Here is a 57,671-nt window from a genome sequence, read left to right on the forward strand (position 1 = left end):
GGTGCGCGCGACAGATGTCGTGCTTGCTTTCAACTATTACACCGTTTAAGAAAGAGAAAACCGTAATAGAGAATCGTAATTTTTAATAAAATTTTATCGGCTAATGAAATTGTAGTCGCCGCCGACGCGCTCTATCAGCGTAAAGTCATTTGGCCCATTTAAACTCCAGGCAAATTCGAAAAGCACTCGAGTGAGTTTGCTCTGGGTTGGGGGAGAAAGCACAGTCAGGGTTTCACGGGTACCTGCTGGAATTACATAAACATCAGACTTAGCGAGTTCACCGAAAGGGGTTCTTATGATGGGCTGTACGATATCTTTAAGGTCAGTCAAGGAAGTCACGGTAATAGTGATGTCTTTTTCGACGGCTTCAAACGTATAGGCCCCTAAAGTGTAATACTCAGGCACTTCTCCAGTATCATTGGTTAGATCTATGCTCTTCTCGTCATCAAAAGGTAGAAGTAAAGGTTCGGTTTCATCTCTCAGAAAGACTTTTGCGTGCGGGCCATTTAACGAAGCAACGCGCACGTATGTAGGTCTGCCAGGTAAATCGGTGAACTCGCCGTCACTTACTTCGACACTGACAGCAAATTGCCCGCTCACATCGGCAACAAAGCTTGTGGTTTCAGCACTAGGGTTCGCAATAGTTGCATTGCTCCCTTGCGGTTTTGACACAAAATACCAATTAAAGGTGAGGGGGTCGCCGTCCGGGTCATAACTTTCACTGGCAGTGAAAGAAACCGTCATACCTTCAATGGCCAACATGGCTTGGGTATTATTAGCAGTTGGAGGGCGGTTTTGATGGTTTTCATTAAAGGTGACGGTTGTGGTCGCCTTAGTTGATAAGAAACCATCGGTGACGGTTAATTCCACCACATAGTCACCTGCCACATCAGCAGTTAAGTCGGGGTATTTGCCCTCATATTTACTGAGGCTAGGCTGACTACCATCTGGCTGGTCGATAATTTTCCATTGACGGTACAGTTCATCGCCGTCAGCATCCGTGGATGTGTCAAACAGTTTGACTGATTGCGATAGGGGCGCGCTGTACGTTGGGGTAAGTGAGACCACCGGTGGCGAGTTGTCTTGGTCGGGTTTAGCCACTATTTTCACTTGATTTGGGCGGCTGTTGACTTGGCCATCGTTGACCACCAACGAAAGGTAGTAAGTACCAATATGATCCGCAACGAAAGTCGGTTTGATGGCCTCCAAGCTGGAAAGTTGTGCTTCGCTTCCTGCGGGTTTTTCTGAGAATGACCACGAATAAGAGATGAGGTCGTTGTCATAATCAACACTGCGAGAGCCGTCTAAGTGGACGACTTGATTAACTTTAACTTGTTGATTGATGCCAGCGATAGCGATCGGAGTTTGATTATTCGGGTCGCTTGTCGGTGATGAATCAGAAGCGCTTCCATTACACGCCGTAATGAAAGCGAAAGAGAGAATTATTAGAAACTTGTAAGTATAGCCATGCATTGCAATACACCGTCGAGATTAGAATGTTAAGTCATCGTTTTTTGCCTTTCCTTGCTATACCGTTTAAGAATGAAAAAACCGTAATCCAAAAATAAAAAAAAGCGCGAATGTTCGCGCTTTTCGTAGTTTTAGTTTGGAAGATACGTTTTTTTAGCTTGGAAAGGTTGTGCTCTTGGTTTGGAAAATAGTGAACTTAGTTCGCCTCAGCACTTAAGTCGTAAGCAACGCCCATGTAGTTTGAGAAATCACTATCAAGGATGAACGAATATACAACGTTGGTTCGTGCGCCAGTCGTCGATTTTGCCCACATTTTCACGTAAGCCACATCCCCTGCATGTAGGACTTGGTTTAGTTCTATCCCTGTCATTTTCGGTGCATAATCTTCACCTCTGAAGTCCATTTCAGTAATTTCACTAATGGTGTAGTCCTTACCAACCGCCTCTAGAGTATAAGTTCCCACTAGAACGTATTCGGGTGCATCACCTGTGATGGTTTTATCTAGGGTGATCGGCGTCGGTGTGTAAGGTAGGGGATGTACTGTTTTTTCATCTCCAAAGGTAAAGATGATTTCGCTGCTGCCTATGGCACTTGCGGTCAAGCGAACTATATCGGCTTCGCTGGTGAATTCACCGTCATTTACAGACAGCGAGAAGAGGTAATCACCCACTTGGTCTGGTGTAAAATCTGGTTTCGCGATTGTAGAGTCTGACAGTTCAGCCGTACTGTTTTCTGGCTTAGAAAGTAGTTTCCACGTGTACGTAATCGCATCTTCATTACCGTCGTAGCTACCACTGCCATCTAAGGTTGCTGTTTCTCTGATCTCTAAAGATCTTACGCCACCCGCATTAGCGACAGGAGCAATGTTTTCTGCTGAATATGACACAGTAACTTCTTGGCTAACGCTCTCATAACCATCATTCACGGTTAATTTCAGTTTGTAGTCACCGGCAGTGTTAGACAGAAGTACTGCTGTTGATGTTTCGCTGCCCGTGAGTTTCGTCGTCGCATTATCCGGTTTTGATAAAAGCGCCCATTGATAAGTCAAAACATCGCCATCGAGGTCAACGGCGTTGGACGGAATTTCGATAGATTTAGTTAGAGCAACACTTGGTGGTGTCGCAATATCGATGATTGGCGCGACGTTTTGTGATGCGTCAGTGACTTCAATGGTTTGCTTTGTGGTACTTGAAGTGCCAGATATCGCACTTTCTAATTCAAATGTGTAATCACCAACAACATCTGGAGTGAAGTAAGGTGAAATGGCCTTGTTAGCGTTAAGTGCAACGTTACTGCCATCAGGTTTGCTTGTGAGCTTCCATTCAAACGTCATGTTTTCGTTGTAGGTATCTAAACCTTGGGTTGCATCTAAGCGCACTCGCTTGCCTAATTTGGCATGAGATTTTTCTACAGTTGCGTTGTTTGAAGAGCCTGAACTGTTATCGCTGCTCCCACTACCGCATGCGATAAGCGCTGGCATAGCGGCGGCAAGTAAGGTCCATTTTAGTTTTGAAGTCATCTGTTTTGTCCTAATCATGAGTGGCAAAGCTGTTTGAAATCAGCCATGCAAATGTCAATTTCATTGGGTATACCGAATCAAGATGAGAAACCCGTAAAGAAAAACGCCCCGAAAGGCGTTTTATTATGGTTTTGATTGATACGTTTGATTCCAAACGAGTCTGAAAGGCAATATCAGTGGTCTTTTTACTAAAACTTACCACTTAGTTTGAAGGTTAATGTTCGGCCTGGAGCGGGCATACCTGATACCGAACCTGTATCTAAGTAATAAACATCAGACAAATTGTTACCAATCAGTTCAGCACTCAGTTTCTTTGTGAAGGCATATTTGACGTAGGCATCATAAGTAATCACCTCAGTTCTTTTTATGATCTCATCTTCATGACTCGCTGAAACGTAGTTGGTACGTACGCCTGTTTCTAAGTCGGTATCAAAGAAACGAGTACCTAGTAAAATACTGCCTGTATATTCAGGTGCTGCATGGGCAGCAAGGAAGCTTCCTTCTGAAAATCCACCACGAACACAGGTTTCTTCAGATGGGGTATTGCCTAAAATTACATCCTTTATATAACCTTGGGCGGCTGAGTTTCTGTCACAAACTTCGTTTCGGAAGTTGTAAGCAATTGAGGCATCGCCAAAATAATCGCTGTTATCAAACTGCCCATTGATCTCAATACCGCTGGTTCGTTGGCTATCTAGGTTAGTGAAGTTATAACTGTCACGGTCTCTATCCATCACATCGTCAATGGTTTGATCAAAATAGGTCAGCTTAAAGCTCGCGTTATCGAAGTAATGAATGTAGGCCGTTTCGTACAGTTTGGCTCGTTCAGGTTGTAGTGGAGCACTCGCGATGGGGTTACTGCTGAATCCACTAGTACTTTCAAATAAGCTTGGGAAACGTAACGTCTCAGCGTAACGGGTGTAAATTCGGCTGTTATCGCTGATTAGCCATGTGGCTGTGACAGAAGGCATCCAACCGCTACCGCTTGTTTTGTATTGAGTGTTGTACTCTTCAGAAGTTTCAAGTGATTTGGCCTTGCAGCTGCCTTTGATGTAGTTTTCTTGTTGCATGGCAATACGACAAGCATTATTCGCCAGGTCGAGCTCGTTGTCGCTATTGGTTAACCAATTGGATGCATGGTGCTCGATGAAAGTGGTTTGATTTTGCGCCGCTTCAGTTTGGGTTTGTAGCTTTTGTTGCAATATAGCATCGAAATTGGCGAGCTCTGCTTGTCGTTCGTCTAGCTGGCTTTGGTACTCACTGGCTTGATCAGGGAACATAACGATCAAGTTTTGTAGTCTATCTATCTCAGTATTGAGGTTTTGTTGCGTGAAAGTGACTCTCACCTCATGCTCAGCATTTGCTATATTTTGCGCGATCTCTTCTGGAGCATAGGTCTCTAACGTTTGATACGTTAATTGGTAACCGTCTTTCTTGTACTCTTTCAGAGAACTAAGGTCGCCGGAGTTTACTTGATGTTCGATATAGTAATCTGTCGCATTATAAGAGATGTAACGGACACCAGAATCTAACACGATGGATTCATATGGACGCCATTCAATCTTTACAGCGCCGTTGTATTCTTCTCTTTCACCGGCACGGACGGCACCACCATAGAAATCGACAAGGTTGGCTAGGCCCTCTTTAGGGTTCAGTTCGTGCATCACGTAACTACCCGACAATGTCATATCAATCGAGTCTGTCAGTAGCATCTTGTTATTGAAATCGAACCCGTACCTTTGCTCATCTCGGTTAACGACGGATGTGTTTATGATGATGTCAGGCGTATCGCTTTTGTAGTTCACGAAGTTAGGGAAGCCATAACCAGTATTGCTGCGTGAATCTGTTTTTGTCAGCCATAAGTTGGTGCTTAGGTTTAGCAAATCGTGTTCAGGGTTAGCTCTAAATTTCAAGGTGTAGGCTTGCATTTTTGCGTTTGCAAGCGGCCACTGAGCGAGTCCATCAGAATTTCGGTAGTCTGAACGACTCGCCAAAATCTCACCGTGAGTACTTTCGGTGTATCGGATACTGGCGTGCAGTTTGTAGTAATCACTGAAATTGATTGTACCTTTTAACAGTGCTGACTCCATTTCAGCCGATGTGTTGGGTACTTCGTGGCCAGGGTAGTGGACCAACGCCATGTGTTCAGGCCTTAAGAGTGGATTTCGTCCCGCGACTTGGTCACTTGCGTCACCATCAAACGGCTGCGAATAAAAGTCAGCTTTGCTGGTACCTGAATAGTAGTTGCCTCTATTTCGGTATGCGTATGCGGCTAACCAGTCAAACTTTGGTTCAATTCCAGCGAGCGCGAGGCGGTAGGCGATGTCTTCTCCATTGAAGGGATTATCTGTTTTGTTGTCTCTGGTTTGGAAGCGAAGTTCTGGATCGTCGTACAGTGGAACACCACCTAGCTCGGCATAAGCAGGGACATCTTGCCAACGTTTTCCGGTATGCAGTCGAGCTTTGTTTGGCTCGATGGAGTTACTGCTGCTTTCGGCAACTAACTCAATACCAAATTGTTCACCTTCTTCAACGATATCTTGCGGTTGCAATGTCGTCACTTTCACGGCACCACCTGTTGAGGTATTGATCTCTGAGTTTAACTGAGCACCTTGATAGACGGTCATACTACCGATGAGGTTGGGGTCAATGTAGTTTCTGTTCGATGACCCACGGTAGCCGTTATACACTGAAATACCTTGTTCAGTACCATCGATAACAACAGGTACACGTCCAAAGCCTTGTACACCACGAACATTCGGGTCGATACTGCCACCGCCATTTCGTGCTTCGCCACTGTGTGTGTTGGCGACACCGGTAAACAAATCTGCCGCACTGGTACCTTTGAAACGTTCGATCTCTTCTTTGCCGAGATAAGCGGTCGCGATGTCTTTGTCGTACACGTCCATTTCACCATCAGTGTCTCTTTGATAGGCATCATCAAAATGGGTTCGAACATGTATAGCATCGAGTGTCATCGAGTCTGTAGTCGGTACGAGGTAGTAAACACCATCAGACTGTTTTTGTGCTTGCAGACCGGTATTGGTCAACAGCATAGAAAGCGCTTGTTCGTTGTCGTATTGGCCGACTAAACCTTGGCTGTAGAGCTCTGAAGAGAGTGAGGAATCTAGATAAAATTCGATACCCGATTCGACGGCAAAGTGGTTAAGAGCACTATCTAGGGTGCCTGCTGGAATATTATATTGATGGTCTTCTGCAGCGTGGGAAGCAAAAGGAAAACTCAATATAACGACACCGATTTTTAGCGTGGTAAATTTGGAGAGTAGCGAGCGCTGCTTGGTATTTGGCACCGTAATTTCCTTATCGGGATTTCTAACTGACTGTCAGATACACCGAACAAGAATAAGAAATCCGTAATAAAATTTTACTTGGCTGTGATAGTGACCCAAAGAGGAGTTCGGTAGTGGATTCTTACCGGTAGTATCTGGCTGATATTGTGTAAGGTTTTATCAATATCTTTGGTCGAGAACACACCGGTAAGTTTGAGTGCTGCGGCACTGGCATCGACGTTGATGATGCCGCGTCGATAACGCCCTAATTCGTTGATGAAGGTTTTGAGCTGTGTCGCTTCCGCCATGATTTTATGTTCCAACCAAAGCATGTCTGAATCTTGGGTTTGATTTGGCTGCGATACTGTGCGGCGATCGAAGTGGGCAGTTTGCCCTGCTAAAAGATGCGGTTTCCCCATCCCTAGCATAGGTTGGATTTCGACTTCACCTTCGTAAACAGAGACCTGAGTGGTGTCTGCGTACTCGCGGATGCTGAATAGGGTATCGATAGGCAGTACCAAACCCTGTGAAGTCGAGACTGTTAACGGGCTACGATGATGCGTGTTAGTAATCATGACTTCGCCACGTTCAATGTGAATAGTCCGTTGATGATTGTTGAAATCAACGAACAATTTAGAATCGGTGTTGAGCGCCAATTCTGTGCCATCGAGCAGTCTCATTGAACGAATTTCGCCCGTTGCGGTAGAATACTCAGTGCCTGTTGGCGATGGTCTGTAAATCGCCATGCCTGAACCTAATGCGACGAACGAAAGCGCGCTTATGGATAAGAATTCGCGACGGCTGAGTCTTGGAGGTTTACGCGTTAAGACCTGCTTGCTGATTGTTCCTTTAGGAATGGCACAAAACTTACTTTGTAGAAGTTCTAGTTTTTGCCATGCCAAGGCGTTATTAGGGTGGGCAAGCCTCCAACACTCGAACGCGTCATGTTCTTGTTGCGTAGCATCATCAGCCCAAAGGCGCGCCATCCAAATTGACGCTTGCTCTATGGTTTCAGGGGGTAATTGCTGCATTTTAACCCTCGTTGAGCATGGCTAACATGCAACCTTGAAGGCCTTTAGCCACATATTTTTCAACAGACGATATTGATACTTCAAGTTCGAAAGCGATCTCTTTGTAGCTTTTGCCTTCGAGCTGTCTCATAAGCAGTGCTTGGCGAGCTTTGATTGGAAGTTTGTGGAGTAGCGTATCGATCTCAACAAGTGCTTCAACCACGATGGTGTGGTCTTCCGGAGAGCTGGCGACAAGTGATGGTTCTTGCTCAATGAGCTCTAAATAAGCACTTTCCACACGACGCTTTCGATAAAGGTCAATTACTAATCCTTTAGCGATATGAGTCAGGTACTTTCTTGAATCTTTGTATTCAGGCAGCTTACCTCTGGTTAACAAGCGGAGATAAGTATCTTGAACTAGATCCGCCGTAGTGTCAGGGCATCCTAAGCGTCGTTTAATAAACACCGATAACCAGCTGTGATGCTCTTGGTACATTTGGTCCACGCTGTGTGAGGTGTTGTTGCTCGCTACGGTCATTCCCTAATACTCCTTACCAATCTTAATGATAATTATTATCATTGGGGCGGTGAATATATCAGAAATTTTCTAATGTGCTACATGTTTTTTATAAATTGAGTAAATTTGAGAGTTCATTCAAATCTTTGATTTACTTGAATGATGTTTAAATAAAAAACCGGAGAAGATCTGTTTAAACGTAACGTTAATTGATGGGGCGGTTATAGATTATCCGATTAAGCTCTCTTTATAACCATTTGAATCAATTAACTAAAATGATGGTTAATATAAAAAGTAAAACCGTTAAAGTGCGTTTCTTTCTCGCGGTACAAGCCGATGAGAGATCGTGTTGCCATCGCATGATTGTGTTGATCTGTGGTGGAATTGGTATTTAAAATCTCTTGGCGTTCGCACTGTGCCGACCGAAATGTCGAACCATTAAGCCCGGCGTGGGGTACCTCTACTTACTCGTAATAGGGAACAGAGTCGAACTCTTAAAACTCGCACAATTTGGCGCCTTGGCAGAGTGGCTATGCAGCGGATTGCAAATCCGTGGACCTCGGTTCGACTCCGGGAGGCGCCTCCAAATTTAAAAAAGCCCGCTATTGAAGTAGCGGGCTTTTTCGATCTGACTGAATTAAATTATCTTTTAATTCATTCGTAGCTGCTCATAATGATCAGTTCTTTACCGTCGGACGTCAATGTTTTGTAGCCGTCACCTGAAACAGCTAACGCAGTCTTTATCAAGCTATTATAGTAGCCAGAGGCATCTGCACTGAAGCGTTCAGAACCGTCTGGGTTATAGATCCAAAAGTCTTTAGATGCGTAATACCCATCTATAATTCCGTGCACTTCATCATTCTCACCCATAGCGATGCCGTTCGGGTATGCATCGGCAGGGAGTGATTCGCGAACAGTCATTGTATCAATATCAATAGCAAGGAAGTTATATGGCCAGCCACTAGCTGCATAGACCGTAGAGCCGTCTTTGTTAACGGCGATGGCACGGCCATTTGATCCCGTACCATGAGCAACTTCCCCAATTGTTTTAATGTTTACCGTGTTACGGTAGTTGTTGTAGCTAATCTCATAACAAGCGAGAGTGTATGGTGATAACCCACTGTCAATACTACAGAAGCGATTACTGTATAGGCTTGCATCTACATACCCAGTGCCATAAGCATAAATAGAATCTTCCTCTGAAGTGAGCTCTTGACCTGTTTGCGGCTCATAAACTCTAGCGTGCGAGGAAAGTATTAAGGGCTTACCTGAAGGCTCAACAAGTGTAAACATATCTGCAAGTGTACTATGTCCCTGCCATACTTTAACGAGTGATTGATTTACTAAGTCGAACACGGCAATGTTATCGCCATCGATACCTGCATACAACCACAGGCCATCTTCACTTATCTGCATATGCCCGAACCGATGTGTACCACCTAGTTCTAGCCCTGCAATGTAATCAAGCGTATGGGTGTGATAAATACTTATTTCAGTTGACTCAACTTCACCGTGACTTGCATAGATATACGGTCTAACAGGGTCGGCAGCTAATTGGTAGAACTCGCCCATAATCGTGCTTCTTAATTCTGGGTCGCTGCTTCCGATCCAAAGAGCGACTTTAATGCTCTCACTGTTAACTATGTTGCTTTCTTCAGCACTAACTATTATTTCAGTCTCGTAAAGAGTGTCATTAGTTAGTCCATCTACGTTGGCACTGACCACAAGCTTATCTGAGGTAGTACCGAATGGTGTCACACTCAGCCACTTTGCAGAGGTAGTCGCAGTCCAAGCTGTATTAGGTAGGTTGTAGCTATCTAGAACGTCGATCTGTGCACTAAGCTTCTCTTTGGTTGGGAACTTTGTGAGAGAAACCCCTCTGTCAGGTATCAGTAGAGCATGCCTTGAGGCCAAGACATTGACGTTGATGGTTTCGGTTATTTGGTGCCCGAGGACATTGGTGCTTACTTCAATGGTTCTGTGGTTTTCTCCTTCTGCTAGGTTGAGCGGAGAGATCAAATGGACATCAACTTGTTGCGCTGAGCCTGACACTTCAGCTAGAGAACTGATATTAAAATCTTCAGGTAAAGTTAAGCTAACAGGGTAACTCTGCTCTCCAGTATTTAAACTGATCTCTAAGCTTTCTGACAGTGGTTGCCAACCATCGGTTATATCAAAACCGATATTAGAGTTACTGAATGAAAATTCTGGAAGCAAGAGTTCTACAGTAGCATTGATGTCAGTTTTAGTTCCATCAAACTCATTATTTAGACTTAATGTAGCATTGTGTTGACCTAAATCTAGTTGAGTCGCGTCAATCGATATAACGACAGTTGCGGGGCCATTACCTGACGTTTTGTTAAACTTCAACCAAGCTTGATCACTAGTCAAAGACCAATCGATGTTGGAACCGGAAATTAATAGCTGCTGAGTGATGGAGTTGAGTGAACCTAGCGTCGTATTAAGGTTTAACTCGGTAAGGTTTGATGACAATTTGTCGTGACGAGTTTCATCTAGAGGATATAGATCGAGACTGTCTTCAATTCCGTCGTTGTCATCGTCAGTATCGGCGTTATTACCAATATCATCATTATCAGTATCTATTTGCTCGTTCGGGTTTAATGGTAAGCCATCTTTATCGTCGGAAACACCGTCATTGTCATCATCGGGATCTTGGTTGTTTCCAATACCATCCCCGTCGGTGTCAACTGACTCTGTATTGTCATTTGGAAACTGGTCGAGGTTATCAGGTATGCCATCGTTATCTGTGTCAGGAGCTGTAAAGTCTGTTAATTCAAGTGTAACACCTTGCTCTATACGGCGAACTATACCGATGTTTTCAACAAACCAAAGCTCGACATTTGACGGGATGTTAAAGCTATAACCATCGATAGTCGCATTTATGTCTAGATCGTACTTCACATGCGTAGCTTCAAAAGTGCCAAAAGGTACGGTAACAGTCTCTGTGCCGACAACTGCACTGTTGCCATAGATCGTTACATCGCGCACACCGTATGTCGGGTTAATGTTTGCGGTACCAGAAGCAGAAAAATTCTTTTGAGCGGCAATGGCGTTGTTAGATAGAAGTTCAATTGGTTGATTGAAGCGAAAATCAACAGTGAAAGTACCGACACCATATACATTGACATAGGGAGAGTAAAACCCTGCCAAAGATATACTGTCTTCTTTGGTGATGAAGTACTCCTTGCCACCCGTCGGGTAATTAAGCACTTGAGCCGTAGCGCCTGCTACTTGTGTTGTCGTCGCATATGTCTGCTCGGTACTATTTGAGTAGTACCATTTAGTTTCACTTGATGTGGGCAACATACTGTTTGTTGATGATGGGGCTACTGCTGTATCACCACCTCCGCCACTACCGCCGCCACCACATGCAGCTAAGCCTAATGTACTGATCATGAGAAGCAAAAAGTGGAAGAGTTTTTTACAACTGAAACACCGTATAGCCAATGACGATGAATTAAATGTATTCAAAAGAAAATCTCCATTTTATCAATTTTTTATGATTCTATTTATTTCTTAAGTAGCTAAATCATTTTGAATCAATAAATTAGAGTGATAATTCAAAACAGGTTATGGTTGTTATGGTTCTTGTGAGGCTGGTCGCATATCGTGCAGGGTATATGCACCTAAAACATAGTATTGAAAATCTTGTAAACAGAGGCAGTATGACCAAAAACAAAAAAGCGAACCAAATGGTTCGCTTTTTGATTATTTAGAGTATACGAAATTAGTCTTCGTAGTTCTCGATGCTTGGGCAAGAACAGATTAGGTTACGGTCACCGTATACGTTGTCTACACGGTTTACAGTAGGCCAGTATTTCGCGTTCTTAGAAGCTTGAGATGGGAAGCAGCCTAGCTCGCGAGAGTATGGGCGGTCCCATGTTTCGCTTGATAAGTCCACTTGTGTATGTGGTGCATTCACTAATGGGTTGTTATCTAGTGGCCATTCCCCGTTCTTAACTGCTGTCATTTCGTTACGGATAGCGATCATTGCTTCACAGAAACGATCCAGCTCTTCAAGGTCTTCAGACTCAGTAGGCTCAACCATCAGCGTGCCAGCAACTGGGAAAGACATAGTAGGCGCGTGGAAACCGTAGTCCATTAGACGCTTAGCGATGTCTTCTTCACTAATACCTGTTTCTTCTTTAAGTGGACGAATATCAATAATACATTCGTGCGCAACGCGGCCGTTAGTACCACGGTAAAGAACAGGGTAGTGAGGACGCAGTTTTTCCATCACGTAGTTAGCGTTCAGGATTGCAACTTTAGTCGCTTCAGTCAGACCTGGTTCACCCATCATCGCGATGTAAGCCCAAGAGATAGGTAGGATAGAAGCACTACCTAGATCTGCTGCTGATACCGCGTAGTCAGAACCTTGCACGCCATTTTCGATGTGACCCGGTAGGAAAGGCGCTAGGTGAGATTTAACACCGATTGGACCCATACCTGGACCGCCACCACCGTGTGGGATACAGAATGTTTTGTGTAGGTTCAAGTGAGATACGTCAGAACCGATGAAGCCAGGTGAAGTTAGACCCACTTGAGCATTCATGTTTGCGCCGTCTAGGTAAACCTGACCGCCCGCTGCGTGTACTTGTTCACACACTTCTTTCACTTGCTCTTCGTATACGCCATGCGTAGAAGGATAAGTGATCATGATGCTTGATAGGTTGTCTTTGTGCTTCTCGATCTTAGCTGCTAGGTCAGTCATGTCGATGTTGCCATCTTCATCACACTTAACAACCACTACCTTCATAGAAACCATAGATGCCGTTGCAGGGTTAGTACCGTGCGCAGAGCTTGGGATTAGACAAACGTTACGGTGACCTTCACCGCGGCTTGCATGGTAACGTTGAATCGCGATTAGACCCGCGTACTCACCAGAAGCACCAGAGTTAGGCTGCAGAGAGAAATCGTCGTAGCCAGTGATTTCACATAGCTTCTCTTTCAGATCTTTTGCTAGTGCAGTGTAACCTGCCGCTTGCTCTAGAGGCGCGAATGGGTGAATTGAGCCAAACTCAGGCCATGTTACTGGAATCATCTCAGCAGCAGCGTTCAGCTTCATTGTACAGCTGCCCAGTGGGATCATGCCGTGCGTTAATGAGAAGTCTTTGTTCTCAAGCTGTTTTAGGTAACGCATCATCTGCGTTTCGCTGTGGTGCGTGTTGAATACTGGATGCGTTAGGTACTCAGATTCACGACGGCAGTTTTCTGGAATTGCAGCAAACTCATTAGCAGCAATGTCAGTAGAAAGTGCGTTGATGTCTTCTTTCACGTCGAAGATAGCGAATAAAGCGCTGATATCATCGATCGTAGTAGTTTCATCTAGGCTGATACCGATCTTACCAGGAAGTAGACGCAGGTTGATGTCTGCAGCTTGAGCACGTGCGTACAGTGCTTCGGTCTTCTCTTCAGAGTTGATTGTGATGGTATCGAAGAAGCTGTTGTTTGTTAGCTCGTAACCCGACTTAGTTAGACCAGCAGCTAGAATCGCTGTCATATGGTGAGTACGACGAGCAATAGTACGTAGGCCTTCTGCACCGTGGTAAACCGCGTAGAATGAAGCCATGTTTGCCAGAAGGGCTTGAGCAGTACAGATGTTTGATGTTGCTTTCTCGCGGCGAATGTGTTGCTCACGAGTTTGCATCGCCATACGTAGCGCTTGGTTGCCGTTGGTATCGATAGAAACACCGATCACACGGCCTGGCATTGTACGCTTGTGCTTATCACGCGTTGCCATGAATGCAGCGTGTGGACCGCCGTAACCCATAGGAACACCAAAGCGTTGTGCACTGCCGATTACTACGTCTGCGCCCATTTCGCCCGCAGGCTTAAGTAGAGCAGAAGCCAGTAGGTCAGTCGCTACTGTAACTAGGGTTTTGTTTGCTTGCGCTTTAGCAATAATGTCTGTTAGGTCGCGAACTTCACCAGTTGTACCTGGGTATTGTACAAGTGCACCAAATACGTCTTGTTCAGGAAGTGTTTCTAGCGCGCCAACCATAACTTCGAAGCCAATGTACTCAGCACGAGTTTTTACAACTTCTAGTGTTTGTGGGTGAACATCGTCAGCAACGAAGAACACTTTGCTCTTGCTCTTACCCGCACGCTTACACAGAGTCATAGCTTCGCCAGCCGCTGTCGCTTCATCAAGAAGAGACGCGTTCGCGATTTCCATGCCTGTTAGGTCCATGACCATTTGTTGGTAATTAAGCAGTGCTTCAAGGCGACCTTGAGAAATTTCTGGTTGGTAAGGCGTATAAGCTGTGTACCAGCCTGGGTTTTCCAAAACATTACGTAGAATAACGTTTGGCGTGAATGCGTTGTAGTAGCCTTGGCCAATGAAAGTGCGCTTAACTTGGTTTAGGCTAGCGATCTCTTTAAGCGAGCTCAGCATATCCATTTCGCTCAGTGGCGCAGCAAGCGTCATTGGTTTTTCTAGGCGAATTTGCGCAGGAACCGTTTCGTCGATCAATGTATCAAGGCTAGATGAGTTGATCGCGTCCAACATTTTTTGTTGGTCTGCTTTGTTTGGACCGTTGTGGCGTGCAACGAACTCGTTTTGAGTACCCAAATCTTTAAGTAATTGGCTTTGAAGTAATTCAGTCATGATATCGTTCTACTTTCTCTAGATAGGGACCGTGAGCAAGCCCCTAAAATTAAGCTGCTCCAAAGAGCAGCTTCATCGTATACGGGTTACCTAATTAATCTTCGTCGATTGAGTTTAGGTATTCTTCTGCATCTTTTAGGTTGTCTAGTTCAGACGCGTCAGCCATCTTCACTTTAACAATCCAACCACCTTCATAAGGTTCTTCGTTGATTAGCTCTGGGCTATCTTCTAATTCTTCGTTGATTTCAACGATTTCACCAGTGATAGGCGCGTAGATGTCAGATGCTGCTTTTACAGACTCTACAAGAGAGAAGCTTTCACCAGCTTCAATTTCGTCTTCTGTTTCTGGTAGGTCAACGAATACAACGTCACCTAGCATCTCTTGAGCGTGCTCAGAAATACCGATAGTTACAGTACCGTCACCGTTGTCTTTAACCCACTCGTGGCTGTCTGCAAACTTAAGTGTATTGTCCATTGCTTGTTCTCCAAAAATTTATGAGGTGTTAATTTAAAAAATAAAAAGTGTTCTATTAACGGTAAAGCGGGAAGCGTTTGCACAATTCTTTAACTTGCTTGCGTACGCGTTGCTCAACTTCAGCGTTACCTTCAGGGCTTTCTACAAGGCCATCTAGTACATCGCCGATCCACTCACCGATGAGTTTGAATTCTTCAGCACCAAAACCACGACTGGTTCCAGCAGGCGTTCCTAAACGAATACCAGAAGTAATCATAGGCTTCTCTGTATCGAATGGGATACCGTTTTTGTTACATGTGATCCCTGCACGCTCTAATGCTTCTTCAGTTACGTTACCTTTCAAACCTTTAGGGCGAAGGTCAACCAGCATTAGGTGTGTGTCTGTTCCGCCAGTCACAATGTCACAACCGCGAGTTTGCAATACTTCAGCAAGAACTTTTGCGTTGTTGATCACTGAATCGATATAAGTATTAAATTCTGGACCTAGAGCCTCACCAAACGCGACTGCTTTAGCAGCAATAACATGCATTAGTGGACCACCTTGAAGACCTGGGAATACCGCAGAGTTGATCTTCTTGTTGATGTCTTCGTGGTTCGTCAGAATCATACCGCCACGTGGGCCACGCAGTGTTTTGTGCGTAGTTGTTGTTACAACGTGAGCGTGAGGAAGTGGGCTAGGGTGTGCACCTGTCGCGATCAGACCAGCGATGTGTGCCATGTCGACCATCAGCAGCGCACCAACTTCGTCTGCAATTTCGCGGAACTTAGCAAAGTCGATAGTGCGTGGGATTGCGCTACCGCCAGCAATGATCATTTTTGGTTTGTGCTCAACAGCTAGTTCACGTACTGCATCGTAATCGATTTCTAGTGTGTCGCGGTTTACACCATATTGAACGGCGTTAAACCATTTACCAGAAAGAGCAGGGCGTGCGCCGTGAGTTAAGTGGCCGCCTGCATCAAGAGACATGCCTAGAATAGTGTCACCTGGCTGTAGAAGCGCCAGTTTTACAGCGCCGTTAGCTTGTGCGCCAGAGTGAGGTTGAACGTTAGCGTATTCACAGTTAAACAGTTTTTTAGCACGCTCAATCGCGATCGCTTCTACTGTATCTACGTGTTCACAACCGCCGTAGTAGCGACGACCAGGGTAACCTTCAGCGTATTTGTTAGTTAGGCAAGTGCCTTGTGCTTGCATAACTGCTTTAGAAACGATGTTCTCAGAAGCAATTAGTTCGATCTGTTCGTTTTGACGTGCGTTTTCTGCCTGGATTCCAGCGAATACTGCGTCGTCAGTTGCCGATAGGTTAGTAGAGAAAAAACTGTCTAAGCTATGGTTTTGGTATGCGTTGTTCATTGTCGAGACCTTTCAATTAACTAATGGATATTGTTTTTATGTGTCCATTAGGTCTTGCGTTGGTTTCTGCATTGTAATCGTTTGCGTCAATATGGAACAAAAGCCTTAAATATTGATTGCAAGCGACCAAACGTAGGGTCAATGCAGTGCGAAATTGGTTCCCCTAAAAGTGGGGTAAAAACAGCTGCTTTAAATGTTAAATCTGTCATTTAGTGCAAGCTGAAGTAGCATCTCTTCATCTAACAAGTCGATAACATAACGCCGTTAAATTCAATTTTCAATAAAAATTTCCAATAGGAAACAGATTTTCTTGTTTTGCTACTGGGAGCACGCTTTATTTTCTTGCGTGGTCTTTAATCAACAAAGCGCTTCGTGCAACAATGAATTCTATAGACAGGATGCAGAAATAATACGAGGGACCTATGTCAGAAGACATTTATGATGAGTACCCATCTTTGACTTTGGCAAAAGAGACGCCAGATCAGAATATTGAGCCATTAAGACTAGGGCAGCGCATAAAAGATATCCGCAGTAAGTTGGGTATTACATTAGAAGAAGCGAGTCAGAGAACCGGCCTTGCGCGCTCTACGCTCAGCAAGATCGAAAATGAGCAGATATCTCCGACCTTCCAAGCGATGCAAAAGCTAGCGATGGGCTTACAAATAGATATGCCGCAACTCTTTGAGCCACCAAGAAAAAAAGTTGCTACAGGCCGTCGTGATTTAACTAAGGCAGGGCAGGGTAAACCCCACCCAACTCCTACTTATGAACATGAGCTTCTGGCAACGGAATTATCGAATAAAAAGATGATGCCGTTCAAGAGCCGAGTAAGAGCAAGAGCCTTTGAAGAATATAACGACTGGGTACGTCATGATGGTGAAGAGTTCCTGATGGTGATCTCAGGCGACATCATGTTCTATTCAGAATTCTATGAGCCTATTCCAATGAGTGAAGGAGACAGCATGTACTATGATGCAAATATGGGTCACATGCTTATCTCTACCAGTACAGAAGATGCGTTGATTCTGTGGGTGACTGCAAAATAAATGTAAAGTTTTTAAATTTCTTATAGTGAAAGCAAACGTTTGCTTTTGTTGTAAACGTCTTTTAATTAGCGTGATATAGATGGTAAAAGCATCAATATCACGCTTTTTTGTGTCTGTCATATTTGTTTTAAAATTGTTAAATGTCACATTTTGGACTGTTTTGATCTTGTTAAGGGTGTAAAACTGATTCAGGCTTGTTTACTATAGTGAACACGGTTTACTCATGTTGATTGATGTTTACTGAAGTGAATTCTTGGAAGGTGACCTAATGTGTCCATTTCACTATTTTTTGGTTTTCTATAATAGAGCACTCTTCTTATATAGAAAGACAAGCGATAGAGGCCATATCGCCACCTCCTTCTTTCTTACTGTTCTCATCTTTACTACTAGATAGAGAGCTACTCTACAAAGAGATAAAAGCGGCAGCGTCGATGTTGGATACCTGCAACGCTTCATGGAGAATAAAATGACTCAAGAACAAGCAACTCAAGACCTGTTAAAAACACCTCTGCATGCACTGCACGTAGAAGTTGGTGCAAAGATGGTTCCTTTCGCTGGCTACGATATGCCAGTTCAATACCCACTAGGCGTTAAGAAAGAGCACTTACACACACGTGACGCAGCAGGTCTTTTTGATGTTTCTCACATGGGCCAATTGCGTCTTCACGGTGAAAATGCAGCAGCGGCTCTAGAAACTCTAGTTCCAGTAGACATCATCGACCTACCTTCTGGTAAGCAACGTTACGCGTTCTTTACTAATGAGCAGGGCGGTATCATGGATGACCTTATGGTAGCCAACCTAGGTGACCACCTGTTCGTTGTTGTAAACGCCGCTTGTAAAACTCAAGATATTGACCACCTAACAGCACACCTTCCAAGTGATGTAGAGCTTGAAGTGATCGACGATCGAGCTCTACTTGCTCTACAAGGCCCTAAAGCATCAGAGGTACTTGCTCGTTTCCAACCAAGCGTAGCGGACATGCTGTTCATGGACGTACAAAAAGTAGATATCGACGGTGTTGAGTGCATCGTAAGCCGCAGTGGTTACACGGGTGAAGATGGCTACGAAATCTCCGTACCAAATGACCACGCTGATGCGCTAGCTCGCAAACTGACAGCAGAAGCGGAAGTGGAGTGGATTGGTCTTGGCGCACGTGACTCGCTACGCCTAGAGTGTGGTCTGTGTCTATACGGTCACGATCTAGATACAACAACGACACCGGTAGAAGCAAGCCTACTATGGGGTATCCAGAAAGTTCGTCGCACAGACGGTGAGCGTGCTGGTGGTTTCCCAGGTGCAGACATCATTCTAGAGCAGATAGCAACCAAAGACGTTCAACGTAAGCGCGTTGGCCTTGTTGGTCAAACCAAAGCACCAGTGCGTGAAGGCGCAGAGCTGTTTGACGCTGAAGGAAACAAAATCGGTGTGGTAACAAGTGGTACTGCTGGCCCGAACGCCGGTAAGCCTGTTTCAATGGCTTATGTACGCACAGATCTTGCCGCAATTGGTACAGAGGTCTTTGCTGAAGTACGTGGTAAGAAGCTGGCAATGACAGTAGAGAAAATGCCATTTGTACCTCAACGCTACTACCGTGGCTAATCGTTAATATTTTTTAACCGATTGTTTTTCGCATTCCCCTTATTAGCCACTATTCATATGGTGGATGGTAAGGGGGTTTGCTTTTCTATAACTTATTGATCATCTTGGGGATGCATCACATTTGATCCATTGATTACTTAATATTTCATCATTTAAGCCGCTATACTGAAGATTAGTCAATAAGAGTATCCTGAAGGTGTAGGAGAGTGGTCATGAAAAGCACACTATCGAAGAAGTGGATGTGGGTAGGAGCACTTCCTTTGATTGGAAGTTTTGCAGTGTGCGCTGATACAGTCACAGCAACAGAATCAAATGTAGATATCTCTCCCTTTATCGTAAATGGCACCAATGCCTCGACTTCAGATTTCCCATCAATCGCCAGTCTGTTCATAGACAGTTTTGAATATGATGGCGTCTACTATACTGACCCGTATTGCGGCGCAACAATTCTCGATCCTCAACATATACTGACCGCTGCGCATTGTATTTATGGTAACGAAAGAGCGCAATTGTTTACTGTAGTGGTGCCACAGTTAGAAGATGTTGATGACTATCCGGCTGGAAATATTCAGCGTTACCGCATATCTGAAGTTTATTATCGTAATGATTATAATAATGATATCAAGAGCCTATTAGCGAATGATGTAGCGATTCTGAAGCTAAGTGAGGATATGAGTGTTAACTCCAATATTGAAGCTGTGATTTTACCCAAAGACAAAGACTGGGATGAAAATGACTACCGACTTCTATACCCGGGTAGCTTTGTAGCCGTGGGTCATGGTGATACTCAATCAGGTTTCGATGCGACGACTAGTTTGCAAAAAGTAGCTCTTGATTTAATTACGAATACTGAGTGTGTAAAGATATTTGGTGAAGAATTAACTCAAAGTCAGATTTGTTTCGATGGAAAAACTAGCGATTCAAACAGCCTGAATGGAGGAACCTGTCAAGGGGATTCTGGTGGGCCTATTTATTGGAATGATGGTAGCGACTATGTACAAGTCGGAATTACTAGTTTTGGCCCAATTCAATGTGGTGATCCAACCGTAGGAGCGACTTCAGTATTTACTGAGGTCAACGATTTCAATGCTTGGATTACCAGCGTGCTCGATGGTAATGAAACCCCAAAAGCAACATCTACCAATTTAAAACGCACCGCTTACTTAAATCAACATGGCAGTATTCAAACTGTCAGCAGTACCAGTGAAAGTAGTGGTGGTGCGTTGTCGACATTATTGTTGGGAGCTCTTCTTGCACTGGGTTTAAGAAGAACTCGCACTATTAGAGCTCTACAAGGTTCTCGACGCTAACCCTGCCAATAACTCGTCAATTTCTGAGATCGCTTTATTTATGTGTAGCACACCTAATTGAGCGATCTTTTTCTCTTCTGATGTCAATGAATTAAAGCCTTTGTCTACATCTTCTTTACTCAAGCTGTGACTATGAAGTAATAACTCCTTGTATGTAAGCAGCCTAAATTGAACTTTGACGATCTCGGCGGCTGGGTTTGATGTTTCTAGCAACTGTTGGATACAGGGAAATATAATTTTAAAGCGACTTGCAATGTTTCTTTTTGCATCGCTAGTGTTTGCATTTTGCAATTTATTTCTTCTTCCCACGAATGGTTTAAGTTTGTTTATTTATTGCGCTAAATTTATAAAGTAACACAAGTTAATTGAAATATAACGTTTTTTAGGCGGTGCATCATATGCTACTGGGCGTTTATGTAAATAGTTTATGCCCAATTTGGTCTGCTTTTTGCTGAAAATAGGACATAAGTGTCTTTTAGGAGGTGGCTTATGACCAATGAACCTATTGTGTTGGCAATTATTGAACGCAGAAAACGAGCCAACTTTTCACAAGAAAAACTCGCGTCGATGGCTGGGATGAGCTTGAAAACGTACCAGAGAATCGAAAGGGGCGAGGCTGATATTAAGATGTCGCAGTATCGCTCTCTAACACGGTCACTAGCGATAACGGACTTAGAGGTCGTTATGGATACTTTAGAAGCGGGTCAAATAGCGGTTGAAGACGTTGCGGCTGTTTCGAGGCTACTAACTGACGAGCAGAGGAGGCTCTTGATCAAGTTGATCTTGTCGCTAGCTAGAGCGAATTAGATAGATGAGTTGAGATAGCGCCTGGGAAACGCATATCACTTTAATCCACTCTGCCTCGCAGTTGTTTAGTGTTACTGCGCTGTTTTTTCTTTTCTAAGCGCCGCTTCTGAGATGCTTTTGTCGGCTTGGTTGCACGTCTTACCTTCGTTACTTTTGTTGCCTCAAGAATTAACGCTTTTAGCCTATTGAGCGCATCTTCTTTATTCTGCTCTTGTGTTCTGAATTGTTGCGCTTTAATCACAATGACGCCATCAGCAGTAATGCGACTGTCTTTTAAAGCCAGTAACCTCTCTTTATAAAAATCAGGCAGCGTAGAGTGTTTTATGTCGAAACGAAGGTGAATCGCACTGGATACCTTGTTTACATTTTGCCCGCCCGCACCTTGAGCACGAATTGCGGTCAGTTGAATCTCCCAAGTTTGAATAGAGACGTTATTCGATATTTGCAGCATAATCATTGATAAACATAAAAAATGTTGGCTCATGATACTCGTAATTGGTTATGGTATCAGTAGTTTTATTTAGAGTGGCAAAGCAATGACGATTGATCTAACGAAGTACGATGGCTTAATTTTCGATATGGATGGTACTCTCATTGATACCATGCCTGCACATATCAAAGCATGGGAGCAGACAGCCAAACATTTTGGGTTCAAGTTTGAAGCTTCTTGGCTACATAGCCTTGGTGGAATGCCGAGCTATAAAATTGCGGGTGAAGTGAATGCAAAGTACGGTTTGAGCCTAGATCCAAAAGCCGTATCTGCGTTTAAGATGGATGCGTTTGCCAATATTGAAGATAAAGGTAATGTTATCTCTTGCACACACGACTTGTTGTTAGAGCATTATGGAGAAAAGCGATTAGCGGTAGGAACGGGTAGCCAACGCAAGAGTGCAGAAAACTTGCTTACAGCGACAAGTATTTTGCCCAAGTTAGATAGCCTAGTTACAGCAACCGATGTTGAACGTCACAAGCCTAACCCCGACACGTTTTTGGATGCCTGCAAAGGAATGGGGCTCTCTCCGGAACAGTGCGTAGTATTTGAAGATACAGATTTGGGTAAACAGGCGGCACACGCGGCTAATATGGACTGCATTATGGTCGTGGAAGGTAAGCAACTGATGTTCTACCCAAGACCTCAGTAACAACTTACAGACTTCATTACTGAACGGTACTTATCACGACATTAATATTCTGAAGTGGATGATAAAAAAATGGCTCCTATTTGTCTCTAATTCGTAGAGGCGGTTAGGAGCCATTTGTTTCTTTTGGTTTGTACGTTAAGCGATTTGTTCCATCTCGCTATCTAGAAATAGGCAGATGTTGTTTCGTCCATTTGCTTTTGCTTCGTATAAGGCAAGGTCTGCGCATTTGTAGCTGAGTTTTGAGTCATGAGTCACGTTGGTCACGCCACCACTGACGGTCACTTGATCATCGAGCTCAAGCGATATGGCTACCCTCAATCGATTCAACACACAGTAAGCTTCATTTGGTTTAGTATGGGGCAGCACTATGCCAAACTCTTCACCGCCAATACGAGCCACAAAATCGGTTTCGCGACACTCTCTTTGTAATACGCCTGCGACGACTTGAATCACTTTATCGCCATAATCGTGTCCAAATTTGTCATTGATGCGTTTGAAGTGGTCGATGTCAACAATCGCTAAGCATGACTGTTCAAATTCAGGGTAACGAGCAACACGATTACATTCATCACGCAGCTCTTCATCAAACTTACGACGATTCCAACATCCAGCAAGTGCGTCTTTTTCACTTAGGTTACGCAGTTTGTTCTCAAGCTCTTTGCGCTTACTGATATCAACAAACGAGGCAACGTAGAACTGAATAACATTGTTTGAGTCTTTGATCGTCTGAATTCTTAGAATTTCGGTAATCAGAGAGCCATCTTTGCGTCGGTTGATGACTTCGCCTTCCCACATTCCACGTTCGTTGATGATCGCCCACATGCGCATGTAGAACTCTTGGTTATTCTTTCCAGAAGCGAACATAGACGGCTGTTTGCCTTTCACCTCTTCAAGCGTGTAGCCACTCATTCGAGTAAATTCACGATTGACTTTAATAATTCGATTGTTTCGATCCGTGATAACTAACGCAGACATGCCATTCATTGCGGCTTTTGCGAGTTGGCTTTCGATGCTGTTCTTCTTGTGGTTGATATTCCAAGCGACGAAAACTCCAGACACAATTGAAATCAATATCGAGAGTGTTGCTATCTGGATGATGATCGCTGTGTACTCTTGTTGGTACTGCGCACTGATTTCTTTATTATCTACGTGCAATACCATATGAACAGGCCCTTTTAACTGTTCGATGTTAGGGCTTATATCCGCATAGAAATACCAATCTTTGCCATCAAAGTAACTGCCACTTCTCTGCGTTGAAATTTCTTGCCATAGCTTTGGATGAGTGATGGCATAGGTTTTGTCAGCTCGATCTTCAATAAGGTGGCCGAAGGCTCGTTCTGGCTCTGGGGACATCAATATATGACCCGAACCATTAATCAAGGTAGGCTGTGCAAGTGATGAACCAAAGGTGTAGTGCAGGCGATCGTATATCTCTACCATATTGAGGTTTACGATGAAGTAGCCAACAATGCTGTCTTCTATCGCGACTGGCGTCATGATTCGTAGGGCTGGGAGTAAAGGGTTAACAGGTTGACCGTTTTCATATTCTAGGTCGATACCAAACGAAGCAATCTCACCAATTTTCAGCTGTTGCAGTGTGGTGAAGTAGTCACGAGATGACTTGTTTTGAAGTTGACTTTCAGGGACAACGCTAGCTATACCATCTTTATAGTTGATGCGTATTGTCTCGTTACCTTTTAAGTCGAGATAACGAAGTTGCGAGTAGTACTTTTGACCGTTCGCCAACATTAGCCATAAATCTTGTAGTGAATCAATATTATCAGCTGAGGGAAATTGGACAGCGCGTTTAAGAGTCGTTGATTCAGCGATGGTTGGAATGGTGTTAGACACTTCACGTATGATCAACCCCAGCTCGTGAAAACTGTACTCGATTTGATTTTGGCTGGCCTGTTTTATATTTGTATCATATTGCGCTGCTATACGGTCGAACTCGGAGCTAATGTATAGAGCAGGAACTATTCCTAGGGCTAGGACAGTACAGAGAAATTGGCCTGAGAGTTTTTTTATACTTGCTTTCATTACATTCCCCAAAGAATCAGCGCAATACTATAGATTTAGTGGGGTTATTAATGTGATCTTTACCCAGAACTGGTTAGGTAAATCTTCCAGTTGAGAGGTATGTGTGCAATTTGTTGCTTTTGTGTGCAAATTGCAGGTTATCTTACATTCACTATGACGATAACCTGCGAACTCCTGAGAAAAACTTTTATAAATACTAACTTAAACCCGTAATGTCGCCATTTTCGTTGATGTCTAAAGACATAAAGGCTGGCTTGTCAGGTAGCCCAGGCATAGTCATCACATTTCCACACAACGCATAGATAAATCCTGCTCCTGCGCAAAGCTTAAGTTCTCTCACAGGAACATCAAACTGAGTTGGAGCGCCTTTAACGTGTGCTTCCGTTGATATCGACAGCGGAGTTTTCGCTAAACATACCGACAGGTGGTCGTATCCATGTTTTTTGAACTCTGCGAGCTGCGATTTAGCCTTTTCTGACAAAGTAAGGCTTGCTGCACCATAACCCACTTCAGCAACCGCCATTAACTTCTCTTCAAGCGATTGTTCTTGAGTATAAAGAGGCTTGAATTGAGCAGGTTTTTCACAAGCTGACACCACGGCTTTCGCTAAGTCAGTAGCGCCTTCTCCGCCTTGGCCAAACGCTTCACTAATTGCAACGGACACAGTCTCATCATAGCTTTGAATGAGCGCTTTTAATTGAGCTAGCTCGTCATCGGAATCTTGTGGGAATCGGTTGATAGCAATCACAATAGGAACACCGTATTTATTGACGTTGTTAATATGCCATTTCAGGTTTTCGAAACCAGCGATAAGAGCTTGACTGTCATCGTTGCAGATAGAATCCGGAAGCGGTGTGCCTGGACGCAGGTCATAAAGGCCAGAGTTTGCTTTTAAGCCTCTAAGCGTCGCAACAACTACTGCGCAATCAGGTGACTGGTTAGCCGCCGTTGCTTTAATGTTGCATGCTTTCTCGAGACCCATATCAGAACCAAAACCGCCCTCAGTCACCACGTAATCCGCTAATCTCAGTGCAATCTTATCGGCAATGATTGAGGAGTTTCCATGAGCAATGTTGGCAAATGGCCCGGCATGAATCAGGGTAGGGACGCCTTCCAATGTTTGCATCAATGTTGGCTCAATAGCGTCCTTCATTGTTACTGTCATTGCACCTGCAACTTGGAAGTCGTCTGCGGTTAAAGGTTCGCCATTTTTATTGTATGCCAACACAATACGTCCAATGCGCTTACGTAAATCTTGTAGATCTTCCGCAAGTGCGAGGATCGCCATTAACTCGGATGCAGCCGATATGTCAAAGCCATCTTCACGCTGATAGCCATTGATGGTTTTACCGTCTTCGTTTTGTCCAACAGTAATCATTCGCAGTGCACGATCGTTATGATCGAGGACCCGACGCCAAACAATACGTTGAGGATCGATATTCAGTGCCTTTAACCCTGAACGTTGTTCAAAAGCTTCAATACCTTCTCTTTGTTCATGGTAATAGCGAGCATCAATTGCCGCAGAAGCAAGGTTGTGTGCTGCAGTGACGGAGTGAATGTCTCCAGTAAGGTGAAGGTTAAGCTGTTCCATTGGCGCAACTTGAGAGTAACCACCACCAGCAGCGCCGCCTTTGACACCAAAAACGGGTCCCATTGAAGGTTGGCGAATACAAGCCATAACTGATTGATTAATTGCTGCTAACCCTTGGCTTAAACCAATAGTTGTTACTGTTTTCCCTTCACCAAGTGGAGTAGGCGTAATCGCTGTAACTAGAACAAGCTTACCTTTTGGTTTTTCTTCGAGACGTTTTAGGCTGTCTAAAGAGACTTTCGCCTTATGTAACCCAAGTGGTTGGAATTCGTCAGTGGTTAAGCCTGCACCGAGAGCAATATCACTGATGTTTTTGAGTGAAGCAGAGCGGCAAATATCAATATCAGACAGCATATTAAATCCTTATGTTGAAACCGATAAGGTGGTACGAAAACGTTTGCGTGGCGATAGTACTGTATAAATCGACCATGTAAAGGCTAACCACACGAATTATGTGCTGGAAGATAACAGATTTCACCAGTCATTGCGCGAGATCAAATCTGGCGATGCTAACTCATCACCAAAATTTACGCGATTGTGTGTGTTTTATTAGCCGAAAATAAAAAGGGTTGCATAGTGCAACCCTTAATAGAAACAGTTAGGTATTGTGATTAGCGATCCCAATACGCTTCTTCTAGGCTGTCTTCACGTTCGGGAAGAGAGCGACCAAGACGTGGAGAGTGTTGTGTCAGCACTTCGTAACTCACACGGTTAGCGTACTTACAGATCTGTGAAAGTGACGAGTAGGTCATGTAAGGCTGGTCGTGTTTAGACGAGTTTGGTACGTTCATGTGGTGGTGACTATTCGCTGCCATATCATGAAGTAGTGCAGATAGTGCTGCGTCACCTGCGCCATTGGTGTTCTTAATTTCAAGAGGACCACCAAGGTAAGGACCGATGTGAGAATATACCTTAACAGGGTTCTTACAGTCGTCCTTGCGCATTGCACGGCTAAACTCGTACTTGTTAAATTCTGGAATGTTACCAGGAAGAAGAGGTAGCTCGGTTTCGCGTTTCGCTGTCTCATCAGTGTAACCAGCCATATATAGGCCAACAGGACCCGCAGTACATAGAACTAAGTCGACCCATTCTAGAGCTTTATCTGCAGCTAGCAGCGGATCTTTCTCGCCTGTCAGAGCCTGACCTTCCTCTTCGTTCATCGCAACGATAGAGATATTCTCTTTAATGTAATCTTGCCACCATTCAGCGTTGCCTTCGATTACCCATTTTGTGCCTAGCGTCAATACAACGGGAACATTGTTTGCTTTAGCGATCTCGATAGCTCGAGCTACTGCTTTTGGCATTGGGTCTTCTGGCTTACCGCGCATTAGGTATGAAGAAACAACCAGTGCAGAGGCTTTTTCAAATACTTCTTCAGGAATGCTATCTGGACGTAGGTTGTTCATTTCACCTTCGTTGATCGCGAATGTACGTTCGCCATCGTCCGAAATTAGGGTGTAACAACGACCGATTGAACCTTCTACTGTCTGTAGGTGGTTTAGGTTCATACGCGAAGAGGTACGGCATAGGTAACGGTAAGCAAAAGAGCCAACTTCGATGTTACGTGACATAACACCTAAGAGTACCGATTTACTGTCTGCTAACACTGAGTAGTTGTGTAGCGTGTTACCAATGGTATCGCCTGGATATTGGTGCGTGATTAGACCGCTTTCAACGAGCTCATCGTATAGGGCATCCGCTTTGCTTTCTTCCAAAACAAGAGAGTGACCTTTACTTAGTTCGTATTTAGCAAGGAATTCATCAGAAACACGAGCTTCGATATCTACAATTGTTTGACCAACACCAACAATAATCGGGCGATACAGTTTTGGTGTTTCCTTCATCTGGTTGATGAGTGGATCACGGGCGTGTGTAGGGAAGTAGTGCTTAGATTTGCGCTGTCCAGGAAATTTCATAAGAAAATTACAGTGAGAAAATTTTGCCGCATAATATCACAGATTTTTGTAATTTCTTTCATTTTTATTACATTTAGACTCGCCTGTACATTGTGTATACAGGCGAGTGAACAAAACTAAGCCAGTGGTCTATTTTTGTTCAGCAGAAAGTGTTGTTGGGTCAATGTAAGCTTTAGTTCCCCATAGTGGAACCGTTGACAGGCTATGCTTGAAACTACCTTCTGTCTCTTTTGTTGTGTAAGACAGATACAGTAAGGTTTGGTTTTCCGCATCGTAGATACGTCTTACCTTCATTGTCTTAAAGAAAATACTTTTTGATTGCTTGAAGACAACCTCACCAGAGGCGCTTTTATCAATTTTGGCGATCATCTCAGGCGTGATATCACCCGTTTGACGACAAGAGATTGAGCTATCACTTGGGTCTGCAAGAGAGAAATCCGCCTCAATAGAAGCGATGTGACAGGTGACACCTGGGATCTTCTCATCATCTAGATGAGAGATCTTGATGTCTTTCAAGGTAAAGAAGCCAAGTGATACGTCACCCACCTCGTTATCCGAACAACCAACCAACATGGTCATGATACCTAATGCGATTAGGGCTTTTTTCATAAGAAGTCCTTTTAATTTATAGAGTTCTAATTACTATAAGGAGTATTGAAAGCTTGAATACGAGTGTAGAGCTTTTCGCTCTATTCGAAAAGGCAGTATTGGGAGAACCTTAATTTATGAAGCATTTAAAGTACTTGTTGGTCGTTACGATGCTCTGTATGCTCTCTGCTTGTAGCTCGGCGCCTAAGGCGACCGTGTGCCTTCCAAATAATTGTGATATTTGGGGATACTAAAGTAGGTAGTAAAAGAATGAATAATGAAATACCTGAAATCGCACTGAAAAAGAATGCGTGGTTAGCAAATCAAGTTGATGTGGCTTATCCTGCGAAAGAGAGCTTACTCGGAAGAGATGTGTATCAATCAAGACTCGCAAATAAAAGCTATCAACTGCTTCCTTCAGATCAAACTCCCGCCGATATCGAAGAAATTCATAAAGTCGATTTTCATAAACTGACCGTCTTATTCTCGCTCAATCAAGCGAGTGTCTATGAAAGTGAGTTCGATAAGACTCATATTCTTGAATTTTTAAGCCAAATTATCTTATCTGATGAACATCAACTATATATTGGTACCGTTGGTTCTGATGTAGTAGCAAGTGCAATTGTGACTTCAGTGGAAGGTGAGGTGCTTGTTTCAGATATCGTCAATCAAGCGGGCCAGAACACAATAGGCTTTGCACAACAGCTTGTGTCTTTGCTTGGCACTTCTATCGTATCGAACACCAAAGTGTGGGTCGAAAGCGAATAGAAAAGCTGATAGATAGGGTGGGAGTGCGCTCCCGCTTTTATTCATACCTCTTTTAATTCACTCGCAGCTCCGCCCGATTTCCCATTCCGGATTTATAGTTTTTCATAAGCACCAAACCGTTATTGCTTGTCGAATAATATGGAAGATTTTTTAAACATTCCCTATCACATTCTCATAATCGACACACGATTGTACTAATGTACTGTTACGCAATAGCCTTTACTTCACATTAATGTCATGTCTTTGTGTTTAAATTATCGACAAACCAACCCAATAAGACTGAGTTTTTAGCAAGGTTAGGATAATAATGCCTGTAAGTAATTTATAAATAGGGTTATTAAGGTGATCTGTCGCATATTTCGCGAAGTTAATTAAGTGGTTTTCAGGAAAATGCTACATCAGTCATGCCCGATAAACCTATATGCCTATAGGATGAAAGTCGAACTTTAGGTAAATGGTGTAACGATGAGATTAGAGCAGACAAAATGTGTGATATTTGATTGTGATGGAACACTGATAGACAGTGAAAAGCTTTGCTGCCAAGCGCTGGTGAATGTTTTTGCGCAATTCAATGTCTCTCTATCACTTGAAGATTGCTACGCGCATTTTCAAGGCGGTAAGCTTGCTGATATCTTAATGGATACCCAACAGCGCCTTGGTCTCACCATCTCTATTGATACATTGGAACCTCTATACCGCACCGAACTTGAAGCTCTTTTTCAACGATTCTTAAAGCCAATGGATGGTGCCAGTGAACTGATTAAATTTCTTAAAAATCAGGGTGTTGAGTTCTGTATTGCCTCTAATGCACCAAAAGAGCGAGTTGAGTCATCCCTAGCAATGACAGGCATGCTCGACGATTTTAAAGGTAAAATATTTTCAGCTTTCGATGCTAACAGTTGGAAACCAGAGCCTGATTTGATCATGTATACAGCAATGAACATGGGCTTTTTGCCTAACGAATGCATCTATGTTGACGATACCATCAAAGGTATTGAAGCTGGGGTGAGAGCGGGGATCCAGTCATTTCGCTTAAGACCTAACCTACCTAGCACCTTAGTTAGAACACCAAAGGCTGACTCCGAAGAGTCAGCCGCTATTGATATCTACAGCCTTGAAGAGATATCTGCTTGGCTTAGTGGCAAGCATTACTCAAGTGATACACCATACTCTGGTGTCTTGGTGGGGTAGTACTCGGTTGAATCCGGACGATTTTTGTAAATTGTTTGGTATGGAACCCACACGCAGCACAAGTAAATTTCTCTCCACAATTTGAAAGCAGATATTCCTCATGTTGGCAAAGCGGGCATGTGATGTCGTCAGTTGGTGCGTCTGTTTTATTCATTATGTCACCTGCAGCAAGTCAAAAAGCGATAACTTCGCTTCATTAGATTACCTCTAAGCCGATTTTTTAAACAGATTTCTTATTTAAGTTTTGTTCAATTGCGACTGAGCTCATGCTAATGATATTACATTAGATTACCACTATACAGTTTGCTATACTGGAATGCAGTACCATAAACTGGATTCTAATGTGAAAGTTATCATTTTCGTAATTGCCCTTCTTTTGACTGGATGTGGCCCTCAAACTTCCGACACGGCTGAAGAATCAAGCCAGTCAATTCGAAGCGTTAAATTCACCACCGCTGTTTTTCAATCTCATACTCAAACACGTCAATTAAGCGGCATAGTACGCAGCGCTCAGACTTCGCCATTGAGCTTTAAGGTGAATGGAACCGTTAGCCAGCTTATGGTGGCAAAAGGGCAGCGTGTCGAAAAAGGGCAAGTTTTAGCGCAACTAGAAACAAGTGATTTGCTATTGGCCGTTCGCAAGTCTCAAGCTTCTTTAGGTGCAGCTCGGGTTGCTAAGCTGCAGGCTGAGGACAAGTATCAACGCTCGGCAAAGCTTAACTTGAAAGGGTTTGTCTCTGAATCTGAGTTGATTGCTATTAGAGCGGATCTTGATGCGAAACAACAGCAAGAAAATCTCGCCCAGACAGATTTGTCTAATGCGGAATTGAACCTTAAACGCGCAAAACTCTACGCGCCATTTTCTGGCCAGATTAGCCAAGTACAGATCGATGAGTTTACAAAGATCAGCGCAGGTCAGCAGATCATGGAACTCGTCAATGACTTTGCTTATGAGGTCGATTTCCTTGTTCCTGAGTCACTGATTAAAGAGGTGACTTATGGTGACAAGGCTCAGGTTCAGATCTCTGCGCTTAATGATGCGAAGTTGGTAGGTACAGTGACTGAAATAGGTGCGGTGGTTGAGCGTGGAAATGCGTACTCAGTCACGTTGCAGCTCAGTGATTCAAACGTTGCATTGAGAAATGGTATGTCAGCGGATGTACAGTTACTTATCGGTGGTGAGAGTCAAAACGTGGTGCTATTACCATTAGAAGCGTTTGATTTTAATGAACGCAGCCCTGACTTAAATGGCGACGATGCTGCCATCTATATTGTTAACCCTTCAACGAGCACTCTTGAAAAGCGTTACGTTAAAACTAAGCGAGATATTAATGCTCAGGTCGTTGTATTAAATAATCTATCTGAGGGGGAAAGGATCGTTACCGCTGGGATCCCTTACCTTTATGAAGGGCAACAAGTGACCCTTTGGAACGGCTTGTAGGAAACCGCAGTATGTATAAGATTACTGAACTCGCGCTTAAACATAACCGTTTTACTCAAGTCTTTTTGGTGATGTTGTTTGTGCTTGGCATTAGCACGTTCAATAACGCACCAAGTAAAGAAGATCCTGAGATCTTAATTCGAAGTGCTGTCGTCATCGCGCAGTTTCCGGGGATGTCACCCGACCGTATCGAAAAGTTCATCACTAAGCCATTAGAGCGAGAAATAAAACAGATTCCCGAGGTGACGGAGATAAAGTCATGGTCGCGAACTGGCGCTGCGCAGATCACCGTGACGGTTCATGATAAATACTTCAATCTCCAACCGATATGGGACACGCTCCGTAATCGTATGGACAGCATGAAAGGAAGCTTACCTGATGGAACAGTTGGCCCTATGGTCAATGACGAGTTTGGGCAGGTTTATTCGGCTACGATCGCGCTTTCTGGAGACGGCTTCGACCATCACGAACTGCGTAAAACTGCTGAAGCAATTCAAGATCGGCTCAGTAGCGTCCAAACCGTATCGCAAGTTGAGCTCTATGGTGTGAATGAAGAGCGAATTTGGGTAAACGCAAAGCATGGCGCTTTGACTAACGAAAAGTTTCAATTCCGACAGATTGTTTCCGCACTGCAAGCTCGTAACGTGGTACTCCCGGGGGGCGTGATTGAAACCGATACGATGCAAGTTGAAATCGAACCGACCGGTAACTTTAATTCGGTTGAAGAGATCTTAGAGCTCGACCTTAATGAGCGAGAATCTGGCAACACTGTGTACTTGCGTGACTTGGCAGATGTAGAAGTAGGTTATGAACACCCATTTAATACTCCAGTTTATTTCAACGGTAAAAAAGCCGTCGTTATCGCTGCAGCGATGGCTTCAGGTAGCCAAAGTGATGAGTTCGGAATCAAAGTAAAAGAGTTTATTGATCAGGTAGAGAAGGACTTGCCTGTCGGTATGACCTTGGAGCTAGCAACATTCCAACCTGATAAGGTTAACGCTGCGGTTAGTTCTGCCACTACCAATTTGATGCAAACGGTCGCCGTAGTATTGGCTGTGGTGATGGCATTCCTAGGCCTAAGAATGGGTTTGATTATCGGTAGTATCGTCCCATTGACGATCTTGTTAACCGTCATCGGTATGTCGATATGGGGCGTTGAGCTACAACGAATGTCGATTGCTGCCATCATTATTTCTCTTGGTTTGCTGGTTGATAACGGTATTGTTATGGCGGAGTTTATCAAGAGCAAAGTCTCTCAAGGGGTTGAGCGTGTTGAAGCGGCTGTGTCGGCTTCTAAAGCAATGGCTGTCCCGCTTCTGACTTCTTCTTTAACCACTATTCTCGCATTTATGCCACTTCTACTGGCACAAGATGTGACCGGAGAATATTTACGCTCGTTGTCGCAAGTTATCACCATTGCGTTGTTGTCTTCTTGGTTCTTGTGCTTGTTTGCAACACCGGCATTGTGTGTCTGGTTCATTAAACCAAATACGCAGAAAGAAGATGCAAAGAATAACGAACCGGAGCTATCTAAGCTTCAACTGGCTTACCGCCGATTTGTGACTGTTATTCTAAACTTCCGCCTTAGTACGTTAGCGGTTGTTATTGCGGTATTCGCTATGTCCATCTATAGCTTTCGTTATGTGACCGTCCAGTTTATGCCTGGCTCTGAGCGCAATCAGTACCTAGTGTTTGTTGACTTGCCTGCTGGTACGAAAGTGGAAGAGTCAGATAGGGTATCGAAACGCCTAGAAACGTGGCTACTTGATAAGGAGCAGAACCCTGATGTCGTAAACACAGTGCGATATGTTGGTGATGGCGGGCCGCGCTTCTTCTTAGCATTATCTCCCGTTGATCGTGCCCCAAATCGTGTATTTATGGTGGTGAACACAACAGACTACACAGCAGCGTTGGATATGGTGAGGAAAACCAACCGATTCATTATGGAACAGCTTCCTGAAGCTAGCGGGCAGGCGAAGCGTATGTGGCTTGGTGGTAGTGAACTCGGGTTGGTTGAATATCAAGTCGTAGGCAAAGACATAGATGTGATTCAGAGTATCGCTAAGAAAATTGAGTTGGCGCTACGTCAGATTCCGGGTGCAGTCGGTGTTGCCAACGATTGGGAAAACAACGTTCCTAAGTTGATCTTAGATATCGATCAAGCTCAAGCCATTCGTGCTGGGGTTAGCAGCCGAGACATAGCGACGAGCTTAGACAGCTATCTGCGTGGTAAAGAGGTGACCAGTTTTCGTAATGATGAAGACGTAATTCCTGTGATTGTCGGTGCAGCAGAAACAGAGAAAACGTTGGAGAAATTGTTTACGGCCCAGATAGTTTCATCGACTAACGGTCAAGCTCTGCCTCTAGTACAGTTTGCATCAATTATTGCAACCAGCGAGCCTGCGGTGATACGCCGTTTTGATTTAGAACGTACGGTGACCATCAGCGTTAAGCATGAGACATTGCAAGCGAGTGAGCTTAATAAACTCGTGCAACCAACACTGGATGATATTGAGCTGCCACCGGGGTATCGTATCGCATTGGGTGGCGAGCTTAAGGGGGCGAGCAAGGCGAACGGAGCACTGTTTGGTTATCTCCCTCAATGTTTTGCTGTCATGATCCTATTGCTTCTATTGCAATTTAATTCGATTCGCCGCCCATTGATTATCTTATTGACGATCCCACTTTCGTTGATTGGGGCGGTATCGGGGTTGTTGATAACTGGCGCTTATTTCACCTTCCCAGCAATGCTCGGTATCTTCAGTCTGGCAGGCATTATTATCAATAATGGGATTGTGCTGATCGATTGTATCGAACAGAATCGAAAACTAGGGGAAGGAGTGAGAGATTCAATCATATCGGCATGTATGACGCGTTTGCGACCAATTGTGATGACAACACTGACCACGATTCTCGGTTTAGTGCCATTGGCTCTATCGGGCGGAGAGTTCTGGTATTCGATGTCTATTGTGATGATCTTCGGAATGATCGTCGGAACAGTATTGACGCTTGGTGTGGTCCCTGTGCTGTATAGCTTGTTCTTTAAAGACCAAGTAGAGCCACAACTGGCGCCAGTTTCTGCTTAACCATCTAGTATTAGAAAAAACAGCAAATAAAAAAAGAAGGACTCCGCGGAGTCCTTCTTTGGTTTCTGATGAAACAATCTAATCCAAGCTATTGAGAGCCGTTAAAACGGGCTCTAAGTGCGGTATTTTGCCAACGTCTTAGACAGTGAAATAGATGCGCTAGTGAGATTAGAAACCCCATTAGAAGTGTTTTGAGCCACTTCTTTTATAACGTCCGATTGACTGCGAATGTCATTCAGTTCGGCGGCGATGCTATTTGCCACATTGCTTTGCTCATCGGCAGAAGACGCGATTTGTGCACTCATATCCATTAGAGCACGAGCTGAATCTGAGATTGAGTTTACATCGTCACCGATATTAGAAATCAACTGGCTACTTGTCTGAGCTTGATCAACCGTTTGCTCAGTGATCTTAGCGATGTTTTGGCTCTCTTGCTGTAAGCGCTCGATCATCGCTTGGATTTCTACTGTTGCAGATTGAGTGCGGCTTGCCAGTGTTCGAACTTCATCGGCAACCACCGCAAACCCACGGCCTTGTTCACCTGCGCGTGCAGCTTCAATGGCAGCGTTCAGAGCGAGTAGGTTAGTTTGCTCCGAAATCGCGTTGATGGTGGTAATCACCTCATTGATTTGGCTAGTGTTAACGTTAAGGCTCGTTACAGACGACGAAGCTTGCTCAATCAAGGAAGAAAGCGTGGTGATCTCTGCAATTGCTTGCTGCACTTTACCGTGGCTTTGGTTAATCGCTTGTGCATCATTTTCTGTTTGCTCGGTTGAGCGGGCTGCGATGTTAGATACTTCATTAGCTGATGCCGTCATTTCATCCATCGCAGTTGCCACAGAGTCAAGAGAAGCGTGCTGGCTGCTGATCTGCGTTTCACTGCGCTTGGCTTCCGCTTCGAATGAAGAAGAGGTTTCACTCAGTGTCGCAGCGCTTTCATTAACGTTATTAACCAGTTCACTCAAGGTGTCCATTGAGCGATCTAGTGCACAACCAATCGTACCGAACTCGTCACGACCCGGGTGGAAGCCAAGACGAGAGCTTAGGTCACCGTCACCAATCTTTTCTGTTGTTGAATAGAGTACCCACAGAGCCCCACCAATGAAGGTTGCCACCCAGTAACAGAAAATACCAAAAGGAACACACCATAAGAAACTGAGTAAGAAAGTATTGAGTGCGCTTTGCTTCTGATCAGCAGCATCGGTTGCAGGTAAGGTAAGCGAGTAGTATTGGCCGTCTTTACCTTGCTGAGTCGCCGTGACTGACCCGTTGTTGTTAATGTATGTGTCTGTTGAGGTGGCACTCGACGAGCGACTTAACAGCGTTGACTCTGGCGAGTCGGAAACAGACAACATGCCTTTGAGTTGTTGTTCAGCTTGAGTCTTTGCGTTTTGTTCAATTTGATCGAGCTGATTGAGGTAGGTGTTCGTTGACAGGCTGCCAAGGGCAACTAAAAAGATAAGAAAAATGACCCACATTTTGTCGTTGATCGACATCTTAATAAACAGCTTGTCTATCGTTCGAAACTGTACTTCTTTCATGATAACTCCACGATAATTCCTTTTACCGTGGACTTTAAATAACCGCACGCAATAAATATGTGACGCGCGTCGAGTGTTTATGAAATCAAATGATAATCAATTTCTATAATTGAGACTTAGATCAATTACTTTTGATAAATTCATCAATTTAGCCAAGAGAAGGCAATAAACCACCTGAAATCATCATTTGGATTGCAATGATGATGATACCGACTGTCCCAGCCATAAACAGTGCCAATTTGCCGCCTGCGACTTGGTATACGACGCTGGTGGAACCCGGTGATTTCTGTTCTTGAGTAAAGCGTACTTTGTAGACCATGATCGTTGGCAGCAGAATTGCGAGTACAGCAAGAGCAATCGCTGCGTATCCAAGCGCCATGATAAAGCCTTGTGGGTAGAACAGAGCAAAACCAAGTGGTGGAACGAAAGTAACCAGTGCCGTTTTGATTCGTTTGCCTTGGCCTAGTTTGTCATTGAGCGAATCGCCCATAAATTCAAACAAACCCAAGCTCACGCCGATAAAGGATGTTAACAGCGCCAGATCAGCGAAGACCCCAACAATCATACCTAGGTTTGACTGATGTACTGTTTCAGATAGTGACACCAAAAGCGCGCCTAGGCTCGAATCGTTCAGTAGTTGTTCTTGGCTAACAACACCCAGCGTAACGCCTTGCCAAAACACGTAAATGATAAGCGGTAATGCAGAACCAACAATCATTACCTTGCGCAATGAGCCAACATCACCGTCTAAGTAGCGCACGATAGAAGGGATACTGCCGTGAAAGCCGAATGATGTGAATACCACTGGAATCGCTGCCACAATCAAACCTTGCTGTAGAGGCATACTTAATAGGTATTGCGATGTAACGTTTGGTGCAAGAAAGCTAAGCACCAACACCATAGCAACCAGCTTTAATCCAAATAGAACTCGATTAACTTTATCTACACTGTGAGTGCCTATCGTTACAACTGTGGCAACGATGATAGTGAAAATCAGTGTCGTAATCTGGCTACTGATCTCTAAGCCGGTTAGTTGCATTACGCGTTGGTTGAATTGCGCACCACCGCCGGCAATGTATGCGGCACATAATGCGTAGAATAAGAACATAACAGCAAAGCTTGCTATCCATTTGCCTTTATTACCCAGAATATTGTGCGCCAATGTATGTAGCGTCGCGTCTGAGTCTGCAAATTGATGTAGCTCAACCATCAATAGCGCTGTGAATGCCATCAGTGCCCATAGACCGAGCATAAGGACCAGTGATGTAGAGAAGCCGATACCAGCAGAAGCGAGAGGAAGTGCGAGCATGCCTGCACCAATAGTGGTGCCTGCGATGATCAAAGTACTACCGAAAACCTTTGATTTAGTCATTGTATATAATTCTTTACGTTATGGTGTTTTAACTTGGCATATGCACTGATTGAAAAGCTCATAGCCTGTAATAATATTGGATTGGCTGCATTTTGTGGGACTTTATCAATGAATGCAAGACTAAATGTAATTTTTTATATCCACTGTAAATTTATATTTACACTAAGGTTTGAAGAGTTCCATAAAGGCGCATAGCAATCGTTTATCTATGATCTGATTCATAGTTTGATAAAGAAAAGATTGAGTCGGTGCGACTTGACCAGTAATAGTGTGGGCGCGCGACCCAACTCGGAGATATGGATCCTATAGCGCGAATGCCGATTTAGAACAGAGGTGTGCTGCTCGAAATGAGCGCATTGAAAATAGTTGGGAAACACGGAGTGTCTTCATAAATCTGTCATATTTTACGCACAATATGGAGTCACTTAGTTGTAAGGGCAAAAGCCCATGATAAGGAATAGAAGGGCACATTATGAGTGACCAATCTTTTAATGACGAAAGTCTTGAACTGTTAGATGCTATGGAAATTGGCATTGACCTTTCTGATTACGAGCAGGCTGTTCAACAACTAGCTGAAGAGATGTTTAGCTCGTCAAACTAACCTCCGTCCTCATTAAAGTTAGCTAAGATTAGGGAGTACGTTTACTATGTTCTCCAATCGGTTCGACTTTAATGAGGTTCAATGAACTTTCTTGCACATCTTCATATCGCCAACCATTGCAGTAGCGACTTAGCAGGTAACTTACTTGGTGATTTCGTTAAAGGCGATCCTTCAAAGCACTATTCGCAATCTTTAGCTGACGGTATCCGATTGCATCGATTCGTCGACAGTTACACAGATGCTCATGCCATCTCCCGGCAGGCTAAATCCCTTTTCAAAAAAGAGACCCAACGATTTGCTCCAATCGCACTCGATGTATTTTGGGATCACTGTTTGGCGACAAATTGGTCTGAGTATTCTGACTCTTCACTTAAACAGTTTTGTGAAATATCACATAACAAGATCAGTCGAGATTCTGAGTCCCACTGGCCCGAGAACTTTGTGATGATTCACCAGAAAATGGCGCAGCAACGCTGGTTAGAGAGTTACGAATCCATGGATTCTATCGAAATGGTATTAGAGAGAATGTCTTTGCGAAGACCCAGACTTGCGGCACTGAAAGAGTGTTTTGGTGATCTTTCCAATAACTACGATAAGTTGCAGTGTCACTTTTGTGAGCTCTATCCAGACGTGCTTGAACGTGCTTTGCAGCATCGAAAACAGCAAATTGAAATGTTAGCAAATAAAAATCAATGACAAAGGTAAACAGTTTCATTTGGGTTTGCTACAATCCGCGCCTATTTCTTCTTTGAGCATCATTTTATGTCTGATACAAACCAAACTTTTGAACAATTGGGTCTTTCGGAGCAGTTGCTGTCTACATTACAGACGCTAAATTTTACAACACCGACAAGCGTGCAAGAGCAGGCAATCCCACTCGTATTAGAAGGCAAAGATGTACTGGCAGGTGCTCAAACGGGTACGGGTAAAACCGCGGCGTTTGGTTTACCAATCATTCAACGTTTATTGGCTAGCCAAGATAACGTGATTCCCAATCCTAAATTGGTAAGAGCTTTGGTACTGGTGCCAACTCGTGAACTTGCACAACAAGTTTTCGACAACATTACCAGCTACGCTGAGGGGACAGATCTTAAAATTGTCGTTGCTTACGGCGGTACAAGCATGAAAGTGCAAACCGACAATCTAAAGGCAGGAGCAGATATTCTCATCGCGACACCTGGCCGTCTGATTGACCACATGTTTACTAAGAATATCATGTTAAGCCAGACAGAAGTGCTGGTACTTGATGAAGCAGACCGCATGCTTGATATGGGTTTCATGCCAGATATTAAACGCATCTTGAAGCGCATGAATGATGTTCGTCAAACCCTGTTCTTCTCTGCGACGTTCGACAATAAGATCAAATCTATTGCGCATCGCATGATGGAGTCCCCTTGCGAGATCCAGGTAACGCCGACGAACAGTACTGCTGAAACGGTAAAACAGATGGTTTACTCAGTTGACAAAAAGCGTAAAAGCGAACTTCTGGCTTACCTGATTGGTTCTAAAAACTGGCAACAGGTATTGGTATTCACTAAGACTAAGCAAGGTACAGATGCGCTAGTTAAAGAGCTGAAATTAGATGGAATTAAAGCGGCTTCAATCAATGGTGATAAAAGCCAAGGTGCTCGTCAAAAAGCGCTTGATGATTTCAAATCGGGCAAAGTACGTGCTCTGATTGCAACTGATGTTGCGGCGCGTGGTATTGATATTCAACAACTGGAACAAGTTGTGAACTACGATATGCCGTACAAAGCAGAAGACTATGTTCACCGCATTGGTCGAACAGGGCGCGCTGGTAATACAGGATTGGCCGTTTCTCTCATGAGCAGAGACGAAGAGTACCTACTTGAGGCGATTGAGCGTTTGCTTGATAAACGTCTACCACAAGAGTGGTTACAAGGGTTTGAGCCGAGCTTAATTGAAGAGGTTGAGCCAGAACGTACAGGCCGCCGTGGTAAGAGTCGTTCTTCTGAAAAACGCAAAATGAAAGCTAAACTTAAAATCCACCAAAACCGTGGTAAGGCTCGCCGTTAATTGAGTTGTTCAATGAGCTCAACTAATTAAGGATTACTAAAAAGGCGCTTTGGGTGAGTACCCACAGCGCCTTTTTTTGTTTAATGTGAAACTGAGTTACTTTCGAGTTACTCCGCGTTTCTTACTTCACCGTTACTGCATTTCCATACACAAGGCACTTCGTAAATCAGCTCTTCAAGACTTGTTGGGTTCAGAATCCACTCATCGTCAATTTTGTAAGTGTTGATCATCTGTTTATTGAACATCTGCCAGTGATTCATTAGAGCTTCGTCTGGCGTCGCAACCATATCACCCTCATTCCAAGTACTTTCCATGAAAGGCGTAAGGCAAACGGCTGCGTTGGCATAAATGATCATCTGCCACTTAATTTCATAAATATTGATTGGGTGTTCTGGATAAGCTGCGTTGTATTCATCTGCGAGCATGTTGATCTCATGTTCCACATCACCGACGTTATCAATGAAATAGTCGACCAAGTTATCTTCTTGTCGAACCGAGTCTGAAATCAGCTGCATCGGTCTACGAGAGTGGATCATATTGGTGAACAGTCGCATTGAGAACAGATACAGCGTGACACTCGGCGCTACATCTTTTGGCAATTCCTGCATGATCTTAGCGATGTAAGCTTGAAAATACGCATGCAAGGAATCGCTAATCGCGTGCCAGATTTTTTCTTTGCTACCAAAGTGATGACGGATCAAGCTGTGAGAAACGCCCGCCTTTTCACTGATGTTACGTAACGAAACACGTTCGTAGCCGTGGTCGCAGAACAACTCTGCCGCAATGGTCATGATCTGAAAACGTGTCTCTTCAGCATCTTTGGCACTTCGACGGCCTTGCTTCTTTTCAGTCAACGTCATTTTTTCTGTCATTGTCATTTCGCAAATTAGGATGATGTTCCAATTCTACACTGTTTTCACCGAAATAAAAAATACTGCACAGGTGGAAAGTAAAGCTTGTCAATTTCATTTATTTAAATATACTGCACACCTGTGTAGTAAATCATAATAATTAAATGGAGCCGCTTAATGCAGTCCAAATCATCTTTCAGAGCCAAACCGGTAAAGGCACTAGGAGCGGTTGTAGCAGCCGTACTCTTAGCGAGCTCTTTGACCGGATGTAACAAAGTACAATCCGAAGAAAATGAACTGGTTATCAAGCCAGTTAAGCTTTTGGAAATCCCAAAACAGACGGACGTGGAACTCGATAGCTATATCGCTAAAGTCGATGCTACTGATCGAGCTGCGCTCTCTTTTCAAGTGGGTGGCCAGATCGAAAACTTTGCTGTCCGCATGGGACAAGATGTGAAAAAGGGCGAGACACTGGTTGTTTTAGACTCTACAGATTTCCGAATTGCACTCGATGCAGCACAAGCTAAGTACGATCTTGCAAACAGCCAATACCAACAAGCTTCAGAACTTTATGCTAAGAAGCTGGTGAGCACCGATTACTACGACCAAGCAGTGAACAACTACACAGCTGCTGGTGTAGAGCTTGAGCAAGCGAAGACCAATTTAGGGTATACCAAGCTAGTCGCGCCTTTTGATGGTGTTGTGTCTATGGTCTTTGGCAAACAGCACCAAGTTATCGGTGAAAAACAGCCTGTTCTTAACATCTTGAATCATGGTGCTATGGACGTAACCTTTTCTGTACCCGTTGCCAAATTAGAAGATCGTAGCATTTCAGATTTTGTTCAATCCAATATGTGGGTAGTGATGGACAGTCACCGTGGTATCCGTATTCCTACACGCTTTAAAGAGATATCAACTCAACCGGATGAAGATACCAATAGTTACCGAGCGGTTGTTTCTATTCAAAAACCAGCAGAGCTTAATCTACTTTCAGGTATGACCGCTCAGGTTGAGGTCCAAAAGTCCTCTGATGAAAACGGCATCGGTATCGTTGATTCGGCATGGGTAAGTAAACAAGACGCCCAAGGCGAGTTATGGCGCTATGACCCGGTATCAAAAATGATTTCAAAAGTGACGGTAGCACTTAATGAAAATGGTCGTGTTGTTGGTGGCCTCATTGGCGGCGACCTGATTGTTGAAGCGGGCGTAGATGCTTTGGTAGATGGACAACAAGTGAAGGCTTGGACGCGTGAGGGTGGCATTTAATGAAATTCAATAAATTAGCGGTCGTTGTGACGTCAACACTTGCACTTGCTGCTTGTAACAACGAAACCATTCACCGAGAGCAGCCAACACTAACGGTATCAACGTTTGAAGTGAAAGCGCCACTTAAAGAGCAATACCGTAACTTCAATGGTCAAGTGATGGCTGCAGAATTGACACCTTTGGCATTTCGTATCGCTGGTGAGATCGATCAAGTGTTCGTAGAGGCTGGTGATGTGGTTAACAAAGGTCAGCTTTTGGCGACTATCGACGGTGATACTTACCGACAAGATGTGGTGGATGCGCAATCTCAATTTGATCTCGCCAATAAGCAGCTAAAACGTGGCAAAGAGATGTTTGCGAGCAAGATGTTGTCAAAGTCCGAATTTGATCAACTGACAGCGAACTTTAAGCTTGCGTCTGCAAATTTGGCATCGGCTAAGCAAGCACTGGGTTACACCGAGCTACACGCTCCGTTCACAGGTACTGTTTCTGCTGTCGATAAAAAGCAGTTTGAAAACACCACGCCGGGTGAAACGCTACTAAGCCTCTATCAAAACGATAAGGTGTATGTGCGTATTCAGGTTTCAGACTCGATTTTAGCCGCGATTAGCCCAGACATGCGCTCTAGTACTTATCGTCCTAATGCGACATTTGGTGGTATCGAGGGCTCTTACCCTTTGACTTATTTGGAGCACACTAGCGAGTTACATCCTCAGTCGAGAACGTACGAATTTTGGATGTCGATGCCACAACTTGAAACACCCGTTATGCCGGGTACCAGCGTTACGGTCAACGTTGATATGGCAAAGGCTGGTTTAAGCGACGTACAAGGTTATCAATTACCGATGACAACGCTTCAAGCGGGGGCGTCGAGCAATGAGTTTTATGTTTGGAAACTTGAAGACGGCCAAGCCTACAAAAGCTTAGTTGAGGTGGAAAAAATCAGCGGCCAAGGTGCGCTAGTCGCACATGGTGTAGAGCAGGGCGAACAGTTGATTAACTCTAACTTACGCAAACTACGTGATGGTATGAAATTGTCAGGAAAAGCAGAATGAACATCGCAGAATATTCAATAAAAAACAAAGTTATTAGCTGGCTGTTTCTGGTTATTTTAGCTGTTGGTGGCGTTAGCTCTTTTAGCAACCTTTCGCGCTTAGAAGACCCTGCATTTACTATCAAAGATGCAATGATCATCTCTACTTATCCGGGCGCAAGCTCTATGGAAGTTGAGGAGGAGCTGACTTACCCATTAGAGAAAGAAATTCGACAACTGCCGTATATCGACAAGATCACTTCTACGTCGTCAGATGGTATGTCTCAAATCATGGTTAGTATGAAGATGGACTACGGTCCTGATGAGCTTCCGCAGATCTGGGATGAAATGCGACGCAAGATCAATGATCTCCAGCCAACACTGCCAAGTGGCGTGCAGTCTGTTCAGATTATTGATGACTTTGGTGACGTATTTGGCGTGATGCTTATGCTGACTGGTGATGGCTACGACTATGTTGAGCTAAAGCAGTACGCAGATTATCTCACCCGCGAGCTGGAATTGGTCGATGGTGTCGGTAAAGTCAGTATCGCTGGCGATCAGCAGGAACAACTGTTTGTCGAAATGTCATTAGAGCGCTTAGCGGCACTTAACCTAGATATGACGACAGTGACATCATTGCTTGCTCAACAGAACAGCGTGGTTTCTTCTGGTGAAGTGATGCTCAATGGTCAAAGCCTTGCGATTAAACCAAACGGAACGCTGAGCACAGTTGAAGAACTCGAGAATCTGATTATCCACGGTCGTGATACGGGCAACCTAATCCGTCTCAAAGATGTGTCTACAGTAACAAGAGGGATTGCAGAAAAACCGGGTAATGTGCTTACTTACAACGGTAAGCCTGCTATCAACATCGGTATTGCATTCTCTTCTGGCGTAAACGTGGTTGAGATTGGTCAAGCGTTAGATGCAGAGCTCGAACGACTTGAGTCTATCAAGCCTGCGGGTATTGAGTTGAACTATTTCTACAACCAAGCACAAGAAGTCGATAAATCAGTATCAGATTTCATCATCAGTTTAGTGGAAGCGGTTGCGATTGTAATCGTGGTTCTACTGTTTGCGATGGGCCTACGTAGCGGTTTGATCATCGGTTTAGTTCTACTGCTTACGGTGTTTGGTACTTTCATTTTGATGGACTACAACCAGGTAGAATTGCACCGAATTTCGTTAGGTGCGTTAATCATCGCGCTCGGCATGCTGGTGGATAACGCCATTGTCGTTGTCGAAGGTATTCTGGTTGGACTTAAGAAGGGCAAAACTAAGCTGCAAGCAGCAAAAGACATCGTGACACAAACGCAATGGCCACTATTGGGTGCGACTATTATTGCGATTACAGCGTTTGCTCCTATTGGTCTCTCAAAAGATGCGACTGGTGAGTTCATGGGTTCACTGTTCTGGGTATTGTGTTTCTCACTTTTCCTAAGTTGGATCACAGCTCTAACACTGACACCATTCTTGGCCGATTTAATGCTCAAGGAAGAGGACAAGACAGGTACAGACGAAGACCCATACAAAGGTGTTCTGTTTGTTGTGTTTGGTGCGATGCTGAAATTTGCTCTGAGATTCCGTTGGCTGACTGTGGCGAGCATGGTTGCACTACTGGCGGTATCGGTGGTGGGCTTTGGCATGGTTAAACAACAGTTTTTCCCAGCGTCGAACACACCAATGTTTTACATTGATATGTGGATGCCTGAAGGTACCGATATCCGTGAAACCATCAAGCAAACAGAGGAAGTGGAGAGCTACATTCGTAAGCTGGACAGTGTTGAGTTCGTGACCACGACTGCGGGTCAAGGTATGCAGCGTTTTGCCCTAACTTACCAACCAGAAAAGAGTTATGAAGCTTACGCTCAGCTTCAGGTAAGAACGACTGATCGCGAAACCATGTTCACGACACTGGAAAAGCTGGATGAAAAACTGGCGATTGAGTTTGAACAACCAACATTCCAGTTCAAACTGATTGAATTCGGTCCATCTCCAGCGTCAAAAATCGAAGCTCGCATTATTGGTCCGGATCCAGATCAATTGCGTACGATTGCGACTGACGTAGAAAATATCCTGCTCGCTGATCCTGGTGCTCGTAACGTAAGACATGACTGGCGTGAACGCACTAAAGAGTTGGTACCACTATTCAATGAATCTAAAGCGCGCCGTTTAGGGATATCGAAAGCTGATCTGTCTCATACACTACAAATGGCGTTTGGCGGCTACAACATTGGCTTGTTGCGCGATGGCACTCATATGCTACCAATTGTTGCCCGTTTGCCTGAAGAAGAGCGTTTTGACTTCGAATCACTAAACAATGTGAAGATTTGGAGCCCATCATTACAGACTTACATTCCGGTTGAACAAGTTATTGATGGCGTAGAACTACAATGGTCAGAACCTTTAATTCAGCGTCAAAACCGCAAACGTACATTAACTGTATTGGCAGACCATGACGTATTGGGAGATGAAACACCAGCAAGCTTGTTCGCACGTGTACAACCGAAAATTGAAGCACTAGCGCTTCCTTCTGGCTACAGCATTGAGTGGGGCGGTGAATACGAGTCTTCTAAAGATGCACAAGACTCACTGTTTGGTTCTCTGCCAATGGGTTATCTGTTGATGTTCATCATCACCATGTTGCTGTTTAACTCGGTACGTAAGCCTTTAGTTATCTGGTTTACTGTGCCTTTATCCATCATCGGTGTCTCTATAGGGTTATTGAGTACTAATATGCCATTTAGCTTTACGGCATTCTTAGGCTTGCTTAGCTTGAGTGGCATGATCTTGAAGAACGGGATTGTTCTACTAGACCAAATCAATAGTGAATTAGAGACAGGAAAAGACCCATACCTAGCGGTAGTAGACAGTGCAATCAGTCGTGTACGTCCGGTTTCAATGGCGGCATTGACCACCATTTTAGGTATGATTCCACTCGTATTTGATGCTTTCTTTGGCTCGATGGCAATCACCATCATGGCGGGCTTAGGCTTTGCGACGGTACTGACTTTAATCGTAGTGCCAGTGATGTTTGCCATCTTATTTAGAATCAAACCGTCCACTGCGGGATATTAAGGATTGATATAAACGATTCGTTTTAGCCAAGCCCAGTCTATACATTGACTGGGCTTTTTTGATCTTGACTGTTTTAGAATGAAAGGGGGATAAGGACTAGATTGAACGTCTGGACTTAGATTGCTATTTGAACATCCAACTCAATTTGAGCGGGCATCGCTAGAAAGTATCCCTGGTACATATCAAACCCCATTGTTTTCATTAGGTTTAGCTGTTCTTGAGTTTCAATGCCTTCGATAACGGTTTGTGCATTGATGGACTTAGCGAGAGCAATCACGTCATGAATAGGAGTAGCATTACCTTGTTCAAACTCTAGCATCAAAGAGCGATCTACTTTGATGATGTGCGGTGTGAGGTGTCGAACTCGCCCTTCATTTGAGGCTTGTGTACCGTAGTCGTCAACGGCCACTTTGAAGCCATTTTCTGCTAATGAACATGCCGCGGCTTTGAGTCTTTCTTCGCTGTCTGCGTTGAGTTCAACCAGTTCCATTACGATCTGTTCTGGCGACAAATTTAGTTCGACTAAACGCTTCGCTAGCAGACTGTCACTCACATTGGAGTTTGCGAATAGCTCACCGACATTAGGTAATACATTAAGGAAAAGCTGCAAATGACGAGAGGTTGATTGAGCGAAATTACGAACGTGGATAACACGACTTAAGCGCTCTACGTTGATCTTGTCGTCAATGGATGTTTCATCAGAGTGTAAGTAGTGATCGGGTCTTATTGCTTGGTTGTGATCATCAGTAATCCGGACTAATGCTTCAACACCGACTTGTCGCATTTCTGCATTAAAAATGGGCTGATAAACACTTCTTAAAGTAAGGTTTTTGTACTTGGCAATAAATTGCATCTGATCATCAACAGAGATGCATTTAACGAATTCATTACGGTCAGATAAAATCATACTTAGTTAAAGATAATCCATTAAGGGGATAAATAAGTCCTTGTGTCACAATATTGACACGCGTGGTTAAATTGTCAATTAATAAAAGAAGCATTAACGCGATCCATAATAAATAAAAACAAATTAACATTATAAACTACTGAAAATTACATTTATCCGTTTTGGTTATGAATTGTATTTGTGTGATTTGCTGTGTAAATATCAAGCAAGCAATGTGTTATGCATCGCAATGCTAGAGTTAGGTTTAATATATTTCGATCGCATATTGCGGCACCAATCAAAATATCATTTCTTTGTTGATTTATGGCTCAATGTCTAATTTATGGAAATAAAAATAAATAGCACACACCAAAGGTTGAGCTATTACCTAAAAATAAAACTGAAATAAATCAACACTATATTTGCTTATGATAAACAAACAAACTAATAACGATATTGTATCGTGGTGTATTTCTTCGATTTATGAACCAAGGTGAGTATTTAATCCTGTTGATTAAACTAAACCCATTGCATAACCGCATACAGTTGAATGTACTTGCGCACCAGTTGTTGATTATTTGAACGTTTTAATGGGTGGGCAAATTTGATGAAGCAGGGGGTTATCCCGAAGTTGGTGTTTAAGGCTGAGGAAAATTGTGAATCGCTTTCTTGCAAGGTGATACCTTGTTGGCTGTATTCTGTAATCTCATCGGGCAATTCACCCATCCACCAATGCAATAATTCACGGCTGTGTTTACTGCGGCTGATCCAATGGTCTGAAACAATAATCAGAAGATCATTCGGCTGGATGGCGTAGCCGTATTCACCAAGCCATAGATGTACATCTACTAGAAGTTTCTTTCGACAAGTTTTGCCTGCACTCACCATATGATGGCTGATTACCCAAACTGTACCAATCTCTGATGAGACCCGAAAATGCCGTGCCGTTTCATTAAGTGGCAGCATATCGAGTGGGTGAATCATACTCTCATGATCAAAGCTAAGCAGTGTGTGCTGCATTCTTCGTGAAAACGCCTTACCAATGTGATGCTCACTGATTCCTTGATTGTGGACAGTAGGGTAGTGATGTTCGCACAACTTTAAACAATCTTCTTGGAAAAGGTTGATGCTCTGTATCACGAGATCTAATAACAATGAATGTCCTTATACATGGCTACAATGTTGATTACTGAATAATAAGGTAATGACTGTGTAATTTGCCAACAGCAATGGCTCAGTTCTTGATCGCTTTATCAAAATTAAGGTGTCTGTCGATTTTTATGTTGTAAGCACGCTGATGGCGTTTAACATTTATGAATTATCAATATTTAGAAATACTTACGAGGAAGTGATGACCATAGAGTTAGACGGTAAACAGAAGTCAGAAATGACGGACGTATTGCAACGATATTTGCAAGATGAACTTGACGTTGAGATTGGTCAATTCGACGCAGACTTTCTTGTTGATTTTATCAGCAAAAAATTTGGCGCGATCTATTACAACAAGGGAATTGAGGATGCACAGAAGGTGATGGAACGTAAGATGCTCGACATTAGTGATGAACTGTACGAGATCGAACAGGTAGTTGAGTTATAAGTAAATTCATCTTGTTCAAATTATTCGAACATGTTGTTTCAGTTTTAGTTATGTCATTTATGTAAAGCTAGGTAAATAATATGTTGCAACAACACAGAGTAATGTACGCTCTTCGTACTATACCGACTGTAACCATTTGGAATGAAACATGAGTAACAATGTAAAGAATTACAATCCAATAGCGAGACTTTTGCACTGGGTATCAGCTCTAACCATTTTTGGATTATTTGGTGTCGGCCTATGGATGGTTGACCTCTCTTACTACAGTGAATGGTATAAGACGGCTCCAGATTGGCATCGCTCAATTGGTATTATTTTGGCGGCGGTGACTCTGTTCAGATTGGTCTGGAAAACAGTGACAGCGTCACCAAGTGTTGAAGGTAAAAGCTATGAAGTGGTAGCAGCAAAAGCAGCTCACGGCTTCATGTATCTAAATCTACTGGCTTTATTTGTGTCTGGCTACTTGATCTCCACATCGGATGGCCGTGGCATAGATGTATTTAACTGGTTCACTGTTCCAAGTATGGGAGAGTTGTTTGCAAACCAATCTGACTTGGCAGGAACCGTACACTACTATGCAGCTTGGGTGCTGATCCTATTAGCATCAGTTCATGCGCTGGCTGCAATTAAACACCACATTATCGACAAAGACGATACGCTACGAAAAATGATAGGAGCATCAAAATGAAAAAATCAATTATCGCTACAGGACTAGCCTTTGCTATGGCAATGCCTTTCGCTGCGAACGCTGCTGATTACGTGATTGATACAAAGGGCGCGCACGCGTCTGTTAACTTCAAAGTGAGCCACCTTGGTTACAGCTTTATTAAAGGACGTTTCAACACATTTTCTGGTGACTTCTCATTTGACGAAAGCAACGTAGAAGCGTCTAAAGTGAACGTTGTGGTAGACACAACAAGCCTTGACTCTAACCATGCTGAACGTGACAAACACATCCGTAGTGGCGATTTTATCGACGCGGGTAAATTCTCTGAAGCGACGTTCAACAGCACAAAAGTGGTTGATAATGGCGACGGTAAATTAGCAGTAACAGGCGATCTAACACTACACGGTGTGACTAAGCCAATCACTATCGATGCTGAGTTCATTGGCGCAGGTCAAGACCCATGGGGCGGTGAGCGTGCGGGTTTCATCGGTACAACACGTCTAGAGCTTGCTGACTTTGATATTAAAGTAATGGGCGCTTCTAGCTACGTTGATATGGAACTGCACGTTGAAGGTGTGAAGAAGTAAGTTTCATAGACTGAACTAAACAGTAGAGCTTGGCTCAATAAAAATAGAAAGGCGCGAAGCCATTGCTTCGCGCCTTTTTCGTTATTAAGCCTTGAGTCCGTTTGTGGTGCACACTGTTCCCGTGCTATCGCAACCACTAGACGTCTTATTAAGCCACACGCTGTTATTACGTGTTTCTATTTCCTGTTTGTGTTCCCAGAGTAACCAGCAATAAGTGATTAGAGTTTTTTGGTTAGCTTATAGCTAGTCGCGTGCTAACAGCAGGTTACGTGCTTATAGCCTCTTGTAATTAAGCCGTTTCAAGCTCGGTCTCTGGTACTACATTTAAACGGTCACCATAGATTGGGCGTAGTGCTTGCATTACTTCAGCGCGAGTCAGTACACCAACCATTTCACCATTTTCAAGAACTGGAAGCATATGCGGTTGGCTTACTTTCATCGCTTTAGCACGCTCTTCTAAAGAAAGTGTTGTAAAGCGAGTTGCAATGCCCATGCTTGATGTTGGGTACAGCTGTTCTTTGTCGATGCAAAGGAATTCGGCAACATCAACGAGCTTGTCGTTTGCATCAATTGCCACAACATCGCGGCTCATTAGGTCAACAACCTTTTGGCCAGCAGTTGGGATGTAATCTTGGCACCAAAGGTCTACCATAACGTCGTGAATTGAGAACACACCCACTAAGCGACCTTCTAAATCACACACAGGTGCACTGACTTGTTGTGCGTCTAGCAGAGTGTCGATCGCAACTGCCGTTGGCATTTCAACAGACAGAGTCGTTGGTGTGGTGTTCATGATTGTTTTGATGATTGTGTTCGTATTCATAGTAGATTCCTTAACTGACGTAATTTGTGTTGTTTGAGTTATTGCTGTTATTTTTGCCGCTTTAAGTTGCGGTCTGCGGTAGATGCTCCAGTTAGCGAGACCAACCAATACTGAGCCACCAACGATGTTACCGAGCGTCACAGGCAGTAAGTTTGCGCTGACAAATTGCATAACGTTTAAGTCTGCGTATTGAGCCTGTGTCATACCGATTTGCGTCCAAAAGCTTTCAGGTGCGAAGTTTTGAATCACAATGCCTAGTGGCACCATGAACATGTTCGCAACACAGTGCTCAAAGCCGCTGCTGACAAACATCGCAACAGGGAGTACCGTCATCATCGCTTTCGTCATTGCATTCGCTGAGCTGAACGTTAACCAAATCGCAAGACAAACCAATAGGTTACATAGCACGCCCAGTGCAAAAGCTTGTACAGGGCTATGGTGAAGCTTGTGCTGCGCAATGTTTAACGCGTTAAGTCCCCATTGACCGCCATCTAATTGGTAAAGACCCGCTGCGCTAACTAATGCGAGTAGGAACATCGCACCAATAAAGTTACCAACGTAAACCTTGCCCCAAATCGATAGCATCTTGCCGAAGGTAATCTGTTTGTTAGCCCAAGAGATGCTAGAAAGCACCGAACTGGTAAACAGTTCACCGCCGCAAATGACGATAAGGATAAGCCCCATACTGAAGGCGAGACCGCCAGCTAAGCGACTGAGTCCCCATCCAGCATCAGCACTGCCTGTGGTTACCGTGATGTAAAATAGGAAAGCGAGTCCGATGAATGCACCAGCCATAATTGCAAGACTCATCGTCATGCTGCTGGTTTTGTTCGCTTTACTTAATGCAAATTTCTCTGCCTCGGCCATCATTTCTGTTGGCGAAAACAGTTGATGATTATCAGAAGTGCTGGTCGCCATACCCCCTCCTTGAACAATCCGTCATATGTAATTCCTAGTGTTAATACCTAAGTGAATGGTGAATGTTGCAACAGACATTTCGTTGCTGCCCATTCAGATTACGAGCGGTGAGGGTAGAGGTAAAATTGATAATATTTAGAAACCACATCAGAAATATTGATATAGCGAACGGAGCAGGTACAATGAAACCGATTGCTCACAGGCTTTATAAAAAAGAGCGTCGGAATACAGATAATTACAAGAAATTAAGGAAGAAAATTGCGTTATTCATTAAAGCAGCTTGCCGTCTTTGACGCCGTTGCAGATTCCGGAAGTGTAAGCCAAGCTGCAGACAAGCTTGCACTGACTCAGTCGGCTACCAGTATGTCCCTAGCGCAACTTGAAAAGATGCTAGGCAGGCCCTTGTTTGAAAGGCAGGGGAAACAAATGGCGTTAACTCATTGGGGAATGTGGTTAAGGCCGAAAGCAAAACGCCTATTGCAAGATGCTCAGCAGATAGAAATGGGCTTCTATGAGCAACATCTTCTTAGTGGTGAACTTCGCCTCGGTGCCAGTCAAACCCCCGCGGAACACTTGGTTCCCGATCTCATCAGTATTATTGATAATGACTTTCCAGAGATGCGTATATCGCTCGGTGTGCAGAGTACGCAAGCCGTCATCGATGGTGTACTGGACTATCAATATGACTTAGGCATTATTGAAGGTCGTTGTGACGATAACCGTATTCATCAAGAAGTGTGGTGTACAGACCATCTGACGGTCGTTGCATCGGCACATCACCCGTTTGCTAAGCGTGAAAGGGTGAGTATGGCCCAGTTAGAGCAAGCAAAATGGGTGTTGCGAGAACACGGCTCTGGTACTCGCAAAGTTTTTGATAGCTCTATTCACCATTTAATTGCGGATTTAGACGTATGGCGTGAATATGAACACGTACCTGTGTTAAGAAGCTTAGTTGCCAACGGCCCATACCTAACTTGTTTGCCATTTCTTGATGTCGAACGCTTCATCGAATCCGGTCAGCTAGTGACTTTGAATGTACCTGAATTGGAAATGGAGAGAACACTCTCATTTATTTGGCGCGCGGACATGGCTGAAAATCCGTTAGCCGAATGCATTAAGCGTGAAGGAAAACGCATGATGAAGAGTCGACCTTCCGTTTTGTAGCGATCATTTTATCAATTTGCTAATACCGATATCTGTTGAATAAGCGATATCGGTCTCCATCTCATGATAAAGCGACACTTTGATACATTATAAATGTGACATTGATCGTCCGTTTTCTTTGTTAGTTACCATACTATGCGTACTTGATTTCAAGTGAGGCTGAATTCTTTTACGACGACTCGTAACAAGAATTTAGGAAATAGTATGAGTACATTAGTCGCGATTTCGTTAACAACAGGTATTTTGTCAGGTCTTTGGGGCTGGATTGCTATCTCTTTTGGTTTGCTATCTTGGGCAGGCTTCTTGGGTTGCACCAGTTACTTTGCATCACCTACCGATGGTGTGAAAGGGTTGTTTAGCAGCCTACTTACCAATATGACAGGCGTATTCTGGGCAATGGTGATCATTCATGGCTCCACCTTTGCTGGTTTAGAAATCTTAGGCTACGTAATCACTGCAATTGTCGCTTTCTTCATGTGTATTCAAGCAAAACAGACCTGGTTAGCATACATTCCAGGAACCTTTATCGGTTCTTGCGCTACGTTTGCCGCTGCCGGTGATTGGCAACTTGTTGTGCCTTCGCTACTACTAGGTGGTGTGTTTGGTTACTTGATGAAGACAAGTGGTCTATGGCTTCACCAAAAATCATCTCAATCTTCTCAAAAGGCAGAACAACACGCCAACCACGTTGAAGCGTAAGTTATTGAAATAAATACTTGCAGGTTTCAATGGTGTTGTCGGATTGGATATGTCCCTGTGAAAGATAACCCCCAATTAATTTGTATAGCTTTTATACAGGCACACCGTGATGGTGTGCCTTTTTTCTATTTAGCGTATAGATTGGCAAACGGCATTTTTGCTAAGTGTTGCCATTGGCCATGGTGATCACACGTTTAAGCGTCCAGCGAAGAAGTAGTGGGATACATTCAAGGCCACGGTTTTCACAGTGTGAGACAATCGCGAGAGCAAGGTCAGGCTTCGCATGCTTCTTCAATACACGGGCAACGACTTTCTTCGGCGGAATAGGATGATCATGAGGGATCTTGACCATGTCTCTAAAGAAGCCTTCAAACCCATTCATGTATAGATAGTGCTCGATGTCTTTCTCTGGTAACTCTGTGAGTCGGTGTCGTGGTTGGTCGTTATCAAGTTTAGCAAGCACAGTCGCCGCATACTTTTTACCCGCAGCATCACCGTCAGTCACTACGTGCCAATCTATGCCAAACTCTTTGGCTACCTTAATCAGAGCTTTCAATCCTGATTGTGCAAACTCAATGATCTGCACGCCTTCTGCAGCCAAGTTGTAACCACACTGATTTGCTAACTCATTGAATAGCCATACTTCGGTTTCTCCTTCAACCAATAACCAACACCGGGCGAACAAAGCGCCAGAGCGGTGAAATCGTATATGGAAGCCGATTCTACGTAGTTCATCTTTACTAAAGCGGGCGGTATTAAGTTGGGTAGCAATGGTTTTGTCTGACAGACGAACCAAACGACGAATGGAGTGCAAAGGTACCGCAGCAAGTAACTCGCCACTATTGGTGGTCAGAATCTTCTGCATAGGCAGTTTTTGTAAAAGGCTCCATGCTCTAGCGAGATGCGTTGGGTGTAAACGACCTTCGGGATCTTCTAAGATCAACAATGGGCGCGCACATCGTCTTAGCTCGTTAGGGCCTTTAGCATGAAGATAGGCATTGAGTAGCCCCATAAACAATAAGCGTGTCTGCTTGTTGTTGGTCTCTTCAACGAGTTCATGAATGCTCTTATCGTTTATACCCGTCGAATACAAAAGTCCGTCACGTGGCTTACGTGGATTCTTACGAGAAACACTTTTGAAAGAGAAGTAATGCTCTATCAAACTTTGCATTGAGTCTAAGCTACTGCGCATTTCGCCTTTATTCACATGACCTGGTATCGCCATTAAACGTCTGCAAGTGTTATCGATACGCTTCTCGATCCGGGTTTGGTGTCCGTTTCCGTTGCCATTCCCATTAAATGGGCGGTCGAAGTGACGTGCATCTCTTAAGCGAATAACAGGGTGCAATGACATTAGCTCTTGTGCGAGCTTCTCTGAGTGATGAAGCTTGAGTGGGTTACCCTCTAGATCGAGAAACGCGTAGTGCGTGATTGTTTCGTATTGTTCGAGTGTCGCACTGATTCGATAATAGATGCGGTGTGTACCATGCTCATCTTGTACCCAAACCGGCTTGAGCTTGCGATAACGACCGGCGTTTAACTCAGACTTGTCGTTAGCTTTGAGAGACAAGACAATTTGAAGGTGCTGTGATTGTGGATGTGAGACGGAATAGTCTACGTGGAAGTCTGTCATCTCGAATTGATAAGGCACGCCATCGGCGGGGAGTACAACAGACAAAGCATCAAGCAGTGAAGACTTACCCCAAGTATTCTCACCGATTAATGTTGTGAGTTCATCGAATGCCAATGACATTCGTTTGATACCTCTGAATCCAGAAATCTCGATTCGTTCTAATTGCATAGGCTTACTCCTAACAAAAGATCCGCTAATGCTTTGAAAGCAAACAGATATCTACAATCATAATCGATATTTTTGTGCTAGGTGTATTCTGTTGTCACAAAACAGAGTCTAAAGTTTAAACGAACCGAATGTGATTATTGATCTATCACACGTATTTTTTTGCAGTGCTGTTTCATAAAATTCACGATTCTGTCATGATTCCCGACCTAGTATGAAGGGAAGAAGAGAGAGAACATATGATAAAAAAGAATAAACCAGCGAAACTGGTATTGGCGCATATCAATGACACCCACTCATACTTTGAACCAACGTCATTACAACTATCACTAAAAGTGAATGAGCAAATCATAGAGCCTTATGTCAGTACAGGTGGCTTTGCTCGAATAGCGACTCGTTTTAAGCAGTTGAAAGATGATGCCACTCGACAAGGGATAGGCACACTGTTTTTGCATGCTGGAGACTGCTTCCAAGGCTCTTTGTACTTTTCTTTGTTTAAGGGGAAAGCCAATGCCGACTTGCTGAATGCACTCAACATCGATGCGATGACTCTAGGGAATCATGAACTCGATATGGGTAATGAGCCTGTCGCAGAGTTCGCCAAACGAATCCAATTTCCTCTGTTGGCCGGTAACTGGAATTTATCGAATGAAGATATCAATAAAACTCATACACTGGCGAACAATAACCAAGTAAAAGCATTCCTTCCGAATACTCGCAGTGCGAGCTACATCGTTAAAGAGTTCGAGGGTGAGCCTGTTGCGGTTTTCGGTCTCAGTATCGATCAGATGGATTTGATTGCGAACCCAGACATAGACACACCGTTTGAGAACGCCATTAATACTGCTAGAGCAACCGTCGAGCAGATTCATAAAGAAGGTATCAATAAGATTATATTGCTCAGTCATTTAGGTTACGAGGGTGATCTAGAAATGGCTAGCAAGGTGGATGGTATCGGGCTTATCGTTGGCGGTCATAGCCATAGGTTACAGGGTGACTTTTCTGATGTAGGCTTGATTAAAGATGACGAATACGGTGTAAAAATCAACGATACCTATGTAGTGCAAGCCGGCTTTCATGCCATGTCACTTGGCCATTGCGAGATTGAATTCGATGAGTCAGGAAAAGTGGCGAGTTTCAGTGGCCGCAATGAACTGCTTTTAGGCCGTCGTCTATTTATAGATGCAAAACTTAGTGAGGTTGGGCAAGGCGATGCTCATGATCTGGCTTGCGAATATCTGAACAATCATCCTCATATCTCTGTGTGCAAAAAAGATCCCGATATTCAGTCGATCTTGACGGATAAATACCTTCCAAGAGTGCGTCAGCTGCAGCAGCAAATCATAGCGACCGCAGAAGATAAGCTGCGCCATGTTCGAATACCCGATGCAAAAGGTCCGAGCCAACTGGCTCCGCTTGTGGCCCAATCCTTCCATTATGCGATGAATGAACGCGGATTGGATGTGGATTTTGCGATTCACAATGCGGGCGGGGTGCGGAATTCGCTCAATGCCGGTGATGTGTCTGTCGCTGATATTGCCGGAAAACTACTACCGTTTGCCGTACCGATAGGTACATATCAGATTAATGGTGAAACTATTGCCGCTATGTTAGAGGGAGCGATCAACAATGCGCTGGATAACGGTGTTGTTGGCACAGGCTCAGGCAGTTTTCCTTATACGCATAATCTAAGATTCTGTTACCACGCTGAAGCGCCGATTGGACATCGAATTCATCATCTTGAAATCTACCGTGATGGTGATTGGCACTCGGTTGAGCGCCATCAATTATATCGCGGGTCATCCTCGGCCTACACAATGAAAGGCAAAGAAGGCTACGATGCTGTGTTGAATATGCACGGAGAGGGGAATGTTACGGTGTTGTCCATGGCGGACTGTTTTATAGAGTTTTTAAAAGCGAATCCAGAAGCGTTGAACAGTAGCAATGCTCAGAATTGTTTGATTTGT

General features: G+C 44.0%; 42 protein-coding genes and 1 tRNA gene (1 of these 43 only partly in view). 22 read left to right on the plus strand and 21 right to left on the minus strand.

What is annotated here, in order from left to right:
- Positions 1-93: 93 nt before the first annotated feature.
- The 5 genes from OCV50_RS19155 to OCV50_RS19175 all read right to left on the minus strand — a co-directional run bounded on the left by OCV50_RS19155 (position 94) and on the right by OCV50_RS19175 (position 7,827).
- Entirely contained in the window at positions 94-1,473 is a 1,380-nt protein-coding gene (locus OCV50_RS19155; RefSeq protein WP_261904277.1) for a PKD domain-containing protein, read from the minus strand.
- A 193-nt stretch (positions 1,474-1,666) separates the two neighbouring features.
- Positions 1,667-2,989, minus strand: coding sequence for a PKD domain-containing protein (locus OCV50_RS19160; RefSeq protein ID WP_261904278.1), 1,323 nt, complete (start codon positions 2,987-2,989; stop codon positions 1,667-1,669).
- A 188-nt stretch (positions 2,990-3,177) separates the two neighbouring features.
- Positions 3,178-6,300, minus strand: coding sequence for a TonB-dependent receptor (locus tag OCV50_RS19165; protein ID WP_261904279.1), 3,123 nt, complete (start codon positions 6,298-6,300; stop codon positions 3,178-3,180).
- A gap of 74 nt (positions 6,301-6,374) precedes the next feature.
- Positions 6,375-7,310, minus strand: a complete 936-nt coding sequence (locus OCV50_RS19170; RefSeq protein ID WP_261904280.1) for a FecR domain-containing protein — start codon at positions 7,308-7,310, stop codon at positions 6,375-6,377.
- A gap of 1 nt (position 7,311) precedes the next feature.
- The gene (locus OCV50_RS19175; RefSeq protein ID WP_261904281.1) at positions 7,312-7,827 is read right to left on the minus strand and encodes a sigma-70 family RNA polymerase sigma factor; all 516 of its coding nucleotides are present in this window, start codon (positions 7,825-7,827) and stop codon (positions 7,312-7,314) included.
- Positions 7,828-8,318: 491 nt separating this feature from the next.
- Between OCV50_RS19175 and OCV50_RS19180 the strand changes: the two genes are divergently transcribed.
- Positions 8,319-8,392: transfer RNA gene (locus tag OCV50_RS19180), tRNA-Cys, on the plus strand.
- Positions 8,393-8,460: 68 nt separating this feature from the next.
- Here OCV50_RS19180 and OCV50_RS19185 read toward each other — a convergent pair.
- From OCV50_RS19185 to OCV50_RS19200, 4 genes are all read right to left on the minus strand, one after another.
- Entirely contained in the window at positions 8,461-11,223 is a 2,763-nt protein-coding gene (locus OCV50_RS19185) for a TapB family protein (RefSeq protein WP_261904282.1), read from the minus strand.
- A 331-nt stretch (positions 11,224-11,554) separates the two neighbouring features.
- Positions 11,555-14,434, minus strand: a complete 2,880-nt coding sequence (gcvP, locus tag OCV50_RS19190; protein ID WP_261904283.1) for an aminomethyl-transferring glycine dehydrogenase — start codon at positions 14,432-14,434, stop codon at positions 11,555-11,557.
- A gap of 94 nt (positions 14,435-14,528) precedes the next feature.
- Positions 14,529-14,909 carry a glycine cleavage system protein GcvH gene (gene gcvH, locus OCV50_RS19195; protein WP_239839938.1) on the minus strand — a complete coding sequence of 127 codons (381 nt, stop codon included), beginning with the start codon at positions 14,907-14,909 and terminating at the stop codon, positions 14,529-14,531.
- A gap of 55 nt (positions 14,910-14,964) precedes the next feature.
- Positions 14,965-16,260 (minus strand): serine hydroxymethyltransferase, encoded by a 1,296-nt coding sequence (locus tag OCV50_RS19200; protein ID WP_239839939.1) that lies wholly within the window; start codon positions 16,258-16,260, stop codon positions 14,965-14,967.
- 422 nt (positions 16,261-16,682) lie between these two features.
- Between OCV50_RS19200 and OCV50_RS19205 the strand changes: the two genes are divergently transcribed.
- The 4 genes from OCV50_RS19205 to OCV50_RS19220 all read left to right on the plus strand — a co-directional run bounded on the left by OCV50_RS19205 (position 16,683) and on the right by OCV50_RS19220 (position 21,023).
- A complete protein-coding gene (locus OCV50_RS19205) occupies positions 16,683-17,306 on the plus strand; it encodes a helix-turn-helix domain-containing protein (RefSeq protein WP_032552608.1) in 624 nt (207 codons plus the stop codon).
- 466 nt (positions 17,307-17,772) lie between these two features.
- On the plus strand, positions 17,773-18,906 hold the full coding sequence (gene gcvT, locus OCV50_RS19210; RefSeq protein ID WP_261904284.1) for a glycine cleavage system aminomethyltransferase GcvT: 1,134 nt from the start codon (positions 17,773-17,775) through the stop codon (positions 18,904-18,906).
- A gap of 212 nt (positions 18,907-19,118) precedes the next feature.
- Positions 19,119-20,216, plus strand: a complete 1,098-nt coding sequence (locus OCV50_RS19215) for a S1 family peptidase (RefSeq protein WP_261904285.1) — start codon at positions 19,119-19,121, stop codon at positions 20,214-20,216.
- 489 nt (positions 20,217-20,705) lie between these two features.
- Positions 20,706-21,023, plus strand: a complete 318-nt coding sequence (locus tag OCV50_RS19220; RefSeq protein ID WP_261904286.1) for a helix-turn-helix transcriptional regulator — start codon at positions 20,706-20,708, stop codon at positions 21,021-21,023.
- 40 nt (positions 21,024-21,063) lie between these two features.
- Here the strand turns inward: OCV50_RS19220 and arfB are convergent, their stop codons facing one another.
- Positions 21,064-21,474 carry an alternative ribosome rescue aminoacyl-tRNA hydrolase ArfB gene (gene arfB / locus OCV50_RS19225; RefSeq protein WP_261905238.1) on the minus strand — a complete coding sequence of 137 codons (411 nt, stop codon included), beginning with the start codon at positions 21,472-21,474 and terminating at the stop codon, positions 21,064-21,066.
- Between the two features lie 85 nt (positions 21,475-21,559).
- Here arfB and OCV50_RS19230 point away from each other — a divergent pair, with 85 nt between their 5' ends.
- Positions 21,560-22,165, plus strand: a complete 606-nt coding sequence (locus OCV50_RS19230; protein WP_261904287.1) for a beta-phosphoglucomutase family hydrolase — start codon at positions 21,560-21,562, stop codon at positions 22,163-22,165.
- Positions 22,166-22,300: 135 nt separating this feature from the next.
- Here OCV50_RS19230 and OCV50_RS19235 read toward each other — a convergent pair whose 3' ends face one another.
- The 4 genes from OCV50_RS19235 to OCV50_RS19250 form a co-directional block, all read right to left on the minus strand.
- Positions 22,301-24,205, minus strand: coding sequence for a sensor domain-containing diguanylate cyclase (locus tag OCV50_RS19235; RefSeq protein ID WP_261904288.1), 1,905 nt, complete (start codon positions 24,203-24,205; stop codon positions 22,301-22,303).
- Between the two features lie 196 nt (positions 24,206-24,401).
- Positions 24,402-26,150 (minus strand): formate--tetrahydrofolate ligase, encoded by a 1,749-nt coding sequence (locus tag OCV50_RS19240; RefSeq protein WP_261904289.1) that lies wholly within the window; start codon positions 26,148-26,150, stop codon positions 24,402-24,404.
- A gap of 257 nt (positions 26,151-26,407) precedes the next feature.
- Positions 26,408-27,712, minus strand: a complete 1,305-nt coding sequence (locus OCV50_RS19245) for an inosine/guanosine kinase (RefSeq protein ID WP_239839945.1) — start codon at positions 27,710-27,712, stop codon at positions 26,408-26,410.
- Between the two features lie 129 nt (positions 27,713-27,841).
- Positions 27,842-28,321 (minus strand): CreA family protein, encoded by a 480-nt coding sequence (locus tag OCV50_RS19250; protein WP_261904290.1) that lies wholly within the window; start codon positions 28,319-28,321, stop codon positions 27,842-27,844.
- A gap of 249 nt (positions 28,322-28,570) precedes the next feature.
- Here OCV50_RS19250 and OCV50_RS19255 point away from each other — a divergent pair, with 249 nt between their 5' ends.
- From OCV50_RS19255 to OCV50_RS19270, 4 genes are all read left to right on the plus strand, one after another.
- Positions 28,571-29,068: a hypothetical protein gene (locus OCV50_RS19255; RefSeq protein ID WP_261904291.1), complete on the plus strand. Its 498-nt coding sequence runs from the start codon at positions 28,571-28,573 to the stop codon at positions 29,066-29,068.
- Positions 29,069-29,533: 465 nt separating this feature from the next.
- On the plus strand, positions 29,534-30,259 hold the full coding sequence (locus OCV50_RS19260; protein WP_261904292.1) for an HAD-IA family hydrolase: 726 nt from the start codon (positions 29,534-29,536) through the stop codon (positions 30,257-30,259).
- Positions 30,260-30,602: 343 nt separating this feature from the next.
- Positions 30,603-31,700 (plus strand): efflux RND transporter periplasmic adaptor subunit, encoded by a 1,098-nt coding sequence (locus OCV50_RS19265; RefSeq protein ID WP_261904293.1) that lies wholly within the window; start codon positions 30,603-30,605, stop codon positions 31,698-31,700.
- An 11-nt stretch (positions 31,701-31,711) separates the two neighbouring features.
- On the plus strand, positions 31,712-34,786 hold the full coding sequence (locus tag OCV50_RS19270; RefSeq protein ID WP_261904294.1) for an efflux RND transporter permease subunit: 3,075 nt from the start codon (positions 31,712-31,714) through the stop codon (positions 34,784-34,786).
- 113 nt (positions 34,787-34,899) lie between these two features.
- On the opposite strand, the gene OCV50_RS19275 is transcribed toward OCV50_RS19270, so the two are convergent.
- A complete protein-coding gene (locus tag OCV50_RS19275) occupies positions 34,900-36,327 on the minus strand; it encodes a methyl-accepting chemotaxis protein (RefSeq protein WP_239839951.1) in 1,428 nt (475 codons plus the stop codon).
- A gap of 148 nt (positions 36,328-36,475) precedes the next feature.
- Positions 36,476-37,699, minus strand: coding sequence for an aromatic amino acid transport family protein (locus tag OCV50_RS19280; RefSeq protein ID WP_261904295.1), 1,224 nt, complete (start codon positions 37,697-37,699; stop codon positions 36,476-36,478).
- Positions 37,700-38,171: 472 nt separating this feature from the next.
- Between OCV50_RS19280 and OCV50_RS19285 the strand changes: the two genes are divergently transcribed.
- From OCV50_RS19285 to OCV50_RS19295, 3 genes are all read left to right on the plus strand, one after another.
- A complete protein-coding gene (locus OCV50_RS19285) occupies positions 38,172-38,300 on the plus strand; it encodes a hypothetical protein (RefSeq protein WP_261904296.1) in 129 nt (42 codons plus the stop codon).
- An 81-nt stretch (positions 38,301-38,381) separates the two neighbouring features.
- The gene (locus OCV50_RS19290; RefSeq protein ID WP_261904297.1) at positions 38,382-38,996 is read left to right on the plus strand and encodes an acyl carrier protein phosphodiesterase; all 615 of its coding nucleotides are present in this window, start codon (positions 38,382-38,384) and stop codon (positions 38,994-38,996) included.
- Between the two features lie 66 nt (positions 38,997-39,062).
- Complete coding sequence (locus OCV50_RS19295) at positions 39,063-40,337, plus strand: DEAD/DEAH box helicase (RefSeq protein WP_261904298.1); 1,275 nt, start codon at positions 39,063-39,065, stop codon at positions 40,335-40,337.
- A 107-nt stretch (positions 40,338-40,444) separates the two neighbouring features.
- Here the strand turns inward: OCV50_RS19295 and OCV50_RS19300 are convergent, their stop codons facing one another.
- Positions 40,445-41,197, minus strand: a complete 753-nt coding sequence (locus OCV50_RS19300) for a TetR/AcrR family transcriptional regulator (RefSeq protein WP_239840457.1) — start codon at positions 41,195-41,197, stop codon at positions 40,445-40,447.
- Between the two features lie 168 nt (positions 41,198-41,365).
- Here OCV50_RS19300 and OCV50_RS19305 point away from each other — a divergent pair, with 168 nt between their 5' ends.
- Genes OCV50_RS19305 through OCV50_RS19315 form a run of 3 tightly spaced genes read left to right on the plus strand, consistent with a single transcriptional unit; the run spans position 41,366 to position 46,565 of the window.
- Positions 41,366-42,454, plus strand: a complete 1,089-nt coding sequence (locus OCV50_RS19305; RefSeq protein WP_261904299.1) for an efflux RND transporter periplasmic adaptor subunit — start codon at positions 41,366-41,368, stop codon at positions 42,452-42,454.
- On the plus strand, positions 42,454-43,509 hold the full coding sequence (locus OCV50_RS19310; RefSeq protein ID WP_261904300.1) for an efflux RND transporter periplasmic adaptor subunit: 1,056 nt from the start codon (positions 42,454-42,456) through the stop codon (positions 43,507-43,509). Before OCV50_RS19305 ends, OCV50_RS19310 begins: the two co-directional genes overlap by 1 nt.
- Complete coding sequence (locus OCV50_RS19315) at positions 43,506-46,565, plus strand: efflux RND transporter permease subunit (protein WP_261904301.1); 3,060 nt, start codon at positions 43,506-43,508, stop codon at positions 46,563-46,565. Before OCV50_RS19310 ends, OCV50_RS19315 begins: the two co-directional genes overlap by 4 nt.
- 115 nt (positions 46,566-46,680) lie before the next feature.
- Here the strand turns inward: OCV50_RS19315 and OCV50_RS19320 are convergent, their stop codons facing one another.
- Entirely contained in the window at positions 46,681-47,418 is a 738-nt protein-coding gene (locus OCV50_RS19320) for an EAL domain-containing protein (protein WP_261905239.1), read from the minus strand.
- 552 nt (positions 47,419-47,970) lie between these two features.
- A complete protein-coding gene (locus OCV50_RS19325) occupies positions 47,971-48,606 on the minus strand; it encodes a hypothetical protein (protein ID WP_261904302.1) in 636 nt (211 codons plus the stop codon).
- 196 nt (positions 48,607-48,802) lie between these two features.
- Between OCV50_RS19325 and OCV50_RS19330 the strand changes: the two genes are divergently transcribed.
- The 3 genes from OCV50_RS19330 (at position 48,803) to OCV50_RS19340 (ending at position 50,302) form a co-directional block, all read left to right on the plus strand.
- On the plus strand, positions 48,803-49,048 hold the full coding sequence (locus OCV50_RS19330) for a DUF2164 domain-containing protein (RefSeq protein WP_261904303.1): 246 nt from the start codon (positions 48,803-48,805) through the stop codon (positions 49,046-49,048).
- A 148-nt stretch (positions 49,049-49,196) separates the two neighbouring features.
- Positions 49,197-49,736, plus strand: coding sequence for a cytochrome b (locus tag OCV50_RS19335; RefSeq protein WP_261904304.1), 540 nt, complete (start codon positions 49,197-49,199; stop codon positions 49,734-49,736).
- A complete protein-coding gene (locus OCV50_RS19340; protein WP_239839961.1) occupies positions 49,733-50,302 on the plus strand; it encodes a YceI family protein in 570 nt (189 codons plus the stop codon). The genes OCV50_RS19335 and OCV50_RS19340 overlap by 4 nt, the downstream gene beginning before the upstream one ends.
- Before the next feature lie 289 nt (positions 50,303-50,591).
- On the opposite strand, the gene focA is transcribed toward OCV50_RS19340, so the two are convergent.
- The gene (gene focA, locus OCV50_RS19345; RefSeq protein ID WP_261904305.1) at positions 50,592-52,043 is read right to left on the minus strand and encodes a formate transporter FocA; all 1,452 of its coding nucleotides are present in this window, start codon (positions 52,041-52,043) and stop codon (positions 50,592-50,594) included.
- A 258-nt stretch (positions 52,044-52,301) separates the two neighbouring features.
- On the opposite strand from focA, the gene OCV50_RS19350 reads away from it, so the two are divergent.
- Entirely contained in the window at positions 52,302-53,207 is a 906-nt protein-coding gene (locus tag OCV50_RS19350; RefSeq protein WP_239839963.1) for a LysR substrate-binding domain-containing protein, read from the plus strand.
- Between the two features lie 204 nt (positions 53,208-53,411).
- Positions 53,412-53,906 (plus strand): DUF1097 domain-containing protein, encoded by a 495-nt coding sequence (locus OCV50_RS19355; RefSeq protein WP_239839964.1) that lies wholly within the window; start codon positions 53,412-53,414, stop codon positions 53,904-53,906.
- A gap of 160 nt (positions 53,907-54,066) precedes the next feature.
- Here the strand turns inward: OCV50_RS19355 and OCV50_RS19360 are convergent, their stop codons facing one another.
- Positions 54,067-55,707 (minus strand): ATP-dependent endonuclease, encoded by a 1,641-nt coding sequence (locus OCV50_RS19360; RefSeq protein WP_261904306.1) that lies wholly within the window; start codon positions 55,705-55,707, stop codon positions 54,067-54,069.
- A 236-nt stretch (positions 55,708-55,943) separates the two neighbouring features.
- Here OCV50_RS19360 and OCV50_RS19365 point away from each other — a divergent pair, with 236 nt between their 5' ends.
- Positions 55,944-57,671, plus strand: partial view of a bifunctional metallophosphatase/5'-nucleotidase gene (locus OCV50_RS19365; RefSeq protein ID WP_261904307.1) — the 5' portion only. 18 nt of this gene lie beyond the right edge of the window; the window shows 1,728 of its 1,746 coding nt (coding positions 1-1,728); it begins with the start codon at positions 55,944-55,946; its stop codon lies beyond the right edge, outside the window.

This window comes from Vibrio fortis, from assembly GCF_024347475.1.
Classification (GTDB): domain Bacteria; phylum Pseudomonadota; class Gammaproteobacteria; order Enterobacterales; family Vibrionaceae; genus Vibrio; species Vibrio fortis.

Bases quoted from the DNA above. Each gene is read 5' to 3' on its own strand.
- OCV50_RS19155 (WP_261904277.1), bottom strand. From the start codon at position 1,473: ATGCATGGCTATACTTACAAGTTTCTAATAATTCTCTCTTTCGCTTTC.
- OCV50_RS19160 (WP_261904278.1), bottom strand. From the start codon at position 2,989: ATGACTTCAAAACTAAAATGGACCTTACTTGCCGCCGCTATGCCAGCG.
- OCV50_RS19170 (WP_261904280.1), bottom strand. From the start codon at position 7,310: ATGCAGCAATTACCCCCTGAAACCATAGAGCAAGCGTCAATTTGGATG.
- OCV50_RS19175 (WP_261904281.1), bottom strand. From the start codon at position 7,827: ATGACCGTAGCGAGCAACAACACCTCACACAGCGTGGACCAAATGTAC.
- OCV50_RS19185 (WP_261904282.1), bottom strand. From the start codon at position 11,223: ATGATCAGTACATTAGGCTTAGCTGCATGTGGTGGCGGCGGTAGTGGC.
- gcvP (WP_261904283.1), bottom strand. From the start codon at position 14,434: ATGACTGAATTACTTCAAAGCCAATTACTTAAAGATTTGGGTACTCAA.
- gcvH (WP_239839938.1), bottom strand. From the start codon at position 14,909: ATGGACAATACACTTAAGTTTGCAGACAGCCACGAGTGGGTTAAAGAC.
- OCV50_RS19200 (WP_239839939.1), bottom strand. From the start codon at position 16,260: ATGAACAACGCATACCAAAACCATAGCTTAGACAGTTTTTTCTCTACT.
- OCV50_RS19205 (WP_032552608.1), top strand. From the start codon at position 16,683: ATGTCAGAAGACATTTATGATGAGTACCCATCTTTGACTTTGGCAAAA.
- gcvT (WP_261904284.1), top strand. From the start codon at position 17,773: ATGACTCAAGAACAAGCAACTCAAGACCTGTTAAAAACACCTCTGCAT.
- OCV50_RS19215 (WP_261904285.1), top strand. From the start codon at position 19,119: ATGAAAAGCACACTATCGAAGAAGTGGATGTGGGTAGGAGCACTTCCT.
- OCV50_RS19220 (WP_261904286.1), top strand. From the start codon at position 20,706: ATGACCAATGAACCTATTGTGTTGGCAATTATTGAACGCAGAAAACGA.
- arfB (WP_261905238.1), bottom strand. From the start codon at position 21,474: ATGCTGCAAATATCGAATAACGTCTCTATTCAAACTTGGGAGATTCAA.
- OCV50_RS19230 (WP_261904287.1), top strand. From the start codon at position 21,560: ATGACGATTGATCTAACGAAGTACGATGGCTTAATTTTCGATATGGAT.
- OCV50_RS19235 (WP_261904288.1), bottom strand. From the start codon at position 24,205: ATGAAAGCAAGTATAAAAAAACTCTCAGGCCAATTTCTCTGTACTGTC.
- OCV50_RS19240 (WP_261904289.1), bottom strand. From the start codon at position 26,150: ATGCTGTCTGATATTGATATTTGCCGCTCTGCTTCACTCAAAAACATC.
- OCV50_RS19245 (WP_239839945.1), bottom strand. From the start codon at position 27,712: ATGAAATTTCCTGGACAGCGCAAATCTAAGCACTACTTCCCTACACAC.
- OCV50_RS19250 (WP_261904290.1), bottom strand. From the start codon at position 28,321: ATGAAAAAAGCCCTAATCGCATTAGGTATCATGACCATGTTGGTTGGT.
- OCV50_RS19255 (WP_261904291.1), top strand. From the start codon at position 28,571: ATGAATAATGAAATACCTGAAATCGCACTGAAAAAGAATGCGTGGTTA.
- OCV50_RS19260 (WP_261904292.1), top strand. From the start codon at position 29,534: ATGAGATTAGAGCAGACAAAATGTGTGATATTTGATTGTGATGGAACA.
- OCV50_RS19270 (WP_261904294.1), top strand. From the start codon at position 31,712: ATGTATAAGATTACTGAACTCGCGCTTAAACATAACCGTTTTACTCAA.
- OCV50_RS19275 (WP_239839951.1), bottom strand. From the start codon at position 36,327: ATGAAAGAAGTACAGTTTCGAACGATAGACAAGCTGTTTATTAAGATG.
- OCV50_RS19280 (WP_261904295.1), bottom strand. From the start codon at position 37,699: ATGACTAAATCAAAGGTTTTCGGTAGTACTTTGATCATCGCAGGCACC.
- OCV50_RS19285 (WP_261904296.1), top strand. From the start codon at position 38,172: ATGAGTGACCAATCTTTTAATGACGAAAGTCTTGAACTGTTAGATGCT.
- OCV50_RS19290 (WP_261904297.1), top strand. From the start codon at position 38,382: ATGAACTTTCTTGCACATCTTCATATCGCCAACCATTGCAGTAGCGAC.
- OCV50_RS19295 (WP_261904298.1), top strand. From the start codon at position 39,063: ATGTCTGATACAAACCAAACTTTTGAACAATTGGGTCTTTCGGAGCAG.
- OCV50_RS19300 (WP_239840457.1), bottom strand. From the start codon at position 41,197: ATGACGTTGACTGAAAAGAAGCAAGGCCGTCGAAGTGCCAAAGATGCT.
- OCV50_RS19305 (WP_261904299.1), top strand. From the start codon at position 41,366: ATGCAGTCCAAATCATCTTTCAGAGCCAAACCGGTAAAGGCACTAGGA.
- OCV50_RS19310 (WP_261904300.1), top strand. From the start codon at position 42,454: ATGAAATTCAATAAATTAGCGGTCGTTGTGACGTCAACACTTGCACTT.
- OCV50_RS19315 (WP_261904301.1), top strand. From the start codon at position 43,506: ATGAACATCGCAGAATATTCAATAAAAAACAAAGTTATTAGCTGGCTG.
- OCV50_RS19320 (WP_261905239.1), bottom strand. From the start codon at position 47,418: ATGCAATTTATTGCCAAGTACAAAAACCTTACTTTAAGAAGTGTTTAT.
- OCV50_RS19330 (WP_261904303.1), top strand. From the start codon at position 48,803: ATGACCATAGAGTTAGACGGTAAACAGAAGTCAGAAATGACGGACGTA.
- OCV50_RS19335 (WP_261904304.1), top strand. From the start codon at position 49,197: ATGAGTAACAATGTAAAGAATTACAATCCAATAGCGAGACTTTTGCAC.
- OCV50_RS19340 (WP_239839961.1), top strand. From the start codon at position 49,733: ATGAAAAAATCAATTATCGCTACAGGACTAGCCTTTGCTATGGCAATG.
- focA (WP_261904305.1), bottom strand. From the start codon at position 52,043: ATGGCGACCAGCACTTCTGATAATCATCAACTGTTTTCGCCAACAGAA.
- OCV50_RS19355 (WP_239839964.1), top strand. From the start codon at position 53,412: ATGAGTACATTAGTCGCGATTTCGTTAACAACAGGTATTTTGTCAGGT.
- OCV50_RS19360 (WP_261904306.1), bottom strand. From the start codon at position 55,707: ATGCAATTAGAACGAATCGAGATTTCTGGATTCAGAGGTATCAAACGA.